The organism is Streptomyces sp. NPDC033221 (assembly GCF_055577005.1).
Genome location: NZ_JBVIQN010000006.1, coordinates 101201 through 157689, shown reverse-complemented (window position 1 = coordinate 157689; position 56489 = coordinate 101201). Strand labels below are relative to the sequence as shown.

At 72.6% G+C, this 56489-nt stretch carries 50 protein-coding genes (1 of these 50 cut by a window edge); 21 read left to right on the top strand and 29 right to left on the bottom strand.

Annotated elements, in window-relative coordinates; all coding sequences use genetic code 11:
* Window positions 1–1606, bottom strand: partial view of a hypothetical protein gene (locus ACZ53K_RS10240; RefSeq protein WP_468833666.1) — the 5' portion only. 968 nt of this gene lie to the left of the window's left edge; only the first 1606 of its 2574 coding nucleotides appear in the window; the start codon lies at window positions 1604–1606; the stop codon falls past the left edge of the window.
* A gap of 241 nt (window positions 1607–1847) precedes the next feature.
* Between ACZ53K_RS10240 and ACZ53K_RS10235 the strand changes: the two genes are divergently transcribed.
* A complete protein-coding gene (locus tag ACZ53K_RS10235) occupies window positions 1848–2693 on the top strand; it encodes a DeoR/GlpR family DNA-binding transcription regulator (RefSeq protein WP_468833665.1) in 846 nt (281 codons plus the stop codon).
* A gap of 82 nt (window positions 2694–2775) precedes the next feature.
* Here ACZ53K_RS10235 and ACZ53K_RS10230 read toward each other — a convergent pair whose 3' ends face one another.
* Window positions 2776–3933: a PLP-dependent cysteine synthase family protein gene (locus tag ACZ53K_RS10230; RefSeq protein WP_468833664.1), complete on the bottom strand. Its 1158-nt coding sequence runs from the start codon at window positions 3931–3933 to the stop codon at window positions 2776–2778.
* A 245-nt stretch (window positions 3934–4178) separates the two neighbouring features.
* Here ACZ53K_RS10230 and ACZ53K_RS10225 point away from each other — a divergent pair, with 245 nt between their 5' ends.
* Together ACZ53K_RS10225 and ACZ53K_RS10220 are read left to right on the top strand one after the other, a co-directional pair.
* Window positions 4179–4469: a hypothetical protein gene (locus ACZ53K_RS10225; protein WP_365845020.1), complete on the top strand. Its 291-nt coding sequence runs from the start codon at window positions 4179–4181 to the stop codon at window positions 4467–4469.
* Between the two features lie 171 nt (window positions 4470–4640).
* Entirely contained in the window at window positions 4641–5189 is a 549-nt protein-coding gene (locus ACZ53K_RS10220) for an ATP-binding protein (RefSeq protein ID WP_468833662.1), read from the top strand.
* A 77-nt stretch (window positions 5190–5266) separates the two neighbouring features.
* Here the strand turns inward: ACZ53K_RS10220 and ACZ53K_RS10215 are convergent, their stop codons facing one another.
* Window positions 5267–5581 (bottom strand): SHOCT domain-containing protein, encoded by a 315-nt coding sequence (locus ACZ53K_RS10215; protein ID WP_468833660.1) that lies wholly within the window; start codon window positions 5579–5581, stop codon window positions 5267–5269.
* 243 nt (window positions 5582–5824) lie between these two features.
* Between ACZ53K_RS10215 and ACZ53K_RS10210 the strand changes: the two genes are divergently transcribed.
* From ACZ53K_RS10210 to ACZ53K_RS10190, 5 genes are all read left to right on the top strand, one after another.
* Window positions 5825–6406, top strand: a complete 582-nt coding sequence (locus ACZ53K_RS10210) for a TetR/AcrR family transcriptional regulator (protein ID WP_468833658.1) — start codon at window positions 5825–5827, stop codon at window positions 6404–6406.
* 44 nt (window positions 6407–6450) lie between these two features.
* Window positions 6451–6861, top strand: a complete 411-nt coding sequence (locus ACZ53K_RS10205) for a (R)-mandelonitrile lyase (RefSeq protein ID WP_468833656.1) — start codon at window positions 6451–6453, stop codon at window positions 6859–6861.
* 44 nt (window positions 6862–6905) lie between these two features.
* A complete protein-coding gene (locus ACZ53K_RS10200) occupies window positions 6906–7490 on the top strand; it encodes a DUF4865 family protein (RefSeq protein ID WP_468833654.1) in 585 nt (194 codons plus the stop codon).
* Window positions 7491–7522: 32 nt separating this feature from the next.
* Window positions 7523–8638: a phosphotriesterase family protein gene (locus ACZ53K_RS10195; RefSeq protein ID WP_468833652.1), complete on the top strand. Its 1116-nt coding sequence runs from the start codon at window positions 7523–7525 to the stop codon at window positions 8636–8638.
* A 108-nt stretch (window positions 8639–8746) separates the two neighbouring features.
* On the top strand, window positions 8747–9475 hold the full coding sequence (locus tag ACZ53K_RS10190) for an aspartate/glutamate racemase family protein (RefSeq protein ID WP_468833650.1): 729 nt from the start codon (window positions 8747–8749) through the stop codon (window positions 9473–9475).
* Between the two features lie 265 nt (window positions 9476–9740).
* Here the strand turns inward: ACZ53K_RS10190 and ACZ53K_RS10185 are convergent, their stop codons facing one another.
* Together ACZ53K_RS10185 and ACZ53K_RS10180 are read right to left on the bottom strand one after the other, a co-directional pair.
* A complete protein-coding gene (locus tag ACZ53K_RS10185; protein WP_468833647.1) occupies window positions 9741–11159 on the bottom strand; it encodes a lamin tail domain-containing protein in 1419 nt (472 codons plus the stop codon).
* Window positions 11160–12518: 1359 nt separating this feature from the next.
* Window positions 12519–13763, bottom strand: a complete 1245-nt coding sequence (locus ACZ53K_RS10180) for an ROK family protein (RefSeq protein ID WP_468833646.1) — start codon at window positions 13761–13763, stop codon at window positions 12519–12521.
* A 352-nt stretch (window positions 13764–14115) separates the two neighbouring features.
* On the opposite strand from ACZ53K_RS10180, the gene ACZ53K_RS10175 reads away from it, so the two are divergent.
* From ACZ53K_RS10175 to ACZ53K_RS10165, 3 genes are all read left to right on the top strand, one after another.
* Window positions 14116–14499 (top strand): SCO4225 family membrane protein, encoded by a 384-nt coding sequence (locus ACZ53K_RS10175; protein ID WP_468833644.1) that lies wholly within the window; start codon window positions 14116–14118, stop codon window positions 14497–14499.
* The gene (locus ACZ53K_RS10170) at window positions 14486–15268 is read left to right on the top strand and encodes a maleylpyruvate isomerase family mycothiol-dependent enzyme (RefSeq protein WP_468833641.1); all 783 of its coding nucleotides are present in this window, start codon (window positions 14486–14488) and stop codon (window positions 15266–15268) included. Before ACZ53K_RS10175 ends, ACZ53K_RS10170 begins: the two co-directional genes overlap by 14 nt.
* A gap of 267 nt (window positions 15269–15535) precedes the next feature.
* Window positions 15536–15781 (top strand): DUF6332 family protein, encoded by a 246-nt coding sequence (locus ACZ53K_RS10165; RefSeq protein WP_468833640.1) that lies wholly within the window; start codon window positions 15536–15538, stop codon window positions 15779–15781.
* A gap of 35 nt (window positions 15782–15816) precedes the next feature.
* Here ACZ53K_RS10165 and ACZ53K_RS10160 read toward each other — a convergent pair whose 3' ends face one another.
* Together ACZ53K_RS10160 and ACZ53K_RS10155 are read right to left on the bottom strand one after the other, a co-directional pair.
* Window positions 15817–16482: a response regulator gene (locus ACZ53K_RS10160; RefSeq protein WP_468833639.1), complete on the bottom strand. Its 666-nt coding sequence runs from the start codon at window positions 16480–16482 to the stop codon at window positions 15817–15819.
* A complete protein-coding gene (locus ACZ53K_RS10155) occupies window positions 16479–17921 on the bottom strand; it encodes a sensor histidine kinase (protein WP_468833637.1) in 1443 nt (480 codons plus the stop codon). Before ACZ53K_RS10155 ends, ACZ53K_RS10160 begins: the two co-directional genes overlap by 4 nt.
* 293 nt (window positions 17922–18214) lie before the next feature.
* On the opposite strand from ACZ53K_RS10155, the gene ACZ53K_RS10150 reads away from it, so the two are divergent.
* The gene (locus ACZ53K_RS10150) at window positions 18215–18640 is read left to right on the top strand and encodes a nitroreductase family deazaflavin-dependent oxidoreductase (protein ID WP_468834002.1); all 426 of its coding nucleotides are present in this window, start codon (window positions 18215–18217) and stop codon (window positions 18638–18640) included.
* Between the two features lie 74 nt (window positions 18641–18714).
* On the opposite strand, the gene ACZ53K_RS10145 is transcribed toward ACZ53K_RS10150, so the two are convergent.
* Complete coding sequence (locus ACZ53K_RS10145; protein ID WP_468833634.1) at window positions 18715–19917, bottom strand: geranylgeranyl reductase family protein; 1203 nt, start codon at window positions 19915–19917, stop codon at window positions 18715–18717.
* Between the two features lie 191 nt (window positions 19918–20108).
* Between ACZ53K_RS10145 and ACZ53K_RS10140 the strand changes: the two genes are divergently transcribed.
* The gene (locus ACZ53K_RS10140) at window positions 20109–21482 is read left to right on the top strand and encodes a M20/M25/M40 family metallo-hydrolase (protein WP_468833632.1); all 1374 of its coding nucleotides are present in this window, start codon (window positions 20109–20111) and stop codon (window positions 21480–21482) included.
* 180 nt (window positions 21483–21662) lie between these two features.
* Here ACZ53K_RS10140 and ACZ53K_RS10135 read toward each other — a convergent pair whose 3' ends face one another.
* The 5 genes from ACZ53K_RS10135 to ACZ53K_RS10115 all read right to left on the bottom strand — a co-directional run bounded on the left by ACZ53K_RS10135 (window position 21663) and on the right by ACZ53K_RS10115 (window position 26339).
* Window positions 21663–22694: an NUDIX hydrolase gene (locus ACZ53K_RS10135; protein WP_468833630.1), complete on the bottom strand. Its 1032-nt coding sequence runs from the start codon at window positions 22692–22694 to the stop codon at window positions 21663–21665.
* Between the two features lie 73 nt (window positions 22695–22767).
* Window positions 22768–23061, bottom strand: a complete 294-nt coding sequence (locus tag ACZ53K_RS10130; protein WP_365845052.1) for a hypothetical protein — start codon at window positions 23059–23061, stop codon at window positions 22768–22770.
* A gap of 116 nt (window positions 23062–23177) precedes the next feature.
* Window positions 23178–24122: a carbohydrate ABC transporter permease gene (locus tag ACZ53K_RS10125; RefSeq protein ID WP_468833627.1), complete on the bottom strand. Its 945-nt coding sequence runs from the start codon at window positions 24120–24122 to the stop codon at window positions 23178–23180.
* Window positions 24119–25033 (bottom strand): carbohydrate ABC transporter permease, encoded by a 915-nt coding sequence (locus ACZ53K_RS10120; RefSeq protein WP_468834000.1) that lies wholly within the window; start codon window positions 25031–25033, stop codon window positions 24119–24121. Before ACZ53K_RS10120 ends, ACZ53K_RS10125 begins: the two co-directional genes overlap by 4 nt.
* A gap of 46 nt (window positions 25034–25079) precedes the next feature.
* The gene (locus ACZ53K_RS10115) at window positions 25080–26339 is read right to left on the bottom strand and encodes an ABC transporter substrate-binding protein (RefSeq protein ID WP_468833998.1); all 1260 of its coding nucleotides are present in this window, start codon (window positions 26337–26339) and stop codon (window positions 25080–25082) included.
* 272 nt (window positions 26340–26611) lie between these two features.
* Here ACZ53K_RS10115 and ACZ53K_RS10110 point away from each other — a divergent pair, with 272 nt between their 5' ends.
* Complete coding sequence (locus ACZ53K_RS10110; RefSeq protein WP_468833625.1) at window positions 26612–28690, top strand: NPCBM/NEW2 domain-containing protein; 2079 nt, start codon at window positions 26612–26614, stop codon at window positions 28688–28690.
* A gap of 67 nt (window positions 28691–28757) precedes the next feature.
* Here the strand turns inward: ACZ53K_RS10110 and ACZ53K_RS10105 are convergent, their stop codons facing one another.
* On the bottom strand, window positions 28758–30755 hold the full coding sequence (locus ACZ53K_RS10105) for a serine/threonine-protein kinase (RefSeq protein ID WP_468833623.1): 1998 nt from the start codon (window positions 30753–30755) through the stop codon (window positions 28758–28760).
* Between the two features lie 89 nt (window positions 30756–30844).
* On the bottom strand, window positions 30845–31798 hold the full coding sequence (locus ACZ53K_RS10100) for an ROK family protein (protein WP_468833620.1): 954 nt from the start codon (window positions 31796–31798) through the stop codon (window positions 30845–30847).
* Window positions 31799–32146: 348 nt separating this feature from the next.
* Between ACZ53K_RS10100 and ACZ53K_RS10095 the strand changes: the two genes are divergently transcribed.
* Window positions 32147–33190 carry a LacI family DNA-binding transcriptional regulator gene (locus tag ACZ53K_RS10095; RefSeq protein ID WP_468833618.1) on the top strand — a complete coding sequence of 348 codons (1044 nt, stop codon included), beginning with the start codon at window positions 32147–32149 and terminating at the stop codon, window positions 33188–33190.
* An 86-nt stretch (window positions 33191–33276) separates the two neighbouring features.
* Window positions 33277–33546 (top strand): hypothetical protein, encoded by a 270-nt coding sequence (locus ACZ53K_RS10090; protein WP_468833616.1) that lies wholly within the window; start codon window positions 33277–33279, stop codon window positions 33544–33546.
* Here ACZ53K_RS10090 and helR read toward each other — a convergent pair.
* Both helR and ACZ53K_RS10080 read right to left on the bottom strand, forming a co-directional pair.
* On the bottom strand, window positions 33521–35701 hold the full coding sequence (helR, locus tag ACZ53K_RS10085) for an RNA polymerase recycling motor ATPase HelR (protein ID WP_468833613.1): 2181 nt from the start codon (window positions 35699–35701) through the stop codon (window positions 33521–33523). The genes ACZ53K_RS10090 and helR overlap by 26 nt on opposite strands.
* Before the next feature lie 418 nt (window positions 35702–36119).
* Window positions 36120–37403: a DUF6986 family protein gene (locus ACZ53K_RS10080; RefSeq protein WP_468833611.1), complete on the bottom strand. Its 1284-nt coding sequence runs from the start codon at window positions 37401–37403 to the stop codon at window positions 36120–36122.
* A gap of 279 nt (window positions 37404–37682) precedes the next feature.
* Between ACZ53K_RS10080 and ACZ53K_RS10075 the strand changes: the two genes are divergently transcribed.
* The gene (locus ACZ53K_RS10075; protein WP_468833609.1) at window positions 37683–41630 is read left to right on the top strand and encodes an nSTAND1 domain-containing NTPase; all 3948 of its coding nucleotides are present in this window, start codon (window positions 37683–37685) and stop codon (window positions 41628–41630) included.
* Window positions 41631–41714: 84 nt separating this feature from the next.
* Window positions 41715–42230: a DinB family protein gene (locus ACZ53K_RS10070; protein ID WP_468833607.1), complete on the top strand. Its 516-nt coding sequence runs from the start codon at window positions 41715–41717 to the stop codon at window positions 42228–42230.
* A gap of 51 nt (window positions 42231–42281) precedes the next feature.
* Here the strand turns inward: ACZ53K_RS10070 and ACZ53K_RS10065 are convergent, their stop codons facing one another.
* Both ACZ53K_RS10065 and ACZ53K_RS10060 read right to left on the bottom strand, forming a co-directional pair.
* Window positions 42282–43295, bottom strand: a complete 1014-nt coding sequence (locus ACZ53K_RS10065; RefSeq protein WP_468833606.1) for a PP2C family protein-serine/threonine phosphatase — start codon at window positions 43293–43295, stop codon at window positions 42282–42284.
* Complete coding sequence (locus ACZ53K_RS10060; RefSeq protein WP_468833604.1) at window positions 43288–44505, bottom strand: FUSC family protein; 1218 nt, start codon at window positions 44503–44505, stop codon at window positions 43288–43290. Before ACZ53K_RS10060 ends, ACZ53K_RS10065 begins: the two co-directional genes overlap by 8 nt.
* A 293-nt stretch (window positions 44506–44798) precedes the next feature.
* Here ACZ53K_RS10060 and ACZ53K_RS10055 point away from each other — a divergent pair, with 293 nt between their 5' ends.
* A complete protein-coding gene (locus ACZ53K_RS10055) occupies window positions 44799–45017 on the top strand; it encodes a DUF5133 domain-containing protein (protein ID WP_468833602.1) in 219 nt (72 codons plus the stop codon).
* 82 nt (window positions 45018–45099) lie between these two features.
* Here the strand turns inward: ACZ53K_RS10055 and ACZ53K_RS10050 are convergent, their stop codons facing one another.
* The 6 genes from ACZ53K_RS10050 to ACZ53K_RS10025 all read right to left on the bottom strand — a co-directional run bounded on the left by ACZ53K_RS10050 (window position 45100) and on the right by ACZ53K_RS10025 (window position 49827).
* Window positions 45100–45981 (bottom strand): RNA polymerase sigma factor SigF, encoded by an 882-nt coding sequence (locus ACZ53K_RS10050; RefSeq protein ID WP_468833600.1) that lies wholly within the window; start codon window positions 45979–45981, stop codon window positions 45100–45102.
* Window positions 45978–46421 carry an ATP-binding protein gene (locus ACZ53K_RS10045; protein WP_468833598.1) on the bottom strand — a complete coding sequence of 148 codons (444 nt, stop codon included), beginning with the start codon at window positions 46419–46421 and terminating at the stop codon, window positions 45978–45980. The genes ACZ53K_RS10050 and ACZ53K_RS10045 overlap by 4 nt, the downstream gene beginning before the upstream one ends.
* A gap of 250 nt (window positions 46422–46671) precedes the next feature.
* Window positions 46672–47634 carry an electron transfer flavoprotein subunit alpha/FixB family protein gene (locus tag ACZ53K_RS10040; protein ID WP_468833595.1) on the bottom strand — a complete coding sequence of 321 codons (963 nt, stop codon included), beginning with the start codon at window positions 47632–47634 and terminating at the stop codon, window positions 46672–46674.
* Between the two features lie 57 nt (window positions 47635–47691).
* Window positions 47692–48480, bottom strand: a complete 789-nt coding sequence (locus ACZ53K_RS10035; protein ID WP_468833594.1) for an electron transfer flavoprotein subunit beta/FixA family protein — start codon at window positions 48478–48480, stop codon at window positions 47692–47694.
* 273 nt (window positions 48481–48753) lie between these two features.
* Window positions 48754–49278 (bottom strand): flavin reductase family protein, encoded by a 525-nt coding sequence (locus ACZ53K_RS10030; RefSeq protein WP_468833996.1) that lies wholly within the window; start codon window positions 49276–49278, stop codon window positions 48754–48756.
* 216 nt (window positions 49279–49494) lie between these two features.
* Window positions 49495–49827 carry a thioredoxin family protein gene (locus ACZ53K_RS10025; protein ID WP_468833592.1) on the bottom strand — a complete coding sequence of 111 codons (333 nt, stop codon included), beginning with the start codon at window positions 49825–49827 and terminating at the stop codon, window positions 49495–49497.
* 331 nt (window positions 49828–50158) lie between these two features.
* Here ACZ53K_RS10025 and ACZ53K_RS10020 point away from each other — a divergent pair, with 331 nt between their 5' ends.
* Window positions 50159–50872, top strand: coding sequence for a lysophospholipid acyltransferase family protein (locus ACZ53K_RS10020; RefSeq protein ID WP_468833589.1), 714 nt, complete (start codon window positions 50159–50161; stop codon window positions 50870–50872).
* Window positions 50873–50899: 27 nt separating this feature from the next.
* Here ACZ53K_RS10020 and ACZ53K_RS10015 read toward each other — a convergent pair whose 3' ends face one another.
* The 4 genes from ACZ53K_RS10015 to ACZ53K_RS10000 all read right to left on the bottom strand — a co-directional run bounded on the left by ACZ53K_RS10015 (window position 50900) and on the right by ACZ53K_RS10000 (window position 54864).
* Window positions 50900–51502, bottom strand: coding sequence for a transglutaminase-like domain-containing protein (locus ACZ53K_RS10015; RefSeq protein ID WP_468833587.1), 603 nt, complete (start codon window positions 51500–51502; stop codon window positions 50900–50902).
* 88 nt (window positions 51503–51590) lie between these two features.
* Window positions 51591–52679: a threonine aldolase family protein gene (locus tag ACZ53K_RS10010; protein WP_468833585.1), complete on the bottom strand. Its 1089-nt coding sequence runs from the start codon at window positions 52677–52679 to the stop codon at window positions 51591–51593.
* Window positions 52658–53419 carry an SDR family NAD(P)-dependent oxidoreductase gene (locus ACZ53K_RS10005; RefSeq protein ID WP_468833583.1) on the bottom strand — a complete coding sequence of 254 codons (762 nt, stop codon included), beginning with the start codon at window positions 53417–53419 and terminating at the stop codon, window positions 52658–52660. The genes ACZ53K_RS10010 and ACZ53K_RS10005 overlap by 22 nt, the downstream gene beginning before the upstream one ends.
* Window positions 53420–53466: 47 nt before the next feature.
* Window positions 53467–54864 (bottom strand): DUF6421 family protein, encoded by a 1398-nt coding sequence (locus ACZ53K_RS10000; protein ID WP_468833580.1) that lies wholly within the window; start codon window positions 54862–54864, stop codon window positions 53467–53469.
* A gap of 854 nt (window positions 54865–55718) precedes the next feature.
* On the opposite strand from ACZ53K_RS10000, the gene ACZ53K_RS09995 reads away from it, so the two are divergent.
* Window positions 55719–56402 (top strand): glycerophosphodiester phosphodiesterase, encoded by a 684-nt coding sequence (locus ACZ53K_RS09995; RefSeq protein WP_468833579.1) that lies wholly within the window; start codon window positions 55719–55721, stop codon window positions 56400–56402.
* Window positions 56403–56489 lie beyond the last annotated feature (87 nt).

Below are 56489 nucleotides of genomic sequence, written 5' to 3'. Positions count from 1 at the left end.
GTACGGCGATGGCCGCGACGACGACCAGCAGCACCGGAAGCACCGACGCCTGCCAGGACAGCAGCACGGGCGGGCCGGCGATCAGGGCGCCCGCCCGGCCGGGGGACGCGCCGCCGTCCAGCCAGTCCCCCAGCCGCTCGGCCGCTCCCCCGGTGAGCACGCCGCCCAGCGCGCACCCCAGCAGGGCGACGGCCGCGCCATGGAAACCTTTCAGCGCGGCGCGGCCGTCGCCGTGCCCGTGACGGCGTGCGGCGTTCTGGAGGAAGCCCGCGGTGCCGACGAGACCGAGGACCAGCAGGCTCTGGAAGACGGCGATGGCACCGAAGGCGCCGCTGCCGGGCAGCCGGTCGCCGCTGACCCAGCCGGGCCGGGCCCAGGCCGTGTGGACGGCGGCCAGGACGAGCACGCCGAGCGCGCCGAACGGCAGCGCCCTGACCAGCAAGCGGTCGCGGTGTTCGTCCGGTTCGGCCTCGCTGCGCGCGGTGCGGCAGGCGACCCATACGGTGAGCGCCACCAGCAGCAGCACCAGCGCGAGCAGGACCCGGCCGAGAACCGGCAGTACGCCGCCGCTCTCCGTACGCCGGTCGAAGTCCAGCCCGGTGACGAGCAGCGCGGCGGCGATGGTCAGCAGCCCGGCCGCGGTGTGCGCGGCGCGCAGCCGGGCCACCACCCGGCGGCCGTACCAGAAGCCGCGACGGGTCAGCGCGGGGCGCTGGGCGGGCGGGACGTCACGGGAGGTGCCGGGCCGGCGCGGCGGCGGCGAGGCGGACTCGTACGCGCTCCACGTACGGCGCGAGAGCCACCACAGGAAGCCGACGAGCAGCAGCGGCATCAGGGCGGCGACCACCACGCGGCGGCCCGGCCCGCTCCAGGTGCCGCCGTGCTCGGGGCTCAGGAAGCCCATCCAGGACTTGCCTGCCGCGCAGGCGGCGCTGCCCGCGCACTGCCAGGCCGTCAGGTCGAGGGCCACTTCGCAGGCGGCGGCGACCAGCAGGACGGTGAGGCTGAGGGCGAGGAGGCGGACGAGGATGTCGTACACACGGTGGCCCCTGTGGTGGGAGGGGGCGGCGGGGCGCATCCAGTGGGCGAGGTTGGCGACCATGAACGGGAGCAGGACGAGCCACAGGGCGCGGGCTCCGTTGCCGGAGGTGAGGTTGCACCAGCAGTACGCCTCGCGGATCGGTTCGGCGCGGTAGTCCTCGGGGCGCTGCTCGGCGTCGGCGTCGACAGCCCTGCGGTACACGGCGGCGGTGTCGTCGCCGGTGATCAGGACGGTGCGCGGGTCGCCGAGCATCCTTTCGGGAGTCGTGCCGCCGACGCCGTGCACGAGCAGTTCGAGGGCGAGTTGCCGCTCGGCTGATGGGGCGGTGCCCGGCGGGGCGGTGCCCGGCGGGGCGGTGCCCGGCGGGGCGGTGCCCGGCGGGGCGGTGCCCGGCGGGGCGGTGTCCGGTGGGGCGCCGGTTTGGGCGGTGTCCGGTGGGGCGCCGCCGTCCGGATCGGCGCGCGGGCCGTCGTCCGGGCCGTCGTTGTCGGCGCGCGGGCCGTCGTCCGGGCCGCCCTCCGGGCCGTCCGGAGTCGGTCGGTGTGTGCTGCTGCCGGTGTCCACTTGGTCGATCCCCCGATGCCGTACGTGCCGGTCGGCGCCGCACGGTACCCGGCGGCGGCGCCCGCTGTCATGTCATCCTCAACCAGGCGCCCGCGTCCCCGCGCGCGCCCCTCGCGTACTTCGCGCCTGCCTTCTTCCCGGTTGCGCAGGCGCGCACCCCACCCCGGGCGGGGCGGATGCGCCCGGTGCCGCGTGCGAGGATGAGGGCGAAACGGCAGCCGGGCGGAAGGGACAGGCCGGGGTGAGCGACAACCAGAACCTGCTCGCGGAGCAGCGGCGCGCTCTGATCCTCGACGAGGTCAGACGGCGCGGCGGAGTCCGCGTGAACGAGCTGACCCGCAGGCTCAACGTCTCGGACATGACGGTCCGGCGCGACCTGGACGCCCTCGCCCGGCAGGGCATGGTGGAGAAGGTGCACGGCGGGGCGGTCCCGGTCAGCGAACCGAGCAGCCACGAGCCGGGCTTCGAGGCCAAGTCGGGACTGGAGCTGAGCGCCAAGGAGGACATCGCCAAGGCGGCGGCCCGGATGGCGGCCCCGGGCGGCGCGATCGCCCTGGCGGGCGGCACGACCGCGTTCGCGCTGGCCCAGCAGCTGCTGGACGTGCCGGACCTGACCGTCGTCACCAACTCCGTACGGGTGGCCGACGTGTTCTACAACGCGCAGCGGGCGGCGGCCGGCGGCAGCCAGGCCCCCCGGGCGGGCGCGGCGACGGTGGTGCTGACGGGCGGGGTCCGCACCCCCTCGGACACCCTGGTGGGACCGGTGGCGGACACCGCGATCCGCTCCCTCCACTTCGACGTGCTCTTCCTCGGCGTACACGGCATATCGGTGGAGGCCGGTCTGTCCACGCCCAACCTCGCCGAGGCGGAGACCAACCGGCACTTCGTCCGCTCCGCGCGCCGGGTCGTGGTGGTGGCGGACCACACCAAGTGGGGCACGGTGGGGCTCAGTTCCTTCGCCTCGCTGGAGGACGTGGACGTACTGGTGACCGACCGCGGCCTGCCGGCGCGGGCGCGCGAGGAGATCGCGGAACTGCCGCCGGATCTGGTCGTCGCGGGGGAACCGGGCGACGGCACGGACGCCTGACACGGGCCGGAAGCCGCCGGGGCCCCGGGAGCCGGGACCCGCCATCGCGTACTGCCCAACCGGCCCGCCGTCAGCGTACGGTTCAGCCCGGCCAGCTCCCGGTCTCCAGGAACCTGTCGATCGTCGCCGCGTACGGCGCGATGTCCAGACCCTGATCCTCCAGCCAGCTGTCCGAGTAGTACTTGTCCAGGTACCGGTCGCCCGGGTCGCAGAGCAGGGTGACGATGGAGCCCGTGCGCCCCTCTGCGACCATCTCCCCGATGATCTTGAGCGCGCTCCACAGGCCGGTGCCCGTCGAGCCGCCCGCCTTGCGCCCGATGGCCCGCTCCAGGGCCCGTACGGCCGCCACGCTCGCCGCGTCCGGGACCTTCATCATCCGGTCGACGGCGCCGGGCACGAAGCTGGGCTCCATGCGCGGCCGTCCGATGCCCTCGATGCGCGAGGCGGTGGCGCAGTCCGTCTTCGCGTCGCCGGTGCGCCAGCCGTCGAAGAAGCAGGAGTTCTCCGGGTCGGGCACGCAGATGCGGGTGTCGTACTGCATGTAGTGCACATAGCGGGCGATGGTCGCGGAGGTGCCGCCGGTGCCGGCCGTGGCGACGATCCAGGCGGGTTCCGGGTACCGCTCCAGCCGCAGCTGCTGGTAGATCGACTCGGCGATGTTGTTGTTGCCGCGCCAGTCCGTCGCCCGTTCGGCGTAGGTGAACTGATCCATGTAGTGCCCGCCGGACTCAGCGGCGAGCCGGGCGGAGACCTCGTAGACGGTCCGCGGGTCGTCCACGAGGTGGCAGGTGCCGCCGTGGAACTCGATCAGCCGGGTCTTCTCGCGGCTGGTCGTGGCCGGCATCACCGCGATGAACGGCACCCCGATCAGGCTCGCGAAGTACGCCTCGGAGACGGCGGTGGAGCCGCTGGAGGCCTCGATGACGGGCTTGCCGGGCCGGATCCAGCCGTTGCACAGCCCGTAGAGGAACAGCGAACGGGCCAGCCGGTGCTTGAGGCTGCCGGTGGGGTGCGTCGACTCGTCCTTCAGGTACAGGTCGATGCCCCACTCCTCCGGCAGCGGGAAGCGCAGCACATGGGTGTCGGCCGTCCGGTTGGCGTCCGCCTGCACCTTGCGGACGGCTTCTTTGAGCCAGGCCCGGTAGTCCGGATCGCTGCGGTCGATGTCCACGGTCGGCATCGGGCAGCCGCTCCCGGACACCCGGTCCGCAGGGCTGTGTGGTGACTGTGCGGTGCTCATCGGCGCGCTCCCCGACGTCGTACGGAGCCCGCGCGGAACGCCGGGCCGGTTTCGACTATAACCACCCGCCACACGCTTCTCACCTGCATAAACAACCCTTTGGGCAACCCCAAGGAGCACCTGGGACCGAACCGGGGGCGAGCTTTGGCCAAGGGGTACTGGTGCACGCGGCACGACGCAGGCAGACTGCGCACCAAGGGGGCGGGTGGAGACCGCACGCCCGACGTGCTGAGGAGGTGATCGCCATGGCGGAGCCCGAATTCAACGCCACCGGGGTACGCATCGAGAGATGGCTGCTCCGGTCGCTCACCCGGGCGGGCCAAGTCGTGATCAAGGACGGCAGGCTGGCCCTGCTGACGAGTTACGGCACCGAAATAGACAGCGCGCCGGTCCAGGCCGTACAGGCGCACAAACCGCTGTTCGCGGCCCGTGACCGGGCGCTCGCGACGCTGAACGGCCACCGTTACTCGCTGACGCTGGGCACCCCGGACCGCTTCCTGGATGCCGTACGCGCGGCTCGCTCCGCTCGCGCTTGACAGGGTCTCCCGGGGGTCGGTGCGGTTGCGGGAGCGCACTGATGGGACGACCCTGGACTCGTATCACTGAGGGTTCACCAGCGGTGACACTGTGGTGGAAGGCGGCATCGCTGGATCCGATCTTCGCCCCCGACGTACGAGGGCGCCCGACCTCATCAGGGAGTCGTGGTCGTGATCAGGCAGCCCAGCAGACACTGCACGGTGGAGCTACAGGCCCTTCCGGCCCGGATCGGCCAGGTGCGCAGAATCGTATCGGCGCAGCTCCGGTACTGGCGCCTCGACGCCTTGATAGACCCGGCCGCGCTCGGCGTGACCGAACTGCTCGCCAATGTGCACCAGCACGCCGTGCCCAGCAAGCAGTGCACCGTCGAACTGCTCGTCCTCCTGGACCAGCTGACGGTGTCGGTACATGACCTGGACCCCCGACTGCCCCGAGTGCGGACGGCCGGCACCCTCGACACCGAGGGCCGCGGCCTGTCGCTGATCGAGGCTCTCAGCGAGAGCTGGGGAGTGCGGCCCGACGGCGGCGGCAAGGTTGTCTGGTTCACGCTTCCGGCGCTCACGCTCGCACCGGAGGAGACGGTCCGCCGTACGTCCGTGGGGCGCTCCTCGTGCGCCCGCGGCGCGGCGGCGCGCGAACCGGCGCTGACACCGGCCGAACCACCCCTGCGCACGCCGGTGGACAGCCGGCCGCGCGTGCGGGGCGCCGGGGTCGGCTGAAGGGGTTCGGCAGTACGAGCGGGCACCGTGGCGGAACAGATGCGGGCGCGCGGTCCCGAGTACCCGCGCGCCCTCGTTCACACCACCCCGCCCTTCCCTCCGGCGCCGCCGAACCGCTCGTCCAGGACGGACAGCCGGCGCCAGTACTCCTCCTCGTCGATCTCCCCGGTCGCGAAGCGCCGGCCGAGCAGGTCGATGGGCGACGGGTCGGTCCGGCCCGCCGCAGCGGGACCGGCACCCCGGAACCCGCCGAACGGCTGCCGGCGGCCGCGCCACACGGTACGCCTCAGCAGGGTGAACACACCGAACACGACGGCCGCCCAGAACAGCGGGAAGAACAGGAACCAGGGACCCGGGCCACCACCGGCCCACGAGTGCGCCAGCTCGTACATGACAGATCAGCTCCTAACAGACGGTGCCGCGCAAGCCGGGGCCCGATGACGGACGTGATGGACACCGGCTCGGCGCGGCTTCGGAGTTGGCCCTTCCGAGCCTGACCTCCCAAAGGCCGCCAGTCGTCGTACGGCCGAGGGCACTGCCCATACCGCCGGGGAAGTACGGCAGGCGGAGGCGATCACCGCGGCAGTCGGCCTCCCCGGTTGATCTCTGTAACTACTGGTATGTACAGTCAGCCCATGACCACCTCCGAACGGCTCATCGAAAGCGCCCGGGAGCTCCTCTGGGAGCGCGGCTTCACCGGCACCAGCCCGAAGGCGATCCTGCAGCGCGCCGGCGTCGGACAGGGCAGCATGTACCACCACTTCGCGGGCAAGTCCGACCTCGCACTCGCCGCCATCCGCCGTACCGCGGAGGCCATGCGGGCAACGGCCGACGCCACCCTCTCCGCAGAGGGCGGCGCGTACGACCGGGTGCGCGCCTACCTGCTGCGCGAGCGCGACGTGCTGCGCGGCTGCCCGGTGGGCCGGCTGACCATGGACCCGGACGTGATCGCCGACCCGGCGCTGCGGCAGCCCGTGTTCGAGACGCTGGACTGGCTGCGCGGCCGGATCACCGAGATCCTCCAGGAGGGGCGCGAGCGCGGCGAGTTCGACGCGGAGCTGGACCCGGAAGGAGCCGCGGCCACCGTCGTCGCGACCGTGCAGGGCGGCTACGTCCTGGCCCGCGCCGCCGAGTCGACCGCCCCTTTCGACACCGCCGTACGCGGCGTGCTGTCCCTCCTCGCGGCCCACGTCACCACCCCGCCCCACACCACCTGACCGCCCGTCAGTCCCACCCCGCTCACCGTAAAGGCGCCACCGCCATGGAGATCACCCGTACCCGCCCCGCCAGCCAGGCCGGTTCCGCCGAGCACTTCACCGGCACCGTGTGGCTCGACGAACTCGCGGCACCGCCCGCGCCGTCCCGGCTGCGCCTGTTCAGCGTCCACTTCGCACCCGGCGCCCGTACCGCCTGGCACCGCCACCCGTACGGCCAGGTCCTGCACGTCACCGAGGGCACCGGCCTGGTACAGCGCAAGGGCGGCCCGGTCGAGGAGATCAGGGCCGGGGACACGGTGTGGACCGCCCCGGGCGAGTGGCACTGGCACGGCGCCGCGCCCGGCACGTTCATGACCCATCTCGCCCTGTTCGAGGCGGCGGAGGACGGCACGACCGCCGACTGGGGCTGCCTGGTCGACGACCGTACGACCGCCGACGCCGGCCCGGCCGCGTGAACCGGCCCCACCGTGACCGTTTCCTCCACCCACTCGGAGCACCCGTGCACGCCCTGCAATACACCGTCACCCTGCCCGCCGATTACGACATGGGCATCATCCGCGACCGGGTACGGACCCGCGGCCACCTCCTCGACACCTACGAAGGGCTCGGGATCAAGGCGTACGGCGTCCGCGAACGCGGCACCGACGGTTCGCCCGTCAATCAATACGCGCCGTTCTACCTCTGGGCCGACGCCCTCGCGATGAACCGCTTCCTGCTCGGAGACGGCTTCCGCGGCGTGATCCGCGACTTCGGCCGCCCGGCCGTACGGCACTGGATGGGCGTCCACCACCTGTGTGGGCCGTCTGCCGGAGCGGTGCCGGGCTCCTTCGTCCGCCGTACCCAGACGCTCTCCGAGGGCACGGATCCGGCCACCGCCGTCGAGGAAGCGGTGGCCGGCCAGCGACGGCTGGCCCGTACGGACGGTGTGCACACCACCGCGCTCGCCCTCGACCCCCGACGCTGGGAACTGGTGCACTTCACCCTCTGGGAAGGCACCGCGCCCGCATCGGACGGCGAGCGCTTCCAGGTGCTGCACCTCTCCGCGCCGGGGGCGACGCTGCTGCCGACCGGAGCACAGTGGTGAACACGCGGATGAACCCACAGGTGAACGCACGGATGAACGCACGGATGACCCAACTCCCGGAACCCACCGTCCGTACGGTCTCGGGGGACGTCTCCCCCGCCGTACTGGGCGTCTGCGACGCCCACGACCACCTGTTCCTGCGCAGCCCGCAACTGCCCGGCCAGGAACTCGCCGACGCCGGTGCGGCGGCGGCCGAACTCCGGGCCTTCCGGGAGGCGGGCGGCAGCACGGTGATCCAGTGGACGCCGTACGGGATGGGGCGGCGCGTCCGCGAACTGCCGCGACTCGCGGAGGAATCCGGGGTGCGGATCGTGGCGGCGACGGGCCTGCACCAGGCGGTCCATTACACGCCCGAGGTGCTGGAGCGGGTCATGGGGGCCGGTCCGGTCGGTCTGGGCGGCGGCTCGGCGGACCTGGCAGGGCTGTTCGTGGCGGAGCTGACGACGGGCATCAGGAGCCGGTTCGAGGGCCGAGGCGCCGGGGACCCCGGTGCCGGAGACCGCGATGACGAGGACCGGGGCGCCGACTGTACGGACGAGGCCGACGGTACGGATGCGGCCGACGGTACGGATGCGGCCGACGGCACCGGCCCGCGCCCCCGCGCCGGGCTCATCAAAGTCGCCGGCGGCTTCCACGGCCTGGACGCGCATGCCCGGTACACCATGGCCGCCGCGGCCGAGGCCCACCACGCCACCGGCGCCGCCATCGGCGTCCACCTGGAACTGGGCACCGGCGCCGGAGACGTACTCGACCTGCTGTGCGGGACGTTGGAGGTACCGCCGCAGCGGGTGATCCTCGGCCACCTCAACCGCTCACCCGACCCGGTCACCCACCGGTCGGCCGCCGCTGCCGGGGCCTACCTGGCCTTCGACGGGCCGTCACGAGCCCACCACGCCACGGACTGGCGGCTGCCCGACGCGCTGGCCGCACTCGCCGAGGCCGGGTACGGGGACCGGCTGCTGCTCGGCGGCGACACGACGACGGCGGCAGCCCGGTCGGTCAACGGCGGCCCCGGCATGCCCCATCTGCTGAACCGCCTGCGCCCGCGACTCGAAATCACCCTGGGCGCCGAACTGGTCCGGCACCTCTTCACGACGAACCCGGCCCGCGCGTTCGCGGTGGCGTGGGAGCCGGTGGGGGGCGCCTGAAGCGGGCGGGCGGCTGAAGCGGGCGTCGGACGGCCTTTGTCAGTGGGACGGGTGACAATGGCGGCGACGCAACCGTCCGTGCAACCGCTCCGTGCCACTGGAGGCGCCATGAAGCACCTGGGCATCCTCGCGCACAGCGTCGAAGGAGCGGCGCTGTGCTTCCGCGAGTTCTGCCGGCAGGCGTCCGCCGAGCTGGGGGCGTACGCCCACCCGGACGTGACGCTGGACTGCATCAGCATGGCGCGCAGCATGCCCGCCTGGGACGCCGGTGACCACCGTACGATCCGTGCGACGCTCGCCGAGAGCCTCGCCCGTCTCGCCCGCGCCGGAGCCGACTACTTCGTCTGCCCGGACAACACCGCCCACCTGGCCCTCGAACTCCCCGGCGAGAAGCTGCCGCTGCCCGGCCTGCACATCGCCGAGGTGGTCGCCGAACGCGCCGCCCGTGACGGACACCGACGCGTCGGCGTGCTGGGCACCGCGTACACGATGGACGGCCCGCTCTACAGGCGCGCGCTGGGCTCCCGGGGCATAACGGCCGACGTACCGGACGAGGACGACCGCCGTACCGTCCACCGGATCATCTTCGACGAACTGGTGAACGGCGTCTTCTCCGAGCCCGCCCGCCGGGAGTACCTACGCGTCATCGATCGGCTGGCAGCCTGCGGCTGCGACGCCGTGGCCCTCGTATGCACGGAAATCCCCCTCCTGATCACACCGGAGGTTGCACCGCTCCCGACCCTGGACTCGACCCGCCTGCTGGCCCACGCAGCCTTCGAAACCGCCGTCGGCCGACGGGCCGCCCCACTGTGGCGCGGAGGCCCGGTCGGAGTGTGATACCGGACAGCCGCCGCGGGTCTGAAGGACCGGTACCTGCCGGGCCCACAACGCGCCACGGTTTACAGAGAGCTGAGGTCTGAGCGCATGGCTTGCCGAAGGGCCTCCAGTGCTTCGCTGAGTGCTGATTGGGTCGCCGGCCACTCCGGGTCCGTGCTCGCGTCAGGCTCGTCGAAGCGATCCCGTAGGTGGAGAAGCGTCCGGAAGGCATGCACGGCTACGTGAAGCGCAGTGGGCAATTGGCGATTGACGCTGTACGGCAGCGTCAGCAGGTGATGTTGCCCTTGCGCAGTGCATGGCCGTCGTCATTGGCGTCGTCGGCCCAGTAGACGGGCTTGGATCCGGCGATGCACTCGTCGGCGCCTGCCAGGGTGAAGCCTTCGTTGTTGTAGTTGGGCATGCCGGTGGGGCGATTGTGGGTGGCGGTGGTGGTGAAGGTGCCGGCGGCGTTGATCTGCATGGTGCGATGGCGGCCCTTGCAGGTGTCGTCGCAGACGGCCCACAGGCGGGCGGCCTGGGGTTCCCACTGCAGTTCCATGATGCTGCCCATGCCGCTGTCGATGGACGCGACGCGGGTGAATGCGCCGGAGTCCTGCAGGACGTAGCCGTAGATCATGCCGGTGCCTTCGACGCCGGTGAAGAACACGCCGCCGCTGTGGGCGCCGTAACGTGCCGGGTCGTAGGCAGCGCCGGTGGAAGCGTCCTTGAAGGCGGCTTTGGTCAGGTGGGTGTCGGGGACCCAGGTGATGCCCTCGAAGCCGAGGTTGGGGCCGACGGACGGCACGTCGGAGGCGAGGTTCCACTCCTTGGTGGCGGTCAGGGTGGTGCCGGTGCCGGAGACGCCGTACTTCAGGACGGACAGGCGGCTGGTACTTGAGGCGTCGCCGTTGCGTTCGCTGGCGACGAAGACACCGGCGGCGGATCCGCTGCCGGTCACTGTGACGCCCTCGCTGTCGGGGTGGCCGGAGCCTCCGGGGAAGCGCAGTTTCTTGCCGGAGGCCCAGCCGCTGCTGGTGTCGGGGGTCCAGCCACCGGACGCGTTACGGATCAGGCGCCACAGCGTGCCGTTGTTCTGGGCTGCCCACATGGTGTCGCCCTCCTGATAGAGGCCGCTGAGGTCCTCGCCGAAGACATTGGAAGCGTCAGCGGTCTTCACGACACTGCTGCCGGGCCACGCCGTCGGCATGCCGCCGCTGTCGGCGCAGCCGTTGGCGGCGTTCAGCGTCACCTCGGCCGGCTCGAAGGCGCCGATGCCGTCGGGGCAGCGTGACCAGGAGGGGGCGGAATGCTTGCTCCAGGAGAAGCTGTCGACCAGGGTCTTGCCGTCCGGCAGATACAGGCGGGCCTTGTCGTCCGAGCCCAGCCCGAACGCGTCGTGGACGTCGAAGGCGCGGAAAGCACCGGAAGCCAGCTTGGTCCCGGAAGCAATCCGGTACTTCGGGCCGTCCTTGTCGTCCTTGTCGTCCTTGAGGATCCAGCCCGAGATGTCGATCGTCGACGTGCCCTTGTTGTACAGCTCGACGGAGTCCTCGACGCCTCCGGTGGTCACCACTTCGTTGATATGTACGTCACCGGCCGGGGCCGCGTGGGCGGGAGTGACGGCCGGCGCACCGGCCAGGACCGGCCCGGCGGCGAGCAGAAGGGCGACAGCGCGGTGCCAACGGCGGGTACGTAATGCGGGCATGGTGTCCGTCCAGGGATCGCGGAGGAAGGGGCGGCACGACGCTTCCGACGCAGACCGAACGAGAGGCCTCCTGGCGTGCGGACAGCACGTGAACGGAGGCCGAAGGATTCATGGAAAGCCGGACAGATCGTCACGGCCCGTCAACAACCGCACCTTTGACCGGCGACCGGGCGAGACCACCGCCGCCCGCTCGGCACCACCCCCGCCCGGCGCCACCGGCGGGAGACGATCTTTGCAACAGTGATGATCTTCTTGACGATACTTGCCGCCCACATGCATCCCACCGCTTGCATATGTGATTTACACAACGACCGGATCGGGAACTGACACTCGGTGCTACTGCAAGGTAAGCGGGTCTCCGCAGGTCCAGGACCCGGAAGGCGTCCGAGAGGCCGGTGAAGAGCCGCCGTACGGCCCGCGGTGCCGGGCCGGACTCCGGCATCACGCCGTCGGCTGGGGCCGAAGAGGGCTATGAGAGTGGTCACACCGAGCTAATCTGATGCCTTGCCTCCGGCCCTTTCGGCCCAGCTCGCAGCTCCCGCGGGGCTGCGATGACAACGGCCCCGGATCGGAGGTGATACCCGTTGGACGCCTGTCCGAAGGGGTGCTGCTGTACTCGCTGTTCATGGGAGGGCTTTTTTCGAAAGGCGCGCTGGTGCAGCCCGCTGTACGCGGTGTTGAAGTTCCTGCGTGAAACCTTTCAGCACTTCCACTGAGCAGCAGTGAGGCCCCGGCTGAACGCCGGGGCCCCCGCAGCTGGGTCCTGCCTTCATCGGTTGACTGCCAGGGAGGCAGGACCCTTCACGCCTGCGCGCCGCCCGGAGAAATGGACCATGAAGTGGGTGATCCACGCCACCGGGCAGGCGGTTGATGCACCCATCTTGCCCTGCCCGGCTGGGCATTTCGAGCGGCACGCACGCCACAACTGTGTGAGCGGTGGTCAGCGGAGCGTTATACGCACTGTTCAGGCAACACCGTCGGGCCCCCTATGGCTCACGTCACACCCCTCAACACCCCCCTGGGGTGGCATAGACCACAAAAGGTTTCGAGGGCGATGACCGTGAAACCGGCGGCCCGAGCGCATTCGTCTCGGCGGGCGGCGGCAAACCCTGCCCGGCCCGCGAATGGAAGTCCGATCACGGTCGGCCGGTACGCAGGAAATGCCCCGTAGCACCGGAAGAATGATCAGGCCACAGGGCCGGAACACGCAGCAGCACCCACCGGATACGGCTTTGGGCATCGCCGCGAGTCCACTGGTGCCGCCCGAATAAGGGCGGCAGTGGGGCCGGTTCGCGGGCAGGCGTCAGGTCATCGGCGCGGCAGCCGGTTCGCAGGCGGATGGTGTGCCGCCATGGCCGCTCAGGCGGGACCGGCTTCCCGGGCCTCCGGTTCCAGTACCACCAGTGGGTCGTCCAGCACCGGCTGCCAGGCCAGTTCCGCCGCGCCGACCAGGCTGTTGTGGTCGAGCGTGCACGGCAGGATCGGTACGCCGCCGCTGCGTCCCCACAGGCTGCGTTCGGCGACCACGGCCCGCAGCCGTTCCGGGTCGGCGCCGAGGAGTTCGCGGTGCAGGCCGCCGAGGATGATGCGGTCGGGGTTGAGGATGTTGACGAGTCCGGCGATCCCGAGGCCCAGCCGGTCGATCAGCAGATCGGCGGCGGCCCGTACGGACGGGTCCTCGTACTCCTCGCGGAGCAGGTCGGTGGCCTGCCGGAGCAGTGAGCCCTCGGGGCCGGGCTCCCGGCCCGCGGCGCCGAGGAAGGCGAGCGGGTCCGCCTCGACGTCCAGGCAGCCGCGGCTGCCGCAGTGGCAGGGCATGCCCTGCGGGTTGACGGTCAGGTGCCCGACCTCCAGGGCGAGGCCCGAACTGCCGCTGTGCAACCGGCCGTCCAGAACCAGCGCACCGCCGACGCCCCGGTGCCCGGAGGCGATGCACAGCAGGTCGCGGGCGCCGCGGCCGGCGCCGTGCCGGTGTTCGGCCAGTGCGGCGAGGTTGACATCGTTGCCCGTGAAGCCGACCGCCTCGGTGACGCCGGGAATGCCGGCCTCGGCGAGGGCGCGCCGGAACTGGCGGCGTACGGGGGCGCCCGAAGGCCAGGCCAGATGCAGCGGGTTGAGTGCCTCGCCGTCCGGCTCGGCGACGGCGGACGGGATGGCGAGCGCCGCGCCGAGGCAGCGGCGTCCGGTCCGTTCCAGCAGCTCCGAGCCGGCCGCCACCGCTTCGGCCAGTACGTGCGCGGGGTCGGCGGGGATCGTGCCGCAGCCGCTGACGGTGGACACGATCCGCCCGCCGAGACCGACCAGCGCGACGCGGAAGCCGTCGGCGTGGATCTGGCCGGCGAGCACGACGGGGCCGTTCTCGTCGATGAACAGCCGGTGCGAGGGGCGGCCTTGGGACCCCGCGGAGGAGGTCGGGCGGGAGTCGACGGTGATCAGCCCAAGCGCTTCCAGCTCCGCCGCCACCGCGCCCGCGGTCGCCCGGGTCACGCCGAGTTCCGAGGTCAGGACGGCGCGGGTGGGCGCGCGCCCGGTGTGTACGAGCTCCAGTGCGGGGCCGAGGGCGCTGCGGCCCCGTTCCAGCCTGGTTGTCCGAGTGTGGGTCACGTCCCCATTCTGGCTTTGTACCGACGGTAAACAAAATACGGGCCACCCTTCCGGGGAACGCGGCGGGCGGGCGCCGGGGCTCCCATGACGAACACGGCGCGCATCCCGTACGGACGGATGCGGGGCGGCACGTACCGGCGGTGTCCCGGTACGGCTACGGCACGGCGCGTACGGGCCGGTACGCGAGAGTCGATACGCGGATGCCGGGTACCCGGCCTGTCGGAAGGGCCCGTTTACGGACCATAATTGACTACTTGGTCACGGATCAGGCCAGGGCATCCGGCCGGAGAGCGCCGGCGCGCGGGGCGCGCACGCAGGCGCCACCCGGCCACCCCGACACCTGGGGGGCTGCATGAACGTCACACCCCGGCTGCGCGGACCCGCGTGGCTGATGTTCGGCAATCCGGTCTCGCTCGTCTACCTGGCGCTGGTGGCCGGGGCGGTGCTCTTCGCCGCGGTGGACCTGCTCTTCGTGGAGCACCAGGACGCCTCGTTCTCCGGAGTCTGGGCGGCGCTGCTCACCGCTCCCACGGTCTTCCCGCTGTGGCTCGCCGGTGACGCGCTGTGGGGTGAAGCCGGGTCGCCGCAGTGGTACCTGATCCTGACGCTGATCGTCGCGGCGCTGGTCAACGCGCTGCTGCTCGGGCTGGTGCACCGCGCGCTGCGCGGGCAGCCGGGCGGGCGCCGGGCCGTTGTCAGTGGTGGCTGGCACACTCAGCGGCATGGAGATCACTGACTTCGCCGGGTCCCTGGAACGGGACGGCCAACTCCTCGCGCACGCAGCCGAACAGGCCGGGACCGACGCCCGGGTCCCGACCTGCCCGGACTGGCGGATACGAGACCTGCTCTCGCACACCGGCCGGGTGCACCGCTGGGCGACGGGCTTCGTGGAGCAGGGCCTCCAGCAGCCGGTCCCCCTGCCCGAGGACCCGGGGGTGCCCGACGAGCAGCTCGCCGACTGGCTGCGCGACGGCTGCCGGACGCTGGTGCGGGCGCTGCGCTCGGCCCCGGCGGACCTGTCGTGCTGGATCTTCCTGCCCGCGCCGTCCCCGCTGGCCTTCTGGGCGCGGCGCCAGGCCCACGAAACGGCGGTGCACCGCGCCGACGCCGAAGCGGCGCTCGGCGCCGGCCGCAGCCCCTTCGCGCCCGCCTTCGCCGTCGACGGCATCGACGAGCTGCTGGTCGGCATGCACGCGCGGGAGCGCAGCAGGATGCGTACGGAGTCGCCGAAGACGCTTCGGATACGGGCGACCGGCGCGGCCGGGGTGGCAGACGCGGCCTGGACGGTGGTGCTGTCGGACGCTCCGCCCCGGGCGGAGCGCATACCGGGCACGGGGGCGCCGGAGGAGGCGGCCGCGCCCGGCACCGGCGCTGCGGACTGCGTGGTCGAGGGCCCGGCGTCCGACCTGTATCTCGCCCTGTGGAACCGCCGGCCACTGGACGGCCTCACGATCACGGGCGATGCCGGGCTGGCCCGGCTGTGGCAGGAGCGTTCGGGCATCTGACGGGCCCCGGCTGGCGGGGCGTGAGGGGGCGGGGGAGGGAGAGAAGGCCGGGCGGACGAGCAAGCGAGCGGGCGCGGACGAGCGGGCGGGCGGCCCGGCAGGAGGCCGAGGCCCGGGGCCGGGGCCAGGGCCGACGGGCCGCCGTCCGACGGGTCGCCGTCCGGCGGATCGGCGGCAGCCGAGGAAGGAGAAGCAGCAGCAACAACAGCTCACAGCACACCACCGAACAACCACAAAATTCTGGTCAGCACATGACAGGGTGTCACCATGTCTCCGACCCGTTCCCAGGCCGAACGCGACGCGATGACCGTCGAGATCGGCTTCGCCCTGCTGACCGGTCTGTTCGTGGCCGCCCTCACCTTCGGCGTGGCCGTCAGCCCGTTGCTGTTCACCCACCCGGGCCGGACCTGGACGGGAGTGCTGCTGGCGGCGGCCGGGAGCGCGGCGGGTGTCGCGTTCGTGTGGCGGGTGGTGCGTGCCCTGCGCCGCTTCTCCGGCCGGCGCTCCGGATAGGCCGCGCCCCGGATAGGCCGCGCTCCGGACAGGCCCTACCCGAGCCACCCCGGGCGCACGAGCCCCGATTCGTACGCCAGCACGACCAGTTGCGCACGGTCCCGGGCGCCCAGCTTGACCATCGTGCGGCTGACGTGGGTCTTGGCGGTCAGCGGGCTGACGACCAGACGGCGGGCGATCTCCTCGTTCGACATCCCGATGCCGACGAGCGCCATCACCTCCCGCTCGCGTTCGGTGAGGGCGGACAGGGCGCCGTCCGCCGCCGGCTCCTTGGAGCGGGCGGCGAACTCGGCGATCAGCCGGCGGGTGACGCCCGGCGAGAGCAGCGCGTCGCCCTCGACCACGGCCCGTACGGCCCGTACGAGTTCCTCCGGTTCGGTGTCCTTGACCAGAAAGCCGGAGGCGCCGCAGCGGATCGCCTCGAAGACGTACTCGTCCAGTTCGAAGGTGGTGAGCATGACGACCTTCACGGCGGACAGCCGGGGGTCCTCGGTGATCTGACGGGTGGCGGCGAGCCCGTCCAGCACCGGCATCCGGATGTCCATCAGGACGGCGTCGGGGCGCAGGTCGCGCAGGGCGATCAGCGCTTCCTCGCCGTCCGCCGCCTCCCCGACGACCTCGATGTCGGGCTGGGCGTCCAGCAGGGCCCGGAAGCCGGCGCGGACCAGCAACTGGTCGTCGGCGAGCAGTACCCGGATCACGACTCCTCCTCGGTGGCGTGGGGAATCACCGTATCCGGAGCGTGCGCGGCGCCGGGCCGCTGCGGCTCCGGTGGCCCGGCGGGTGTCGTGGGGCGCAGCGGGATGCGGGCGTGCACCCGGAAACCGCCGTCCGGGCGTGGTCCCGCCTCGACGGTGCCGCCGAGCGCGGCGGCGCGTTCCCGCATACCGACCAGGCCGTTGCCTCCCCCGCTGACGTCTCCGGCGCGCCCGGTGGCGGTCGCCGGACCGTCGTCGTCCACCGTGATCTCCAGCGCGCCGGTGAGGTGACCGAGCCGGACCCGGGCGGTGCGGGAGCCGGAGTGCCGCACGATGTTGGTCAGCGCCTCCTGGACGATGCGGAAAGCGGCGAGGTCGGTGCCCGGGGTGAGGCCGGCGCGGGTGCCGCTTTCGGTGACCTGCACCGTGAGGCCGGCGTCCTTGGCCTGCTCGCACAGTTCGGGCAGCCGGTCCAGGCCGGGCGCCGGGGCGCGCGGTGCGTCGCCCGGCGTCCGCAGCGTGTCCAGGACCTGCCGGACCTCGCCCAGCGCTTCCTTGCTGGCGGCCTTGATGGTGGTCAGGGCGGTGCGGGCCTGTTCGGGGTCGTCGTCCAGGAGGGCGAGGCCGACGCCCGCCTGGACGTTGATGACGGAGATGCTGTGCGCGAGGACGTCATGCAGTTCGCGGGCGATCCGCAGCCGTTCCTCGTCGGCCCGCCGCCGCTCGGCGGCCGCGCGCTCGGCGCGTACCCGGGCGAACTGTTCACGCCGTACGCGCGCCAGTTCGGAGACCGCCATGACCGCCACCACCAGGGCCGTGATGAACACCTGCTCTCCCCAGGGCGCGGGCCGGTCGCCCGGCGGCGGCAGCCAGCGGTAGAGCCAGTGGCCGACCAGGAGGTGGCTCACCCAGATCAGACCGACGGCGGCCCAAGCGGCCGTACGCCGCCCGGCGACGATGCCCGCGAAGCAGCCGAAGGCGGCGACGAGCAGAACCGGGCCGTACGGGTAGCCGGCCGCGAGGTAGGTGGCGGTCGTGAGCGCGGTGCCGAGGGCGACGGTGCGCGGACAGCGGTGCCGCAGGAGCAGCAGGGCGGCGCCCGCGACCAGCAGCAGGTACGCGAACGGATCGAGGTCGGCGCGGCCGGGCTGGCCCTTCGCGGCGAACCGCGTGCCGACGAGGACGAACGCGGTGAACCCGACCGTCGAGGCCCACGGCAGCCGGAGACCGGGCAGCCGCGTGGTGGAGGAGTGCTGGGGGCCGGACTGCTGGGGAGGACTGGATCGCCGGGTCTCCGGCTGCCGGGAACTGGACCGCTGGATGCCGAACCGCGGCGTACCGGACCGCCGGTCTGCGGAACCGTCCCCGCCACCCAGCGCCCGTCCCCCACTCCGGCCCGGGCCATGGCAGAGCCGCGCCCACCACGGCCGTCCGTTGTCCATGGCGCCACGCTAGACCGGTGCGGCGCACGGGGACGTCCCCCCGGCGTGGTGATCAGGCGTACTCCACGGGGAGTAGCCGACGACCGGTGGCCCGGCCCACACTGCTCCCAGCGAGGCGCCGCTTCGGCACCGCTTCGGCATCGTTCCGGCCCCCTGCCGGGAGGCGCCGTACCGGAGCAGCACCTTCCCGCGGAAGCCGCACTTCCGCCGCCGACCCCGGAGGCCGCCCGATGACGACCACACCTGCCTACGACAAGCCCGGCCGCCTCGCAGCCCGCCTGAGCTTGTGATTTATCCGGTGCGGCGGGGTTTGCTGGCTGGCCCGCCGCGGCGTCAGCTTCGCCGGAGCGGCGGATCTGGCGGTACGCGGGCGTACGAGCGGCACATGGCGGCGTGTTCCGGTCAACCCGCTGACGTACCGGGGCAGCCGGTACCTGGTGTCCGCCCGCGGCGAGTCGGCGTGGGTACGCAATCTGCGGGCGGCGGGCGGTGGCGAACTGCGCGTCGGCCGCCGCATCCGCCGTTTCACGGCCGAGGAGCTGCCCGCCGCCGAGGCCCCGGAGCTGTTGCGCGCCTATCTGAAGCGGTGGGGGTGGGAGGTGAAACCGTACTTCGGCGGGGTGGACGCCACGTCCTCCGACGAGGAACTGCTCGCGTCGGCGCCCGCCCACCCGGTCTTCAGGCTCACGTTCACCACACGGGAACCGGGCACGTCCTGACAGCCCCTGAGAGCCCCCGGCGCCCCCACCCCGTCTCAGCCCCGGCTCAGCCCCACCCCACGGCTCCCCACCCCCTACCGGTCCAACGCCCCCAACGCCCGCCGCGCGACCGGATGCGTGCGGACGATCTCGGCCAGGGTCGTCGTGCCGCGGACGATCTTCGCGAAGGCGAGCCAGGCCGGGCGGAAGCCGGTGAGGGCGGCGTGGATCATGCCGGGACGGCGGGAGAAGAGCGTGAGCATGCGGCGGCCGACGCCCATCTCGACGCCCAGCCCGGCCTTGATCGCGAAGGCGTAGTTCAGGGCCTGGCGCCGCGCGTCCACCGCGTCGTGCGCCTCCGAGACGCGGGCCGCCCACTCCCCCGCGAGCCGCCCGGACCGCAGCGCGAAGGAGATCCCCTCGCGGGTCCACGGCTCCAGCAGTCCGGCGGCGTCGCCGCACACCAGGACGCGGCCGCGGGAGAGCGGCGAGTCGTCGGCGCGGCAGCGGGTCAGGTGCCCGGAGGAGATGTCCGGCTCGAAGCCCGCGAGGCCGAGCCGGCCGATGAAGTCGTCCAGATAGCGCTTGGTAGCGGCGCCCTCGCCGCGGGCCGAGATCACGCCGACGGTGAGGGTGTCGCCCTTGGGGAAGACCCAGCCGTAGCTGCCCGGGATGGGGCCCCAGTCCACGAGCACCCGCCCGGCCCAGTCCTCGGCGACCGTCGGCGGTACCGGGATCTCGGCCTCCAGGCCCAGGTCGACCTGGTCCATCTTCACGCCGACGTGCGCGCCTATCCGGCTGGCGCTGCCGTCCGCGCCGACCACCGAGCGGGCCAGCACCACCTCGCCGTCGCCCAGCACCACGGCGACGGTCCGCCGGTCCGGCACCGCCGAGCCGTGCTGTTCGACGCGGGAGACCGTGGCGCCGGTGCGCAGCTCGGCGCCGGCGTCCTGGGCCGTCTTGACCAGCTGGGCGTCGAAGTCGGGACGGTTGATGAGCCCGAACAGCATGTTCTTGGAGCGGCGCGTGCGGGTCAGCTTCCCGTTGAGCGAGAACGTGACCGCGTGCACCCGGTCGCGCAGTGGCAGGTCGAAGCCCGGTGGCAGCGCGTCGCGGGACGGTCCGATGATGCCGCCGCCACAGGTTTTGTAGCGGGGCAGTTCGGCTTTCTCCAGGAGCAGCACCCGGCGTCCCGTACACGCCGCGGCGTAGGCGGCCGAGGCTCCGGCGGGCCCCGCGCCCACCACCACGACGTCCCACACCTGCTGGTTCTCCTCGGCTGCGCTGTCGCTGCTCACCTGTGCTTCTGCTCCCGTTCGATGCCTTGCTGCGCGTACCGCCCGCATCCTACGGCGCGTCGTCGGGCGCGCTTCCTGTGGGAAGATCGGCCCCACAATCGCCCGTACGTACGGTTGGTCCGGTGCGGTAGAACCGGACGGACCGGCACGTGAACCCACGTGTACAACGCCGCGCCCACAAGGAGCGTTCCATGCCTGACAGCCCGCTCGCGCACACCGTCGCCTCGCTGCAGCCCCGGGCCCGGACCGAACTGGCCGAGCTGGTGGCCTTCAAGTCGGTCGCCGACCCGGCGCAGTTCCCCCGCAGCGAGTGCGAGGCCGCCGCCGAGTGGGTGGCGGGCGCGCTGCGGTCCGAGGGCTTCACGGATGTGGCGCTGCTGGACACCCCGGACGGCACCCAGTCCGTGTACGGCTTCCTGCCGGGGCCCGCCGGCGCGCCGACGGTGCTGCTGTACGCGCACTACGACGTGCAGCCGCCGCTGGACGAGGCCGCCTGGATATCGCCGCCGTTCGAGCTGACCGAGCGGGACGGCCGCTGGTACGGGCGCGGCGCCGCGGACTGCAAGGGCGGTCTGATCATGCACCTGACGGCGCTGCGGGCGCTCAAGGAGCACGGCGGCGTCCCGGTCAACGTCAAGGTGATCGTCGAGGGCTCGGAGGAGCAGGGCACCGGCGGCCTGGAGCAGTACGCCGAGGCGCACCCCGAACTGCTGACCGCCGACACCATCGTGATCGGTGACACCGGCAACTTCCGGGTCGGCCTGCCGACGGTGACGGCGACGCTGCGCGGCATGACGCTGGTCCGCGTCCGGGTGGACACGCTGGCGGGCAATCTGCACTCCGGCCAGTTCGGCGGTGCGGCGCCGGACGCGCTGGCGGCGCTGATCCGCGTACTGGACTCGCTGCGCGCCGAGGACGGCTCGACGACCGTCGACGGGCTGGCGGCGGACGCCCACTGGGAAGGCCTGCAGTACCCGGAGGAGGAGTTCCGCAAGGACGCCAAGGTGCTCGACGGCGTCGGGCTGACCGGCGACGGCACGGTCGCCGACCGCATCTGGGCCCGGCCCGCCGTCACCGTCCTCGGCATCGACTGCCCGCCGGTGGTCGGCGCCACGCCGTCCGTGCAGGCGGGCGCGCGGGCGCTGGTCAGCCTCCGCATCCCGCCGGGCACGGACGCCGTGAAGGCGTCCGAGCTGCTCACCGCCCACCTGGAGAACGCCGCCCCGTGGGGCGCGCGGGTCACCGTCGAGCAGATCGGGCAGGGCCAGCCGTTCCGCGCGGACACCGGCAGCCCGGCGTACGCGTCGATGGCGGAGGCGATGCGCGAGGCGTACGACGGCACCGAGATGCAGACGTCCGGTATGGGCGGGTCGATCCCGCTGTGCAATACCCTGGCCGCGCTCTACCCGCAGGCCGAGATCCTGCTCATCGGACTCAGCGAGCCGGAGGCGCAGATCCACGCGGTCAACGAGAGCGTATCGCCGGAGGAACTGGAGCGCCTCTCGCTGGCCGAGGCACTGTTCCTCCAGCGGTACGCGCGGCAGTACGAGGCCGCCGGCAGCTGAGCCGCCCGTACGGCACCCGGTGAGAGCCGGCGACGGCGCGTGACGGCAGGTCCGGGGGTCTCCCGCAGCCCCGGACCGCCTCCCGCACCGGTGCCTCCTGCACCGATGCCTCCCGACCCACCGGCCCGGCCCGCCGCCCCGGCTGCCACTCCTGAACCGGTGTCTCCCGGGGCCACCACCTCACCCCACAGGAACGCCCGCCTCAAGATTGAGCGGGCGTCCCTGTTCGCGTGCGCGCAGGGCCCAGCGCAGCCGGTTCCAGCGCACCGGGGGCAGCATGTCCGCCGCCTCCTCCTCGGTGGCGAAGCGCCAGTCCCGCAGTTCGGGGCCGGGGAGCAGCAGGTCGCGGATCTGCTCGCCCGCCAGCCGTCCGCCGTCGAAGAGCATCCGCAGTCCGCCGAAGCCGGGCGGCTTGGGCGGTTCCCAGTCGAGCACCAGCAGGCGTGGTGCGCTGTGCAGCCGGATGCCCAGTTCCTCGGTGACCTCGCGCAGCCCCGCGCGGGCCGGCGGCTCGCCCGGCTCGACGACCCCGCCGGGGAACTCCCAGCCCGGCTTGTACGTCGGATCGACCAGGAGCACCCGGTCGGCGTCGTCGAAGAGCAGCACGCCGGCGGCCAGGGTCTCCGCGGTGGGTTCCGGTGTCTGCACGATGTCGCAGGCCCCGGCGCCGGTGCGGACCGCTTCCGCGACCCGTTCGGCGGTCTCCCGGGGTGTCAGCCGGGCCGTGTCGATGACGTGCGCGTCCTGCTTGAGCCAGCCGAGCGCGTCCTCGTACGACTCCAGGTGTGCCAGGCTCCGCTGCCGGCCCGCCGCGTCGCCCGCCGGGCCCCCGGTTCGGCCGGTGAGGCCCGCACGCTCGCGGAGGATCGTTTCCTCCGCGTGCAGCAGGACATGGCGTACGGGCACCCGGCGTGAGGCGAGTCCCCCGAATATCTCGTCCCGGTACTCCTGGCGCAGCAGCGGCATGGGGGTGATGAGCGGCCCCGGCACCTCGTTGAGCAGGGCGGCGGCCGTGTCCACGACCAGCCGGCGCCAGGACGGCAGGTCCTGGTAGCCGGCTATCCGCGCCAGCCGTGCGGCGGGCAGCATCCGTCGCAGCTCGCTGCCGACCAGCTCGGGGTCGTAGAGCGTGCTGCCGGGAAGCAGGTCCAGCAGGTGCCGGGCCGCGGTGGACTTTCCCGCACCGGACGCGCCGTTCAGCCAGACGATCACATTGCCCCCTTGTCCCTAGACCCCTGTGAGTTGCCCGTAACACCCTGCCACGGAAACTCTTGCGGGGCCGGGGCTATCCGCGCGCTGCCACGGACGTGGCCTTTTCCACCTTCGGCGCGATGCCGGAAGGTTTGAAGACCCCCTTGTACGCGCTGATCGCGGCCACCGCGGCGACCAGGATGCTGGTGACCACGTCCTTTCCGGCGAAGTCACCGGCGAAGAGCGCGCTCCCCAGTCCCACCAGCACCGAGACCACCACCTGCACCAGGGTCCTGGTGGCATGGGACCATTGCGGCTGATTGACGACGGAGATGAACACCGGCGAAGCGAAGCCGATGATCAGCGCCCACATCTGAGCATTCGTCATGGCGCTCCCCTTTCCTGCTCGGGTGGTAGCCGGAGCGTCGCCGCCCCGGCCCTGCCCGGCAAGGGGCCACGCACCGAATTCCCGCGCGCGAGCATACGGAGCGCGGCCCGGGCCCGTCACCCCTTGTTCGCGCCGAGGGTCAGCCCCGCGATGAAGTGCCGTTGCAGGAGCAGAAAGACGACGACCGTGGGCAAGGCGACGATGACCGAGCCCGCCGCCAGCAGGTTGTAGTCGGTGAAGAACTGTCCGCGCAGATTGTTCAGGGCCGAGGTGACCGGCAGTTTGTCCCCGTCGGAGAGGAAGACCAGACCCCAGAGGAAGTCGTTGTACATCCAGGTGAATTCCAGGGTGCCCAGCGCGGCGAGGGCGGGCCGGCACAGCGGCAGTGTCACATGCCGGTAGCGCGTCCAGACGCCGGCGCCGTCGACGATCGCGGCCTCCAGGATTTCCCGCGGCAGGGTGCGCATGAAATTCGCCAGCACGAAGACGCAGAAGCCGAGCTGGAAGGCGACCTGCACGGCGAGCACGGCCCACAGGGAGTCGTAGAGCGTCAGAGAGTCGGACATCCAGTACGGCAGCGGCACCTTGGTGAAGAGCACGTAGAGCGGGGTGACGATGACCTGTTGCGGCAGCAGGTTGCCGGCCGTGAAGAACATCAGCAGGAGCAGTGAGCCGCGCAGCCGCAACCGGGCCACCGCGAAGGCGGCGAAGGACGCCAGGAAGAGCGTGATCAGGACGCCCGGCACCGCGATCAGCAGCGTGTTCAGGAAATACCGGCCCATGCCGGAATTGGTGAACGCCTGCCGGTAATAGTCGAAGGAGAGCCGGCTCGGCCAGGAGAAGTATCCGTCCCTGGCGGTCTCCTCGTACGGGCGCAGCGAGGCGTACACGGCGAGCACCAGCGGGGCGAGGAAGGCGAGCGAGACGGTGAGCAGAAAGGCGTGCACACCCCAGCGGCCGCCCCGGCTGCCGTCCCGCCGGGCCCGGTGGCGGCCCGGTGCGCCGCCCGCAGGTCCCGCGGGGCGCACCGGACGCGTGGTCCGTACGGCGGGCGCGGTCATCGGCGCTCCTCCCCCCTCAGTTCCTGGACGAGATAGGTGATGATGAACCCGAGGGAGACCAGCAGCAGGACGACGGCGATGGCCGATCCGAAGCCGATCCGGCTCGCCTCGCCGACGATGTTGTCGGTCACCAGGACGGACAGCAGTTCCAGTCCGTTGCGGCCCTTGTTGACGGCGTAGACGATGTCGAAGGCGCGCAGGGCCTCGATGACGGTGATGACGCCGACGATGACGTTCACCGGGCGCAGCGCCGGCAGGACGACCCGCAGGAACGTCTGCCGCTCGGTGGCCCCGTCGATGGCGGCGGCCTCCTTGAGCGTCGGGTCCACCGACTTCAGCCCGGCGAGGTAGAGGATCATCACGTATCCGGTGTGCCGCCAGCAGGCGGCGAGCAGGATCATCCAGATGTTGAGGTCCGGGTCGCCGAGCCAGTCGACCGGGTCCCGCTCGTTGCCCAGCAGGACGTTCAGGGCGCCCTGGTCCCGGGAGAGGATCAGCTGGGCGATGAAGCCGACGACGGCGAGCGAGAGCACCACCGGCATGTAGAGCGTGGACTGGTAGAAGCGGCTGAACCGCACACCGCGGTCGATGAGGGCGGCGAGCAGCAGGCCGAACGGTGTGGCGAGCAGGCCGAGGGCGGCCAGCCACAGGAGGTTGTTGCGGACCGCCGGCCAGAACTGCGGGTAATCGGCGAAGAGATGGGCGTAATTGCCGAGGCCGGCCCATTCGATGTCGCCGACGCCGTCCCAGTCGGTGAAGGACAGGCCGATGGAGGCCATCGTCGGGCCCCACACCAGCAGGAGGTCGAGCAGGATCGGCAGGCCCAGCAGGACGCACAGGACGGCGATGTCGCGGCGGGTGTGGCGCCGTGGGCCCCGGCGTCCGGTGCGCCGCGCCGCGGTCTTCGGCATGGTTCCCGGTCCCCCGTCGGTCGTACGGTCGGTGGTGGTCACGGCGTCAGTCCGCGGCGAATATCTGTTTCTTCTGCCGTTCGATGCTGTTCACCAGGCCGTCGATGTCATCGGGGTCGCCGATGAACTGCTGGATCGCCTGGATCAGTACCGTCGAGGCGAAATCGGGGCGGGTGTCGCGGTCCATGAACTGCGATATCTGCCGGGCGCCGGACACCAGCCGGAGGGCCTTCTTCTGCAGGGCGTCGTACGTCTGTGTGGCGGCTGCGCTGTTGACCGCGACGTTGTTCGGGTCCCGTTTCAGGTAGATCAGCTCGGCCTGTGGTGTGGCGAGGAAGGCGAGCAGGTCACGGGCCGCGTCCCGGTGCCGTGCCTTTTTCGCCATCAGGAACCCGTCCACCGGCGCTTCGACGGCTTCCTTGCCGAATGCCGGATCGATCTCGGGGAACGGGAAGAGGTCCAGGTCCGCGCGGTTTTCGGCGGTGAACTGCTGGCCGGGGTGCTGTAGTCCGAGGACCGTCATACCGGCCTTCTTCGCCTGGAGGGACTGGGCCGCCTCCTGCCAGGTTCGGCCGTTGGCGCCTTTCTGGTGGTACGGCAGCAGGCTCCGCCACAGGTCGAAGACCTGCCGTACCTGCGGGCTGGTCCAGGATTTCTCGCCGCGCATCAGGGCGATGTGGAAGTCGTATCCGTTGGCCCGCATGTCGAGGTAGTCGAAGGTGCCCATGGCGGGCCAGCCTTCCTTGTCGCCGAAGGCGAATGGGGTGAGGCCGTCCTTCTGCATCTGCCGGGCGAGTGCGCGGTACTGGTCGAAGTTCTCCGGGATCTCGTAACCCCGCGTCCGGAAAACACTCTTCCGGTGGAAGACCGCCCACGGGTAGTAGTAGTACGGCACGAAGTACTGTTTGCCGTCCTCGCCCGTGGACTGTTTCCGCACCGCGTCCGAGAATCCGTCGAACTTCCTCCAGAGGTCACTGATGTCGGCGAGCAGGCCCTTTCGCGCGAAGTACTGCATCCGGTATCCGGCGAACCACGTGAAGACGTCATCGGGCGTGCCCTGGAGGTAGCGGTTGATGTTCTCCTGGAAGTTCTCGTGGTTGACGGTGTTGACCTTCACCTGCTTCTTCGACATCTTCTCGTACGCCGCGAAGGCGTCGGCGTACGCGCGCTTCGGCACCGCGTCCGAGGCGTTGGAGCCCAGGGTGACGCCGTCGCCGGAACCGTTGCCGCAGGCGGCGAGCAGCGACGGCAGCGCGACCGCCCCCGCACCGGCCGCCACGCCCCGCACCACGGACCGCCGGGACACCCCGGGTACCGCCCGGCGCGTGTCCCCGCCCAGGCCGTCACCCCACGTCTGCACCATGTCTCCTCCCCCTCCTCGACGGTGGAACCGAACAGAACCGAACGCGAGTGCTGGGATCTCACTCCCAACGGGGGTCGCAGTCAAGGCTTTTGGCGGGCCGTTCCCGGGCCACTGCCGTGCGCCTTCCAACACAGTCCAACAAGCCTTACCGTAAACACTCGCAATTGACTGGTACATGACTTACTGCACTCTCCGAGAAACGGAGGACGCGAATCATGCGCCCGCACACCCCCCGCACCACCCGGCGCGCCCGGCGAAGAGTCGTCGCGGCGCTGTCCGCGGCACTCCTGTGCTCGGCAGGGGTGACCGCCCTGCCCGCCGCGGCCCGTACGGCCGACACCCCGGCCGACGCCTCCACCACCGGTACGGCCCCCGCCGGAACAGCCGCGTCCGCCGCCCCGCGGCTGCCCGACGGCCTGGCCAAGACGCCCCCCATGGGCTTCAACAACTGGAACTCCACCCACTGCGGAGCCGACTTCAACGAGGCGATGATCAAGGGAATCGCTGACATCTTCGTCGCCAAGGGCCTCAAGGCAGCCGGTTACGAGTACGTCAACCTCGACGACTGCTGGGCCCAGAAGGAACGCGACGCGAACGGCAAACTGGTCCCGGACACCACCCGTTTCCCCAACGGCATCAAAGCCGTGGCCGACTACGTCCACTCCAAGGGGCTGAAGTTCGGCATCTACACCAGCGCCGGGACCAGGACATGTGCCCAGGCGATGCCCGGCGCGCTGGGCCATGAGTACTCCGACGCCCGGCAGTTCGCCGACTGGGGAGTGGACTACCTGAAATACGACAACTGCAATAACCAGGGGGTGGACGCCAAGCAGCGCTACATCACCATGCGCGACGCCCTGAAGGCGACGGGCCGCCCCATCGTCTACAGCATTTGCGAGTGGGGCGAGAACAAGCCGTGGGAGTGGGCGGCGGACGTCGGGCACCTGTGGCGCACCACCGGTGACATCAGTGACGTGTGGGACAGCATGGTCTCGATCTTCAAGTTCAACGCGCCGCTCGCGCCGTACGCCGGTCTCGGCCACTGGAACGACCCGGACATGCTGGAGGTCGGCAACGGCGGCATGACGGACACCGAGTACCGCAGCCACTTCTCGCTGTGGTCGATGATGGCCGCGCCGCTGCTGATCGGCACCGACCTGCGCAAGGCCTCCCAGGCGACGTTCGACATCCTCGACAACAAGGAGGTCGTCGCGCTCGACCAGGACCCGCTGGGCAAACAGGCCGAGGTGCTGAAATCCGAGGGCGGGCGCTGGGTGCTGAGCAAGCCGCTGGCCAACGGCGACCGGGCGGTGGCCCTGTTCAACGAGACCGGCCGGCCGCAGCACATCAGTACGACGGCCAAGGAAGCGGGCCTGCCGCAGGCGAGCGGCTACCGGCTGCGCGACCTGTGGAAGCACGAGAACACCCACACCGCCGGTGAGATCGCCGGGACCGTACCGGCACACGGCACACTCGTGTACCGCGTCTCCGCCGACCGCCAGTGGCCGCACTACCCGCCGGCCCTCGACACCGCGACGGACGGCGTCCCGCCGGTCGAGGTCGGCAAGGAGGCCCGGACCGCCACCCTCACCCGCAACCTGGGCCACACCCCCGCGCTGGACGTCAAGGTCGGCCTCAAGGGCCCGCAGGGCTGGCGCGTCGAGCCGGTCACGGGCACCGAGACCCACGTCCTGCCCCCGGGCAAGGAACTGGCCACCGCCTGGAAGATCTCACCCCTCGCGGGGACCAGACCCGGCACGTACGAGCTGACGCTGACCACCGACTACCGTTCGCCACGCGGACAGCGGATCAACCAGACACTGCCGCTCGCGGTCACCGCCGTCCAGGCGCCGCCCGCCGGCACCTCGTACGCCAGTGACCTGGCCTGGATCACCGCCACCAACGGGTACGGGCCGGTGGAGAAGGACATGAGCGTGGGCGGGCCGCGGGCCGGTGACGGGACGCCGATCACCATCGGCGGCGTGCCGTACGCCAAGGGGCTGGGCGCCCACGCGCCCAGCGAGATCACGTACTACACCGGCGGGCAGTGCTCGGCGTTCAGCGCCCAGGTCGGTGTGGACGACGAGACGGGCGTCCAGGGGTCGGTCGCCTTCGAGGTGTGGGCCGACGGGCGGAAGGTCGCCGAGAGCGGCAAGCTGACCGGCGCCGACCCGGCGAAGGCCGTCAGCGCCGCGGTCTCCGGCGCGAGCACCGTACGGCTGGTCGTGCAGGACGTCGGTGACGGCCTGTACTACGACCATGCCGACTGGGCGGACGCCAAGTTCACCTGCTGACGCGGCCGGTCACGGGCCGGGGGCGGGCCGCACGGCCGGCCCCCGGTTCCAGGGGGTGTCCGACGGGTCAGCAGGTGGGCAGGCCGGGGACCGGCGCGTCGTTCCGGCCGCCCTTGAGGTAGACGGCGCTGACGTACACGCCGCTGTTGCCACTGTCGTCGTCCGTCTTCGCCCACCAGGTGTTGGTCCACCGGCCGTACGTCTCGCGGCGGCCCAGATTCGCCTGGCAGTAGAAGTAATTGGTGCCCGCGTTCAGCGTGCCGACGTGCTGGAAGGAGCCGGTGTACGAGGCGGCGGCGCGCCACACCTGGCAGTTGACCTTGCCGCCGCCGATCGGCGCGCACGAGCTGGGCTCCGGTGCGCCGCCCGTGCCGCCGGTGGCACCGGCGCCACCCGAGGCGGTGGCACCGCCACCGGACGCGGACCCGCCGGAACCACCCTGCCCGCCGTCGCCCCCGCCGCCCGTACCGCCGGTCGCCGCGCCCCCGTCGCCGCCCTTGCCGGTGTCACCGCCACCGGGCTTCGGCTTGCCGGACGCGACGCCCTTCGACGGCTCGCCCGGGGTGGCGGGCGCCGCGCTCCGCTCCCCCTCGTCCTTCCTGGTCGCCCTGCCGTCCGGCTTCGCGTCCCCGGTCTCCTGCGGCGTACCCGACGCGCCCGCCCGCGCGGCCTGCTCCTCCGGAGGCGCGGCGGGCCGCCGCTCCGCGACCGTACCGCCGGCGCCCCCGGCCATCAGCCCGTACGTCACTCCACCGCCCGCCACCAGGACGGCGGCCACCGCGGCGGCGGCGAACACGGCGGTACGGCGCCCGCGCCCGGCGGCCGGTGTGGCGGCACTCGCGGCCGCCACGGTGCTGGTCTCCCGCTCGCCGAGGTGGCCCGCGGGGGCCGGGCCGGTGGGGGCCGGGCCGCCGATCGGGCCGGTGGGAGCCTGGCCGGGGACCGGGCCGGTGCCCAAGGGAGCCACCGCCCCGCCGCCGGCCTCAGGGCCAGGCATTGACGGCGACGGCGACGGCGACGGCGACGGCGACGGCGAAGCCCACACGTCCGGCGCGGTCGGCGTCCGCGACGCGCCCGACCCCGTACCCGGCCCCGCACCCGAACCGGCCCCCAGCCGCATCGTGTCCCGCCCGTCGGCCACCGCCATCAGCAGCGCCCGCGCCTCAGCCGCGCTCGGCCGGGCGGCCGGGTCCTTGGCCATGAGCGCGTGCAGTACGGGCGTCAGCGGCCCGGCCCGGCGAGGCTCGGGCAGCGGTTCGGAGACGATCGCCGTCAGGGTCGACCAGACGGACGTACGGCGGAACGGCGCGCCGCTGCCCTCCACGGCCGCGTACAGCGTCATGCCCAGCGACCAGATGTCCGAGGCGGGCGACGGCGGCTGCCCCTGGGCGCGCTCGGGCGGCAGGTAGTCGAGCGAGCCGACGAGTTCGCCGCTGCGGGTGAGGTGGGTGGTCGCCCCGTCGTCGGGCGCCTCGATGCTGGCGATGCCGAAGTCGGTGAGCACCACGCGGCCGACCCCGGCGTCCGGGCGGTCCGCCCGCCGGTCCCAGCGCTCCAGCAGTACGTTGCCGGGTTTGACGTCCCGGTGCAGCACGCCCACCTGGTGGGCGGCGTCCAGCGCGTCCATCACCTTGGCGCCGACGGCGGCGATCTCGCGCACGTCCATGGCGCCGCCGCGGCCGAGCACGTCGTCCAGCGACGGGCCGTCGACCAGCTCCATGACGATGACCGGGCGCCCGTCCTCGTCGATCACGTCGTGCACGGTGACGACGCCGGAGTGCCGGATGCGGGCCGCGGCCCGTGCCTCGCGCTGCATCCGGGTCCGCAGGTCGGCCAGTTCCGGGGCGGACGCGTCGGTGTAGGCGCGCAGCACCTTGACGGCGACTTCCCGGCCCAGCACCTCGTCCACCGCCCGGCAGACGACGCCCATGCCGCCGCGCCCGATCTGCCCGGTGACCCGGTATCGTCCGCCGAGCAGCCGCCCGGTCAACTCCCCGGCGCCGGCGCTCCCTTCACAGGCACCGCCGCCGCCCTCGCCGCTGTCGCCGCCCACATCCCCGTTCACGCCATTCACGCCACTCGCCCCGTTCGCCCCACTCGTCCCCTGTCATGGTCGGCACCAGCCTAGAGGGACACGAGGCTCGGGATGCCTCTTCAGACCGTCGGGGCGAAGGCATCGAGACGGGACTGTTGCGCGGCGGCCGCGGCGCCCACCACACCGGCATCCGTACCCATCTGGGCCGGCACGACCGTGATGTCGCGGACGAAGGAGAGCGTGGCGTAGTCGTGCAGGGCGCGGCGCAAGGGGGCGAAGAGGAGGTCACCGGCGCCCGCGACGCCACCGCCGATGACCACGATCTCGATCTCGACGAGGGTGGCGGTGGCCGCGATACCGGCGGCGAGGGCCTGGGCGGCCCGCTCGAACGAGTGACGGGCCACCGGGTCACCCGCACGGGCCGCCGCGGCCACGGCGGCGGCGCTGGTGTCACCGTCCGGGCCCGGCGTCCAGCCGTGTTCGAGGGCGCGGCGGGCGATGTTGGGGCCGCTGGCGATGCGTTCGACGCAGCCGCGGGCGCCGCACGGGCACGGGTCGCCGTCGAGGTCCACACTGATGTGGCCGATGTGACCGGCGTTTCCGGTGGGTCCGGGGTGGAGCCGGCCGTTCAGGACCAGACCGCCGCCGACGCCCGTGGAGACCACCATGCACAGGGCGTTGGCGTAGCCGCGGGCGGCGCCCTGCCAGTGTTCGGCGGCGGTCATGGCCACGCCGTCGCCCACCAGGACGACGGGCAGCGCGCCGACCAGGTCCCGTACCTCGGCGACGACCGGGAAGTCCCGCCAGCCGGGGATGTTGACCGGACTGACGGTGCCGCGCCGGGCGTCCACCGGGCCCGCGCTGCCGACGCCGACGGCGGTCACCCCGGCCCACTCGGGGCGCGCGGTCAGCTCGCCGACGACCTCGGCCAGTGCGCGCAGTACGGTGGCGCCGTCCCGGTCGGCAGGGGTGGGCCGGGTGGTGCGGACGAGCAGCCTGCCGCGCTCGTCCACCAGCGCGCCGGCGATCTTGGTGCCGCCGATGTCCAGCGCTGCGCTCAGGTCCGTCTGCATCGGTGTCGAATCTCCTGGTGGGCGCCTGGGCCGGGGTGCGTGGGCCCGGCACGGGAACGCCAGTCTCGTGCTAATTGACAACGTTGTCCAGAGGTTATGCTCGACGCCGTACCGCGCACCGTCGCGCGATACCGCCGGACGGTCCGCCCGGCCGGCCACACACACCGGCCACCCGGACACCGCCACAGCCATCATCGGCGTACCGGAGGGGGAACCGCCACACCCGCCCCGCCCGTCTCTCCAGCAACAGCCGGAGCGAGCAGCGGAGCCGCGACCCCACCGGGCCGCCCGGCCGCCGCCCCGCCGCCCGGCATCCCACCGCCGCCGACAGAATCAGGACCGCGCACCGTGACCGACACCGCCCGGGGCACCTCCCGCCGCTACGGAAGCCGGCCCACGATGAAGGACGTCGCGGCCCGGGCCGGCGTCGGCCTGAAGACGGTCTCCCGGGTGGTCAACGGCGAACCCGGCGTCACACCCGAGACCGAGCGCCGCGTCCAGGACGCCATCACCGCCCTCGGCTTCCGCCGCAACGACTCCGCCCGCATCCTCCGCAAGGGCCGCACCGCCAGCATCGGCCTGGTCCTCGAAGACCTCGCCGACCCGTTCTACGGGCCGCTCAGCCGCGCCGTCGAAGAGGTCGCCCGGGACCACGGCGCACTGCTCATCAACGGGTCCAGCGCGGAGGACCCGGCGCGCGAGCAGGAGCTGGTGCTCGCCCTGTGCGCCCGCCGGGTGGACGGCCTGGTGATCATTCCGGCCGCCGACGACCACCGCTATCTGGAGCCGGAGATCGCGGCGGGCGTGGCCACCGTCTTCGTGGACCGCCCGGCGGGCCGGATCGAGGCGGACACGGTCCTGTCCGACAGCTTCGGCGGCGCCCGCGACGCGGTGGCGCACCTGATCGCGCACGGCCACCGCCGGATCGGCTTCATCGGCGACCAGCCGCGCATCCACACCGCCGCGGAGCGGCTGCGCGGCTACCGCGCCGCGATGGCCGACGCCGGGCTGCCCGTCGACGAGTCATGGGTCTCCCTCGGGTCGACCGCGCCCGACCGGGTGCGCTTCGCGGCCACCGCGATGCTGGACGGGCCGCGGCCGGTGACCGCGCTGTTCGCGGGCAACAACCGGGTCACGGTCACGGCGGTACGGGTGCTCGCCGAACGCCCGTACCCGGTGGCCCTGGTGGGCTTCGACGACTTCGAGCTGGCCGACCTGGTGACCCCCGCGATCACGGTCGTGGCGCAGGACGCCGCGCGCCTCGGCCGGACCGCCGCCACGATGCTCTTCCGCCGCCTCGACGGCACCGGGATCCCCCCGCAGCGCCAGGAGATCCCCACCCGCCTCATCCCGCGCGGCTCGGGCGAACTGCCGCCCGCGGCAAGCACCTGAGCACCGTTACGGCGTGCCGCCCCCCAACCGGCGCCCGCACCCGCCGTACGTTCCTGCTGGCCCTGGGGTACCGTCTGGGCATATCCATGCGAGCAGCCCACGCCGAAGACGCGGCCCAAGGGACCCAACAGGCCAGAGCCTGCAACGAGATGATGCTCGCCGTCTGGTCGCAGGTGTGGGCGGCGAGGGATGACATGACGGACGTACCGGGGCACGGCTACCCGGACTCCATGTTCCTCACCGTGCTGCTCGAAAAGGCCGACCGGGGCGACGCCCGGCACCACCTCCGGTACGCCATCGAGAGCGCCCTGCTGGTGTTGCCGACGGAAGCTAACCGGCCGAACTCGTCAGAATGACGAGTTGCCGGGTCGCCCGGGTCATCGCGACATAGCGGTCGACGGTCCCTTCGATGCCCGTACCGAACGTCTCCGGGCCGACGAGGACGACCAGGTCGAACTCCAGCCCCTTCGACAGCTCCGGGGTCAGCGACCGGACGCGCGGCGTCGCCGTGAACGTGGGGTCGCCGATGACGCAGGCGATCCCCTCGTCGTGCGTCGCGAGCCACGCGTCGAGGATCGCGTCCCGGTCCGTGACGGGACCGTGGACCACGGGGATGCCGCTGCTGCGGATGGAGACCGGCACGTTGGCGTCCGGAAGCGCCGTCCGGATGACCGGCGCGGCCTCCGCCATGACCTCTTCGGGCGTGCGGTAGTTGATGCCCAGGGAGGCCACGTCGATCCGGTCGAGCCCGATCCGTTCGAGCCGTTCCCGCCACGACTCGGTGAAGCCGTGCCTGGCCTGGGCGCGGTCGCCGACGATGGTGAAGCTGCGGGACGGGCAGCGGAGCAGCAGCATCTGCCATTCCGCGTCGGTCAGTTCCTGTGCCTCGTCCACCACGACGTGCGCGAACGGGCCGGCCAGCCGGTCCGGTTCCGCGATGCTCAGTTCGGTCTCGTCGACCAGGCTGACCTGGGCGTCCTGACCGCGCAGCATCGTCACCAGGCCCTCGCCGTCGTCGAGGTCGGCGCCGGAGGCGGACGCGGCGTCGATCAGGTTGTCGACGACCTGCGTCATCCGCTCGCGCTGGGCGGCGAGTACGGCCGCGTGCCGGCGCTTGGTGCGGGCCGTCTCCGGGTCGCCGAGGCGCTGCCGTGCCGCGTCCAGGAGTGGCAGGTCGGACACCGTCCAGGCCTGGGGCGCCTCCTTGCGCTGGAGCTTGCGCACCTCGTCGGTGCTCAGCCAGGGAGCGCACAGCCGCAGATAGGCGGGCACCGTCCACAGGTCCGAGACCAGGTCGGCGGCTTCGAGCAGCGGCCACGCGCGGTGCAGGGTGGTGACCAGTTCCTCGTCGTACCGCAGTGCCCGCTGGAAGTCGTGGCCCGGAACGTCGCCGTCGAGCTTGTCCAGCAGGATCGCGACGAGCTCTTCCCATATCTGCTCGCGCGCCTCGTTGTGCGGAGTGCCGGGGTCCGGTGCCTCGAACGCCTCGGCCCAGTCGTCGGCGGTCAGCCGGACGTCGCCCCAGTCGGTCGAGACCGTCATCCCCCTGGTGGGCGGCTCCTCGTAGATGCCGACGGCCTTCTCGATGGCCTTCACCATGTCCGCGGTCGACTTCAGCCGGGCCGCCTCCGGGTCGTTCTCGACCGCCGCGTCGGCGCCCTCGGCGACGAGGCCGCGCAGGGTGCAGGTCTGTACGCCCTCCTCGCCGAGGCTGGGGAGGACGTCGGCGACGTAGGACAGGTACGGCTGGTGCGGGCCGACGAACAGCACGCCGCCGCGGCGGTGTCCGAGGCGGGGGTCGGAGTAGAGGAGGTAGGCGGAGCGGTGCAGCGCGACGACGGTCTTGCCGGTGCCCGGGCCGCCGTCGACGACGAGGGCGCCGCGGGAGCCCGCCCGGATGATGGCGTCCTGGTCGGCCTGGATGGTGCCGAGCACGTCCCGCATCCGGGCCGACCGGTTGCCGCCCAGGCTGGCGATGAAGGCGGAGTGGTCGTCGAGCGCGGCGTGCCCTTCGAGCCCGTCGGCGGTGAACACCTCGTCCCAGTAGTCGCTGATCCGGCCGTGGGTCCAGCGGTACCTGCGGCGGCTCGCCAGGCCCATCGGGTCGGCGTGGGTGGCTCCGAAGAACGGCTCGGCCGCCGGGGAGCGCCAGTCGACGAGCAGCCGGCGGCCCGTGCTGTCGGTGAGGCCGAGCCGTCCGACGTACACCGGCTCGGTGCCGTCCGCGCCGGCCATGTGTCCGAGGCACAGGTCCAGTCCGAAGCGGCGCAGGGCGCGCAGCCGGCCGGTCAGCCGGTGGATCTCCGTGTCCCGGTCCATCGCCTGGCGGCCGGTGCCGCCGGGCGCCTTGAGTTCGGCGTCGAGGCGGTCGGCCAGTTCGGCGATGGTCTGTTCCAGGCTCTCGGCGATGGCCGCGAAGTGCCGCTCGTCGGCCGCTGTCAGCTTCGGGTCGGCCTTGGCGGCGAGGCGGTCGGGGAGGTCGAACACACTGGTGGTGGTCAGGGGGTTCATGGCGTCAGCTCCGTTCCTGGGCCGCGGCTGCGGAGGTCTGCCGGGCGGCGGTCCGCACCTCGGCGCGAGGTGCGCGCGACCGCGGCGCGGGTCCTCCCGCCGGTTCGCCGTCACCGCACGTCCCATACACCGACATCAACACACGCACTACGTGTATCTCCTATTTCCGCAGGTTCTGGCCTAGGCCAGAGATTCTGCGGTACGACCGGGGCCTTGCCGCAAGCCCCCCTGTGCGCTATAAGTTAAGAGTGGCAAGGAGTGCGAGACTCCTTGCCTTTGTTTTTTGGCGGTCGCGCTCCGGGCGGTGGCGTTCGGTTCGGACGCCGGTGATCTGGTCCCCGGGTACACCAACGCGGCGTACGACGTGGTCGTACGCCGCTGGTGAGGCGCGTCGCCGGGGTGGGTCAGACGGCGTGGTTCAGACGGCGGGCGCCGGCCGTCCCGCGAGGGCGTCGAGGTCGGCGCGGGTGAGCCCGGTCAGGCGGGCGACCTCGGCGATGTCGACGGCGCCGCAGTCCAGACCGCGCAGCAGGTGGCCGCTGAGCGCCTTGGCGGTCGCGGGCTCGTCCAGCACATCGCCGCCCGCCTTGTTCACGTACGCGGCCAGCCGGGCCGCGGCCTGCTCCAGGCCCTCGCGGTAGAAGGTGTAGACGGCGGCGTAGCGGGTGGGCAGGTGGGCGGGGTGCATGTCCCAGCCCTGGTAGTACGCGCGGGCCAGCGAGCGGCGTACGAGGCCGTGGTGCAGCCGCCAGGCGTCGTGGACCCGGGTGGTCGCGCCGACCGGGAGGACGTTGGTCGAGCCGTCGGAGAGGCGGACGCCGGTGCCCGCCGCGGCGACCTGCATCACGGCCTTGGCGTGATCGGCCACCGGGTGGTCCGGCGACTGGTGGGCGGCGCTCACGCCGCAGGAGGCGCTGTAGTCGAAGGTGCCGTAGTGCAGGGAGGTGGCGCGGCCCTCGGCGGCCTCGATCATGCGGGCGACGGTGGCGCGGCCGTCGGCGCCCAGGATGGACTGGGTGGTCTCGATCTGGATCTCGAACCCGATCCGCCCGGCGGGCAGGCCGTGGGTCTTCTCGAACGCCTCCAGCAGCCGCACCATCGCGGTGACCTGCTCGGCGTAGGTGACCTTGGGCAACGTCAGCACCAGGCCGTCCGGGAGGCCGCCGGCCGCCATCAGACCGGTCAGGAAGATGTCCAGGGTGCGGATGCCGCGGTCGCGGACGGCCGCCTCCATGCACTTCATGCGGATGCCCATGCAGGGCGCCGCGGTGCCGTCCCGGTAGGCGGCCGCGACGAGGACGGCGGCGCGCGCGGCGGCCGCGTCCTCCTCGGCGTCCGGGCGCGGGCCGTACCCGTCCTCGAAATCGATACGCAGGTCCTCGACGGGCTCGCGCTCCAGCTTGGCCCGTACCCGCTCGTACACGGGCTCGGCCAGTTCGCCGGGAATGCCCAGGACGCCGGCGAACGCCTCCGCGTCCGGGGCGTGTTCGTCGAGCGCGGCGAGGGCGGCGTCGCCCCATGCACGGATGGTGCCGGCGGTGAACACGTCGCCGGGGACGTAGACCGTGTGGACCGGCTGCCGGGTGCCGGGGTCGCCCGGGTAGCGCCGCGCGAGGTCCGCGTCGACGTCCGCGAGAGCGGCTCCGATCCCCTCGCGTACGGTGTCCGCGAGACTCGTCGCCACCGTCTCGTGCTGCCCCATCCGGCACCCTCCCAGTGCTCGCGCCCACCACCTGGGCTTCAACTTTTCCGTTGTACGGAATCAACAATCCGTAGAGCGAAGTTATCCGGGCCGAGTTCGCAGGTCAACACCCTCCGGGGCCAGACCGGGGCCCGGACCGAGGGCCAGACCGGGGCGAAGTCGGCGGAGCGGCCCATGGGGAGCGTTCCCCATGACGCGCGCCGCACGTCCGCGCCCCGCGCGCCCCGTTTCACCCCTTTCGGTGCTTCTTCCGTCTTCACCGGCCGGACCGGAACGCCCGTGCGTAACATCACCGGCGCGGTGCGGGCGGCCCTGGCCTCCCGGCCGCCCGCACGAGGCGTGGGGGACGGTATGCCGGAGGAGTTCGGGGACGCGCTGCGGCGGCTGCGGCGGGAGAAGGAGGTCTCCCTCCGGACCCTGGCGCAGCTGGTGCACTACAGCAAGGGTTATCTCAGCAAGATCGAGAACGGCGAGAAGCCGCCGACCGGTGATGTCGCCCGCCGCTGCGACGCGGCCCTGACCGGGGACGGCACCCTTGCCCGGCTGCTGTCCGCGCGCACGCCCGGCGACCGCTGCCCGTATCCCGGCCTGGCCGCCTACACCGCCGACGACGCCCCCTGGTTCTTCGGCCGCGAACGCGCCACCGCCGCGCTGGTCGGCCGCCTCGCCGAGCGTCTGGAGGCCGCGGGCCCGCTGATCGTCGCGGCCCCGTCCGGCGCCGGCAAGTCCTCGCTGCTCCGGGCCGGCCTGCTGCCCGCGCTGCGCGCCGGGGCCCTGCCCGGCTCCCGGCACTGGGCGGTCCGCGCCCTGACGCCCGGCGCGCATCCGCTCACCGAACTGGCCACGGCACTGGCCGGACCGGCGTCGGCGGATCCGGGGGCGGCCCCGGAGTCAGCGGCGGCCCAGGACCCGGTCACCACGCCCGCGGCCGCCGCCATCGCCGCCGCCGCGGACGACCTCGCCGACGCGCCCGAACACTGCCCCGCCGCCGTCCGCGCCGCCCTCGGCCCCCACCCACGCCTGGTCCTCGTCGTCGACCAGTTCGAGGAGGTCTTCACCGCCTGCGAGGACCCGCGCGAACGGCGGGCGTTCGTCGCGGCGCTGTGCGCGGCCGCCCGAGACGCCCCGTGCGCCGTGGTCCTCTGCGTACGCGCCGACTTCTACGGCCAGTGCCTGGACCACCCGCCGCTCGCCCCGGCCCTGTCCGCCGGAATCTTCGCGCTGCGGCCCATGTCCGTACCCGAAGTGCGCGCGGCGGTCACCGGGCCCGCGCGGGCGGCCGCGCTGGAGCTGGAACGGGGCCTGGAAGAACTGCTCCTGTCCGATCTGGGCATCCACGAGGACGACGGCCCGGTGGCCGGCGGCGCGCTGCCGCTGCTGGCGCACGCCCTGCTCGCCACCTGGCAGCAGCGCAGCGGCCGCACCCTCACCGTCGCCGGTTACCGCCTGACCGGCGGCCTGCACGGCGCCGTCGCCACCACCGCCGAGCGGGTGCACGCCGAACTGGACCCGGCCGAGCGGCGGGCCGCGCGGCAGGTGCTGCTACGGCTGGTGCAGGTCGGCGAGATCGCGGGCGAGACGCGCCGCCGCGTCCCGCACGAGCGGCTGCTGGAGCACCTGCCGGACCCGGAGAAGACCGCCGCCGTGATCGACGTCTTCGTACGCGCCCGGCTGCTGACCCTGGACGCGGACACCGTGGAGATCACCCACGAGGCGCTGCTGCGGGCCTGGCCGCGGCTGCGCGGCTGGATCCGGGCCGACCGGGCGGGGCTCGTCGTCCATCAGCGGCTCTCCGAGGCGGCCGGGGCGTGGAAGCGGGAGGGGCGGGAGGCGGCGGGGCTGTATCGGGGCACGCGGCTGGCGGTGGCCCGCGAATGGGCCGGGCAGCAGGGCGAAACCGCCGGGCTCAGCCCGCTGGAGGAGGAGTTCCTGCAAGCGTCGCAGACGCGCGAGGCGGCCGCGGCGCGGGCCGACCGCCGCCGGGTGCGACGGCGTCGCAGGCTCGCGGGCACCCTGGCCGTGCTGCTCGTCCTCGCCCTGTGCGCGGGCGTGCTGGCGGTGCAGCAGTGGCGTACGGCGGAGTCCGGCCGCCTCGACGCGTACGCCGGTGAACTGGCCGCCCGCTCCGGCCAGGTGGCGACCGGGCAGCCCGAGGCGGCCATACTGCTCGCCGCCGAGGCGTACCGGCTGCGCCCGTCCCCCGCCTCCCGCAGCGCGCTGCTGAGCACCCAGGCGCGGCCGTTCGCGGGCCGCCTGACGGGCCACCAGGGCCCGGTCAACGCCGCCGCGTTCAGCCCGGACGGGCGGCTGCTGGCCGGTGGCGCCTCGGACGGCACGGTACGGCTCTGGGACCCGCGCACCCGCCGCCCGCTGGGCACCGCGATCCGGGCGGCCGCGGCGCGCATTCGCGGGGTGGCTTTCAGCCCGGACGGCCGGCTGCTCGCGGCGGGCGCCTCGGACGGTTCGGTACGGGTGCGGGACACCGGCCGCGGGGCCCCGGCCGCCACCGTGCCCGGCGAGGGCCCCGGCGGCGAGGTGGCCTTCGCGCCGGCCGGTGCGGGCACGGGCACACGAGCGGATACCGCCGGTACGGACGCACGAGCAGCCACAACCGGCCCGCCCCGCGCCCAGATCCTCGCCGCCACCGGCCCCGGCGGCAGCGTCACCCTCTGGGAGACGCCCCGGATGCGGGCGGCGGCCCGGCTGCCCGGCCGGGGAGGCGGCGCGAGCGGCAAGGTCGCGTTCAGCCCGGACGGGCGGCTGCTGGCCCGCGGCGACGGCAACGGGCGGCTCCGGGTGTGGCGGCTGCCGCCCTCGCTGACCGCGTCCGCGCCCGGCAGCGCCCTGTCCGACGCCGACCGCCCCTCCTCCCCCACCGTGCTGGCCGACCGCTCCGGGCACGGCAACGGAGCCGTGGCCGTGGCCTTCAGCCCGGACAGCGCGACGCTGGCGGTCGGCGGCACGGACCGTACGGTGACGCTGTACGACACCCGCAGCATGACCGTCATCGGCCGCCTCACCGGCCACAATGACGACGTCAACGCGCTGGCGTTCTGCCCCGACGGCGACACCCTCGCGTCCGCTTCCGGCGACGGCTCCGCGCGCCTGTGGGAGGTCGCCACCCGCCGTACCGTCGCCGCCTTCACCGGACACAGCGACTATGTGCTCACCGTCGCCTTCTCCCCGGACGGCCGCACCCTGGCCACCGGCAGCTTCGACCGGACCCTCACCCTGTGGGTGCCGGCCGGCGCTGCGCTGACCGCCCGGCCGGTGTCCGGCCGGTCCGCCGTCGCCTTCGCCCCCGGCGGGCGGCGGCTGGCCGCGGCGGGCGTCGACGGCTCGGTGCAGCGGTGGGACGTGCGGTCCCGTGCACAGCTGGGACCGCCGTTGCGCGGCCATCACGGCCCGGTGCGCGGGCTGGCCTACAGCGGGGACGGCAGGACGTTCGCGACCGCCGGCGCCGACGGGACCGTACGGCTGTGGGACGCGGTCCGCGGCACCCCCACGGGACTCCTGACGGGCTCGCGCGGCGCGGTGTTCGCGGTCGCCTTCGCTCCCGGCGGGCGGCGGCTGGCGGGGGCGAGCGAGGACGGCACGGTCCGGCTGTGGGACCTCGCTCGGGGCGGCTCGACCGTCCTGACCGGGCACGACGACTTCGTCAACGGCGTGGCGTTCAGCCCGGACGGGCGGCTGCTGGCCAGCGCGAGCGACGACCGTACTGTACGGCTCTGGGACGCCGCCACCCGCCGCCCGGTCGCCGTCCTGCGCGGGCACACGGGCGCGGTGTGGGCGCTGGCCTTCAGCGCGGACGGCCGCACGCTGGCTTCGGCGGGCAACGACCGTACGGTGCGCCTGTGGGACGTCCGGCGGCACCGCGCCACCGGTGTACTGCGCGGCCACACGGGTTCGGTGCGCGGTATCGCCTTCGCGCCGCGCGGGCGGCGGCTGGCCACGGCCGGCTTCGACGGCACCGTACGCGTCTGGGACACGGCCGCCCGTACGCAGACCGCCACCCTGACCGGGCACACCGACGTGGTGTGGTCGGTGGCCTACGCGCCGGACGGCCGGACGTTGGCGAGCACCGGCGCGGACGGCTCCGTACGCCTGTGGGACCTGGACGCACGCCGGGTGGCCGGGCGTGTCTGCCCGCTGGTCGGCAGGACCGGGCCCGCGCGCTGGCGGGAACTGCTGCCCGATGTCCCCTATGACCCGCTCTGCGATCACTGACGCCGCAAAGTACCAAGCCCGGTACGGAAACTCCCGCGCATAAACCTGTGGCGTTCCCGATCATGCCGGGTGACACTCTCCCGCATGACATGGATCGCACCCCAAGTTGACCGCCGTAAAGAGCCGTACGTGGCGGACGAACGCGCAATGCTGCAGGGCTGGCTGGACCGGCACCGTGACACCCTGTTGGCCAAGTGCGCCGGCCTCACTCCGGAACAGCTGGTCAGGGCGAGCGCCGAGCCGTCGAACCTGACGCTGCTCGGCCTGGTCCGGCACATGGCGGACGTGGAGCGCGCCTGGTTCCGGCAGCGCACCGCGGGCCAGAAGATCGGCAGCCTTTACTTCACGGAGGAGCAGCCGGACGCGGACTTCGAGGTGCTCGACACCGCCGGGGCCGAGGAGGCGTTGGCGGTACTGCGCGCCGAGTGTGACGCCGCAGACCAGGCCGTGGCGCACCGCGGCCTGGACGACACCTTCAAGATGCCGGACGGCCGGACCATCAGCCTCCGGTGGGTGTACGTCCACATGATCGAGGAGTACGCGCGGCACAACGGACACGCGGACCTGCTGCGCGAACGGATCGACGGGGTGACGGGGTGACGGGGTAACAGGCCGGCAAGGCCCGTCGGGCCACCGGCGGGCCCGCGCGGATCACCCCGGTACGTGTCCGTGAACCCGGTCGACGACGAGCAGCGCGGCATCGTCCGCCGGCCTTCCGCCCGTGTGCCGGACCAGGTCGGCGCGGAGCCCGTCCACCAGATCGTCCAGCGGCGCGGCGGCCCGTTCACCGACCCGTTCGGCGAACGGCTGGAAGCGCCCCGCCGCGTCCCGTGCCTCCGTGAACCCGTCGGTGAGCAGCAGCAGCCGCTCCCCCGCCCGGAACGGCAGCGTCTGGACCGTGTGCCCGGCCCCCACCAGGTCGGCCATGCCGATGGGGGCACCGGGCCGCTCCGGCGGGCAGGCGCGTACCTGTCCGCCGGAGATCAGCAGCGGTTCGGGGTGCCCGCAGTGGACCACCCGGGCCACCGGTTCGGCGGGGATCTCCACCAGCAGGGCGGTGGCGAATCGTTCCGGCGTCTCCGCGCCCGGCAGCCGCGCGATGTGCCGTCGCGCGTCGCACTCCAGCCGCCGGGCCACCTCCGTCAACTGCTCCTCCTCGTACGCCGCTTCGCGGAAGGAGCGCAGCAGCAGCGCCGACGCCTCGACTGCGAGCATGCCTTTGGCCCGTACGTCGCCGATGAGCAGGCGAGTGCCGTACGGGCTGCGTACCGCGTCGTAGAGATCGCCACCACTGCGCGGCGCGGTCCGCGCCGGGAGGTAGGTGCCGCGCAGGCGCAGGTCCCCGATCCGCCCGGGGAGCGGCCTCAGCAGGACCCGCTGCGCGGTCGCGGCCGACGTGTCGGACCGGTTCCGCGCGCGCTGTCGCCGCCGCCGTACCCCACCGCCTGCGAGGGCCGTCGGCACGGCGGCCAGCGCCATGCACGCAGCCGCCGTGGACAGTGGCCCGGACGGTAGCCGTCGGGGTGTCGGCGCACCGGTCGACAGGGACACCACGGCCAGGACGAACAGCACGAAGGCAACGACGAACAGCGCGCGCGGCAGCAGGGCCAGGGCTCGGCGCCGCGCGCTGTTCCGGCCGAAGCCCAGAGCCGACCCCCTACGCATGGGCGTCCTCCCTGGCTACGGAGGCCGATTCGGCGGCGATGGCAGTCCGGCCGCGGGCGGGTCGCGCCGTGCGGCTCCGCCCACCCGCCACGTCGTACAGGGCCCGGTCGAGCAGCATCAGGAGGCGGCACTCGGCCACCCGGGCATCCAGACTGGCGTGCCGGACGCCGCACCGCTCAGCCAGTTCCCGCCACACCCGGCGGGTCGCCGGCAGGACGGGGTGCGGGCTGCCACCCCGGCAACCGCGGACACAGAGCGCCAGGCAGGTCAGCAGGCGGGCGCAGCCGGTCCGGAACTCCCGGTCCCATGCGTCCGCCTCCGCCGCTCCGTCCGGACCTGGGCCGTGCACCTCCGCGGCAGGGCGTTCCGCCGCGAGGTCGTCGAGCGCGCCGACGACCGCTTCCGCATCGTGCGCGACGCGCTCCAGGCTTTCCAGTACCTTGCGGTCCAAGTGCCAGACCGTGTTCCGGTTCCGCGCGCGCACGTTCCAGCGCAGGCTCTCGTGTGCCTGGCCAAGCGCGCTGCGCGCGTCGGCAATGGTGTCGGCCAGACGGGTACGCCACTGCGGGTCGAGGCCATCGTCGGGGCACCGTGCTTCACGTACCGCCGAGGCCACGCCGCCCAGCACACTGGCCAGTTCGTCCCGCAAGCGGTCCAGGGCGTCCTCCGCGGCCCGCAGCCGCAGCGGCGGGGGCAGCAGGGCGTTGAAGAGGACCGCGACGGCGATGCCCACCCCGATCTCCAGCAGGTGCGGCAGGATCTGCCCCGCGTGGCTCGGCCCGAGCAGCAGGACGAACACCGCGGTGATCGGTACGTGCAGTCCGTGCGCGCCGAGCCGTTCGTGCCCCGCGGCCAGAAGGGACAGCAGCAGTACGGCGCTCATGCTCAGCCACGTCGGCCCGACGAGGACCGCGGCGGGCAGGGCGATCAGGGCGCCGAGCGTGCACCCGGCCGCGTACTGGAGGCCCGCCGTACACGAGCGGAACACCGTCGGGTGGACGACCAGCAACGCGGCGACGACTGCCGGGCCGGGCTGCGGCGTCTCCCACACACTGCGGCACAGTTGCCAGGCCAGAGCCGCCGCCACACTGGCCCGGACGGCGACCAGCCACCGGACCGCCCAAGGTCCGTCACGTATCCGCGCCAGCCCCACCACCACCAGCGCGGCACCCGTCCGGCGCCCGCGCGGCACTGTGTTCTCCTCCCGCACGTGCACCCCTTTCCTCCGCGCTACGGAACCGGCAGCCGCGGTCTTCGCTGACGGCCGCCGAACCCGTGTCTTGTCCGCTGCGACTTCCGGCTATGCGGCCCTTGACGAGGAATTGTGGCCAGGGCGCGAAATGGTGCCCTTCGGCTGCGCCGGACAGGAGAAGGTCCCGTTTATCAGGGGACGAAAGTCCCGCCGCTTCCCCCGCCCGCGGGGCACCGGGAAAGCAGCAGTCCGGCGGCGGGACATTCCATGGCGCGGCGCCCGATCCTCCACCACGCGAAAAGGGAAGAATCATGCGACTGATCAATTACGACGTACTGCGGGACCTCGTCCACGAACACCACCGCCTTACCCGGCACGGCTTCCCGGCCCGCGAAGAGGAATCCGTCCGCCTGGCGGACCTGTCCTACACCCTCGGCGTCTACACGGGTCACCGCGACCCCGCCGCCGCCCTCCGCGAAGCCCGCCGCCTGCTGCGCGCGCACGACGCCGAGTACCGTCGGGCGGCCTGAGGAATCGTTTCGGCCCGCCTCCTGCCGGGAGCAGGAGGCGGGCCGAAGCGCGTCGTGGGGCCCGGTCGGCGACCGGTGCCCCTCAGCTCCCCTCCAGCATCCCCTCGCGCAGACCGGCGAGAATGCGGGTGAGGAGACGGGAGACCTGCATCTGGGAGATGCCGAGGGTCTTGCCGATTTCCGTCTGGGTGAGTTCGGCGCCGAATCTCAGGTGCAGGATGTGCCGGTCGCGTTCCGCCAGGCCGTCCAGCAGGGGTTTGAGTGCTTGCACGTTCTCCGCCTTTTCCAGGTCGGGGTCCTCGCTGCCCAAGTGGGCGGCGAGCGTCCGGCCGGCGGAAGGCGTGTCACCGTCCTCCGGTGGGGTGTCGAGGGAATCGGCGGAGTAACCGTTTCCCGCGTACAGGCCCTCGATGACGTCTTCCTGGTCCACTTCCAGGTGCTGGGCGAGTTCCGCGGTGGTGGGCGCCCGGTTCAGTTCGTGTGCGAGTTTCTCGCGGGCCCTGGCCAGGTCGATACGGAGTTCCTGGAGCCGGCGCGGCACGTGGACCGCCCAGCTGGTGTCGCGGAAGTACCGTTTGATCTCCCCGACGATGTACGGGACGGCGAAGGCGCTGAACGGCGTCCCGCGCGAGAGGTCGAACCGGTCGATCGCCTTGATCAGCCCGATGGTCCCGACCTGGACCATGTCCTCGGTCTCCTCGGCGCGGCTGCGGAACCTGCGGACCGCGTAGTGCACCAGGGACAGGTTCATCTCGACCAGGCAGTCGCGCGCGTACCGGTGGGCCGGGTCGTCCTCGGGCAGTCCGGCCAGCCGTTCGAAGAACAGCTGGGACATCTCGCGGGCGTCCTGCGGGGTGATCGCGCCGGCGTCCGTCAGCTCGGGCAGCCCGGCGGGGCCGGTCGCGGGTCTCTCGCGTACGGGTGCGGAGCCGGTCAGCACGTCGGCTGCGAGGTCGGTCGTCACGCGCTCACCTGCTCACGGCCGGCGCCCGAGCGCGGGTGGCGCACACGGAACCACACCCACTTCCCGGAGCGCGTCCGGTCGAAGCCCCAGCCGTCCGCGAGCGCCCCCAGCACCTCCAGGCCGCGGCCGTCCTCGGACAGCGCCCCGTCCTGGGCGGCGGTGGTCATCGGCACCGTACGGGCGGTGTCCCGGACCGCCGCGAAGAGGCTGCCGTCCGCCTCCCCGATCAGCATCAGCGGGATGTCGGGCGCGGCGGAGTGCCGTACGGCGTTGGCCACCACCTCGGACAGGCAGGTCTGGCCGTCTCCGAGCGCATAGCGGTCGGGGTCCAGGACGGCGCAGACCGACTCGCGGGCCAGGCGGGCCGCCTGCGGGCTGGTCGGCAGGCGCATCCGCAGGGCGCGTACGGAGGTGTCGGCGGGGGCTTGGGGCTGGGGCATCGTGCGGGGCTTCCCTTCGGCCGCAGTCGGGTTCCGGCACCCTCGGTGTGCCCGCCGGGCAGCGCGAAACCCGGGGCTTACGTCCCCGGGTGCGGGACGTAAGCCCCGATGTCCGTTCAGGAAACGAGGTGGGACGTGGGCCCCGGTGCCCGCGCACAACCTGCCGCAGACAGGCCCAGGGCCCGTACGCGGCGGCGTACGGGCCCTGGGCTCGGCACTGGCACGGCACGGGGTCCCCGTGCCCGGCGGGTCAGCCCTTGCGGGTCTTGACCTCGTCGGTGAGGGCCGGGACGACCTCGAACAGGTCGCCGACCACGCCGTAGTCGACCAGGTCGAAGATCGGCGCCTCGGCGTCCTTGTTGATGGCGACGATGGTCTTCGAGGTCTGCATACCGGCGCGGTGCTGGATCGCGCCGGAGATGCCCGCCGCGATGTACAGCTGCGGCGAGACGGACTTGCCGGTCTGGCCGACCTGGTTGGTGTGCGGGTACCAGCCCGCGTCCACCGCGGCGCGCGAGGCGCCGACGGCCGCGCCGAGCGAGTCGGCGAGCGCCTCGATGACCGGGAAGTTCTCGGCGCCGTTGACGCCGCGGCCACCGGAGACCACGATCGCGGCCTCGGTCAGGTCCGGGCGGCCGGTGGACTCGCGCGGGGTGCGCGAGACGATCTTGGTGCCCTTGGAGGTGTCGGCGACGGTCACCGCGAGCTGCTCGACCGTACCGGCGGCCGGCGCGGCCTCCGGGGCGGCGGAGTTGGGCTTGACGGTGATGACCGGGGTGCCCTTGGTGATGCGGGACTTGGTGGTGTACGAGGCCGCGAAGACGGACTGGGTGGCCACCGGGCCCTCGTCGCCGGCCTCCAGGTCGACGGCGTCGGTGATGATGCCGGAGCCGATGCGCAGCGCGAGGCGGGCGCCGATCTCCTTGCCCTCGGCGGAGGACGGCAGCAGCACGGCGGCCGGGGAGACGGCCTCGTACGCGGCCTGGAGCGCGTCGACCTTCGGCGCGACCAGGTACTCGGCGAACTCCGGCGCGTCGGCGGCCAGGACCTTCACCGCGCCGTGCTCGGCGAGCGTGGCGGCGGCGGTGTCGGCTCCGGGGCCGAGGTGCACGGCGACCGGCTCGCCGATGCGGCGGGCGAGGGCGAGCAGTTCGAGGGTGGGCTTGCGGACGGCGCCGTCCACGTGGTCGACGTAGACAAGGACTTCAGCCATGGGATTGCTCTCCTGCGGGAAAAGTGAGGGCGGTGGTGAGGACGGGGTTCCGGGGGCTCAGATGAACTTCTGGCCCGCGAGGAACTCGGCGAGCTGCTTGCCGCCCTCGCCCTCGTCCTTGACGATCGTGCCCGCGGTGCGGGCGGGACGCTCGGCCGCTTCCTCGACCTTGGTCCAGGCACCCTCCAGGCCGACCTCGTCCGCCTCGATGTCCAGGTCGTCCAGGTCCAGGGACTCCACCTTCTTCTTCTTGGCGGCCATGATGCCCTTGAAGGAGGGGTAACGGGCCTCGCCGGACTGGTCGGTGACCGACACGACGGCCGGCAGCGACGCCTCCAGCTGCTCGGTGGCGGTGTCGCCGTCCCGGCGGCCCTTGACGGTTCCGTTCTCGACGGAGACCTCGGACAGCTGGGTCACCTGCGGTACGCCCAGGCGCTCCGCGAGCAGCGCGGGCAGCACGCCCATGGTGCCGTCGGTGGAGGCCATGCCGCAGACGACCAGGTCGTAACCGGTCTTCTCGACGGCCTTGGCAAGTACGAGGGAGGTGCCGAGCGCGTCGGTGCCGTGCAGGTCGTCGTCCTCGACGTGCACGCCCTGGTCGGCGCCCATCGACAGGGCCTTGCGCAGCGCGTCGCTGGCGTCCTCGGGGCCGACGGTCAGGACGGTGATCTCGGCGTCGCCGTCGGCGGCTTCCTTGATCTGCAGGGCCTGCTCGACCGCGTACTCGTCGAGCTCCGAGAGCAGGCCGTCCACGTCGTCGCGGTCGACGGTCAGGTCCTCGGCGAAGTGCCGGTCGCCGGTGGCGTCGGGCACGTACTTCACACAGACAACGATCCTCAGGCTCACGCCGGCTCTCCTACCTGCTTCGACTCTTCCGAACTGCCTTGTGCTGGCAGCATAGGCGCCTGTTGGGGCGGCTTCCGGCCGGATGGGTTCCCCGCGCCGACCGAAATATTACTCGCCAGTACATCCACCCCATTCCCCGGAAGCAAGGCCGTTGAACTGTGACGTTGCCAACGGACACGGAAGGGGCACAGGGGACCGCCGTACGGAACCGGCGGGTCGCGCGAAGCGTTGAGACGGCGGCGCGGCGGACGGCCGCGCCCGCACCGGCGCGACTCAGTCGCGCAGCGCGTTGAAGCGGCCCCCGTGGTAGAGGAGCGGGCGGCTGCGGCCCGCCGTCCCCGCGTAGCCCTCCGGGTCCCCCTCGACGACCTGGCCGAGCACGATCCGGTGGTCACCGGCGGGCACCCGGGCCACCACCTCGCAGACCAGCCAGGCCAGCACCCCGTCCAGCAGCGGCACGCCGTGCGGGCCGGGGCGCCAGGAGGTCGGCGCGGCGAAGCGGTCGGCGCCGCTCCGCGCGAAGGTGGCGGCCAGGTCCTGCTGGTGCTCGCCGAGTATGTGGACGCCGATGTGCCCGGCCTCGGAGACCGCCGGCCAGCTGGAGGAGCCGGTGCTGATGCCGAAGGAGAGCAGCGGCGGATCGGCGGCCACCGAGGTCAGCGAGGTGGCAGTGAAGCCGGCCGGGCGGGCGCCGGGCGCGGTGATCACGGCGACGCCGGCGGCGTGCTGCCGGAAGACGGAGCGCAGCAGGTCGGGGGTGGCGGAACGGGGCGTACCGAGGTCGGCCGGTGCCGTCATGGAGATGTCCTTCTGCCGTGGTGTACGGGCCGGAGCGGCGCCGTCGCCGGCGCGGCCGAGATCGTCGCTGCTCACGCGCCAGGACAGCGCGCGCCGACGGTGCGCCGGAGGGCCGCGTACGCGCGTGCGCGCTCGTGAAGGAGGGAGCCTGACCGCATGACGTCACCCTGACGATGCGTGCACCGGACAGTCAAGTGACGCCGGGCTTCTGGGAGATCAATCACGGACGGCGTCCCCCAGCGCGGCGATGACATCGGCCCTGCGGGGCTGCCCGGTCGCGCGGCGCACCACCGTGCCGTCCCCGTCGAGCACCAGCACGGTGGGCGTGCGCTCGATCCGCAGCGTCCGCACCAGGTCCAGGTGCGCCTCCGCGTCGATCTCGACATGGGCCACGCCGTCCACCATGCCCGCCACCTCGGCCAGGGTGCGCCGGGTGGCCCGGCAGGGCTGGCAGAAGGCGCTGGAGAACTGGACGAGCGTGGCCCGCTCCCCCAGTCCGGCGCCCACCTCGGCGGCACCCAGCCGCGTCCCCACGTCCTGCCCTCGCACCCGTCGCCCTCCCGTAGCGGCGGTACGCGGCGCACCGGAACACCCGTCGCACGGGCGCGGCGCCGCGCACCATCGGTTCTGTCGTCGACCGGTGCAGCGCCCACGGGGCCGGATTCATTCCCGCCGTCCGCACGAGCGAGGTGTACCTTCTGCTGCACAGGGCAACTGCACGTTGTGACCGCCACGTGACGAGAATCTCCCGGCAGCGGGGGCCCGTACGGTAGCCGCCGGGCCGCCGATCGGGCACGATCTCCCGAAAGCCACATACTTACGGCTGCGTAACGTCTTCGCCGGGAGAACCCTCCCCAGGCACAGAAAAGGGGTCCCCGACATGGCAGAGCTCGTCTATCCGCCCGTCATCGGCGCCGCCCGCACGGCGTTCAAAGCGCTCGACCTGAAGTTCGACATCGCCGGGGCCGACAACATTCCCCGGCGCGGCGGCGCGGTACTGGTGAGCAACCACATCGGATATCTCGACTTCATCTTCTGCGGCCTGGCCGCCCGGCCCGCCAAGCGCCTGGTGCGCTTCATGGCCAAGGAGTCGGTCTTCCGGCACAAGGTGTCGGGTCCGCTGATGCGCGCGATGAAGCACATCCCGGTGGACCGTACGCAGGGCGTGCACGCCTACAAGCACGCGCTCGGCGCGCTGCGCGGCGGCGAGATCATCGGTGTCTTCCCGGAGGCGACGATCTCGGAGTCCTTCACGCTGAAGACGTTCAAGTCGGGCGCGGCCCGGCTGGCGCAGGAGGCGGGGGTGCCGCTGCTGCCGATGGCGCTGTGGGGCACCCAGCGGCTGTGGACCAAGGGGCACAAGCGGGATCTGGGCCGCAACCACTTCCCCATCACCATCCGGATCGGCGAGCCGGTCGAGGCCTCGCCGGACGAGCAGACGGAGAAGATCACCGACCGGCTGCGGTCCCGTGTGCAGGATCTGCTGGAGGCGGCGCAGCGCGCGTACCCGGTACGTCCCAAGGGGCCGGACGACACCTGGTGGGTCCCGGCGCACCTCGGCGGCACGGCTCCGGCGCCCGGCGCGACCGCCTAGGACGGCCGCTCGGCCGGCGAGCCGAGGTCACGTCCGGCGCGCCTCGGGCATCGCCAGGGCCGTGGGGAGCAGCTGCCACAGGTGGGGCCGGTCGACGGCCTGTTGGAGGCAGTGCAGCACGGCGGGGTGCGGTTCGGCGAACAGCACCGGGTAGTCCACTTCATCGAACTCCGGGCGGACGGGCCAGGCCAGTTGCTCCCGTTCGAGGCGGAACTGCGCGTCGACACCCGGTTTGTTCCCGCGCGGGTCCTGCCGCGCCCAGCGCCGTTCGCCCGGCAGCTTGAGCGCGATCAGGCCGTGCGCGGTGTCCAGCTTCTGGTAGCACAGAGCCGCCGGGATCCCCTCGGCCCGCAGCAGGGCCGCCAGGGCGTGCGACTTGGCGAAGCAGATGCCGGTGCGCTGCTCCAGGACGTCGGAGGCGCGCCAGGTGACCCGCGGGTCGCCGGAGTCCGCGCTGTGCGGGATCGTGTCGCGGACGTACGCGAATGCCGCCTTGGCGTATGCGTATGCGTCCGGGGCTGATGCGCGCAGTTCCTGCGCGGTGTCCCGGACGACGGCATGGTCGTGATCGATCACCGTGTCCGCGGCCAGGTAGGCGGAGATTTCGGGCTCGTGCTGGATCAGTTCCATGGGGAGCGAGCGTAGCGATGCGCCCGACCGGGAGCCAATGATTTTCCGAGCGGGCGCATAGTAATACAGCTACAGCTCCGGGTACGGGCTAGCGGCCCATCTCCTCGCGCAGGGCGGTCACCATGCCGTCCACGTCCTCCTCCGTCGTGTCGAAGGAGCACATCCAGCGGACATCGCCCGCCGCCTCGTCCCAGAAGTAGAAGCGGTAGCGCTTCTGGAGCCGCTCGGTGACGTCGTGCGGCAGCCGCGCGAAGACGGCGTTGGCCTGGACGGGGTAGAGGATCTCCACACCGTCGACCTCGCGGACGCCGGCGGCGAGCCGCTGGGCCATGCTGTTGGCGTGCCGGGCGTTGCGCAGCCACAGGTCGCGGGCGAGCAGCGCCTCCAACTGCACGGATATGAAGCGCGCCTTGGAGGCGAGCTGCATGGACATCTTGCGTATGTGCTTCATCGCCCGCACCGCGTCCGGGTTGATGACCACCACGGCCTCGCCGAACAGGGCCCCGTTCTTGGTGCCGCCGAAGGACAGCACGTCCACGCCGACCGCGTTCGTGAACGCCCGCATCGGAACGTCCAGCGACGCCGCCGCGTTGGCGATCCGTGCCCCGTCGAGGTGCACCAGCATGTTGCGCTCGTGGGCGTGCTCGCAGATGGCCCGCACCTCGTCGGGGGTGTAGACCGTGCCCAGCTCGGTGTTCTGGGTGATCGAGACGACCTGCGGCATGGCGCGGTGCTCGTCGTCCCAGCCGTACGCCTCGCGGTCGATCAGTTCCGGGGTGAGCTTGCCGTCCTCGGTCGGTACGGTCAGCAGCTTCAGCCCGCCGACCCGTTCCGGTGCGCCGCACTCGTCCACGTGGATGTGCGCGCTGCCGGCGCAGATCACCGCGCCCCAGCGGTCGGTCATCGCCTGGAGGGCGACGACGTTGGCACCGGTGCCGTTGAAGACCGGGAACGCCTCGACGGTCTGCCCGAAGTGACTGCGGACGGTCCGCTGGAGGGCTTCGGTGTACTCGTCCTCGCCATAGGCGACCTGGTGGCCGCCGTTGGCGAGGGCGATCGCCGCCAGCACCTCCGGGTGCGCACCCGCGTAGTTGTCACTGGCGAAGCCGCGCACCGTCAGGTCGTGGCGACGCCGGGCGTCGGTCTGCCGTTCGGTCACGCTTCGGGGGTCAGCCACAGACGCTGTCCATTCACTTTCTGGGCGGGCCGCTCCCAGACGCCACTGACGGCCTGGGCCAGGTCCTTGACGTCCGTGAAGCCCGCGAACTTGGCATTCGGGCGCTCGGCGCGCATCTGGTCGTTGACGAGCGCCTTGACGACCAGGATGGCAGCCGCCGCCTTCGGGCCGTCCTCGCCCCCCGACTTGCGGAAGGCGTCGCCGAGGGCAAGCGTCCAGGCCTCGGCCGCCGCCTTGGAGGCGGCGTAGGCGGCGTTGCCGGCGGTCGGCTTGCTCGCGCCGGCCGCGCTGACCAGCAGGAACCGGCCGTTGCCGGAGCGCTCCAGGGGACCCTGGAAGGCGAGCGAGGTGTGCTGGACCGTACGGATGAGCAGCTTCTCCAGCAGCTCCCAGTCGGCGAGGTCGGTCTCCGCGAAGGAGGCCGAGCCGCGCCAGCCGCCGACCAGGTGCACCAGGCCGTCGATCCGGCCGAACTCCTTCTCCGTCCGGTCCGCCCAGGCGCGGGTCGCGTCCAGGTCCAGCAGGTCCACGGTGTCGCCGGTGACGGTGGCGCCGCCGTGCGCGTACCGCGCGGCGTCGACGGCCTCCGCCAGCCGAGCGGCGTCCGCGTCGGACCCGACCACGGTCGCCCCCGCCTCGGCGAGCCGCAGCAGCGTGGCCCGCCCGGCGGGACCCGCGGCCCCGGCCACCGCGATGACCGCACCTTCCAGTGTTCCCTGGCCGTTCGTCGCAGTACTCATGTTCCTCGTCTCCTCGTGCTCCGGCCTGCCCTGTGTACCGCCGGCGCTCACACCGCCACCAGTACGTCGCTTCCGGCGGTGATGCCCTTGGTGGAGGCAATCACGCCGCGCAGTTTCTTGGCGAGGGCCTCGTAGAACATGCTGAGCGGGAACTCGTCCGGCAGAACGTCGTCGACCAGCTTGCGCGGCGGCTTGTCGAGGTCGAGCGCGTCGGGGCCCTTGGCCCAGACGGAGCCGGGGTGCGGGGCGAGGTAGGTGGAGACGAGGTCGTACGCGGCGAACCAGTGGACCAGCTTGGGGCGGTCGATGCCGTCCCGGTAGAGCTTCTCGATCTCGCCGCACAGCTGGTTGGTGACCTGCGGGGCGCGTTCCCAGTCGATGTGGAGGGTGTTGTCCGTCCAGCGTACGACGTCGTGCTTGTGCAGGTAGGCGAAGAGCAGCTGGCCGCCGAGGCCGTCGTAGTTGCGCACCCGGTCACCGGTGACCGGGAAGCGGAACATCCGGTCGAAGATGACCGCGTACTGGACGTCGCGGGCCTGGCGGAAGCCTTCGGCCTCCAGCTTGACGGCCTCCTTGAAGGCGGTCAGGTCGCAGCGCAGCTCCTCCAGGCCGTACATCCAGAACGGCTGCCGCTGCTTGATCATGAAGGGGTCGAACGGCAGGTCGCCGTGGCTGTGGGTGCGGTCGTGGACCATGTCCCAGAGCACGAAGGCCTGCTGGCAGCGGTCCTGGTCGGCGAGCATCTCGCGGATGTCGCCGGGCAGTTCGACGCCCAGCGTCTCGACGGCGGCCTCGCTCACCCGGCGGAAGCGGGCGGCCTCACGGTCGCAGAAGATGCCGCCCCAGGTGAAGCGCTCGGGCGCCTCGCGCACGGCGATGGTCTCCGGGAAGAGGACGGCGGAGTTGGTGTCGTACCCGGCGGTGAAGTCTTCGAAGGTGATGCCGCAGAACAGCGGGTTGTCGTAGCGGGTGCGCTCCAGCTCCGCCAGCCACTCGGGCCAGACCATGCGCAGCACGACCGCCTCGAAGTTGCGGTCCGGGTTGCCGTTCTGCGTGTACATGGGGAAGACGACCAGGTGCTGGAGGCCGTCGACGCGGTGTCCCGCGGGCTGGAAGGCCAGCAGGGAGTCGAGGAAGTCGGGCACGGCGAAGCCGCCGTCGGCCCAGCGGCGCAGGTCCGACACGAGCGCCAGGTGGTAGGCGGCGTCGTGCGGGAGGAGCGGAGCCAGCTCCTCGATGGCCGATATGGCGCGCTCGACCTCGCGCCGGACGGTGTCGGCGGCGGGCGCGCCCTCGGCGTCGAGGTCGATCGAGCCGTCCTTGGACTGCCATGGGCGGATGGCCTCGATGGCGTCCTTGAGCACCGGCCAGGCCGGATGCGCGACCACACGCTCTGCGGTCCCGATGCCCCCCGGGGCACCCACAGGCGAAAGAATTTCCGTCATGACTACCCTCCGGCAGGAGATCCTGTTGTGCGGACACGGTATCCAGGGGCCGTTCGTCACCTCAAGAGCCTCAAGGAAAAATTTTCCACTCCATCCCCATGGTTACGAACTTTTTTCCTGTCCGCAGAAGAAGAGGCAGAAGTTTCTGTCTGCCGGGCTCACACCTGCCGCGCTTCCTCCAGCACGTACCCCGGAATGATCGCCTCATCCGGCGAAGCGCGGCGGACCCACGCGCGGGGACGGCCGTCGGACCCCGGCGGACGGCCGGATCCGGTCGAATCCCGTCCGCCCGTCGCGCCGCTCCCGTACGGCACCGTCCCGTACGGACCACCGCGCACACCCGGCGACCGGGCCCGCCAACTGGGATCGAGGGGCACCCGGCCCCCGCGGCGAGCCTCCCGCACTCCCCCGCGCCCACGCACCGCGCCTGACCGGTTCCTGTCACTCCGGCCCGCCACGCGGCCCGCCAGGGGCGCCGGGCACCGCTCCGGCGGCCCGCCGCGTCAGCGTACGGAGGACTCGCCCACGCACGAGTGAGCCGTTTTCCGGTCCGGCGCCCCGGGCGAAGGGGGCGCCGGGCTCCGGAGCGCGCCCGCCGCCGGGCGCCCGGCCGCCGCGCGCCCCCGGTCCGCCCGGATTTCCCAGTCCCGGCGGGAGTGGCCGCGAGCCTGGCAAGTCCCCGTTCCGGCCACGTCGGAGCGCTGTCCGACATCGGTTCCGCCGGTCCGGGGGCCCGTTAGGCTGTGCGCCGTTTCGAGAGTGCAGCCGGTGGGCCCGCGCTCGGCACAGGTCCGGCGGCCGTGGCCCACGGCCGGTACCGGTCTGCCGGCACCCCCGACAGAAACGAGGCAGCCTTGTCCTTTCTCACCATCGGACACCGCGGGATGATGGGCGTCGAGCCGGAGAACACCCTGCGCTCGTTCGTCCGCGCCGAACGCGAAGGTCTCGACGTCATCGAGCTGGACCTGCACCTGAGCAAGGACGGCGCGCTCGTGGTCATGCACGACGCGGACGTGGACCGCACGACCGACGGGACCGGGCCGGTCGCCGACCGCACCCTGGCGGAACTGCGCGACCTGGACGCTGGCGACGGCGAGCGGGTCCCGGTGTTCGAGGAGATCGTGGACGCGGTGCGGGCGCCGCTCCAGGCGGAGATCAAGGACGCGGCCGCCGCCCAGGCGCTGGCGGAGGTGCTGCGCGCCCGCGACCTGACCGCCCGGGTCGAGGTGATCTCCTTCCACGACGAGGCGCTGGTCACGGTCGCCCGGCTGCTGCCCGGCGTACGGACCGCGCTGGTCGCCGAGCACTACGGCCTCGACGTGGTGGACCGCGCGCGGGCGGTGGGCGCCACGGCACTCTCTCTTGACATCCGCCGGCTCACCCTGGAGCTGGTGGAACGCGCGCACACCGCGGGCCTGCGCGTCCTCGGCTGGACCGTCAACACCCACGACCAGCTCCGGCTCAGCCGCGGCCTGGGGCTGGACGGCGTGGTGACCGACTTCCCCGAGATCCGCCGGGCGGTGCGGTTCACGGCCTGAGGCGCGGCGTGGCCCGGGGGGGGGGGGGGGGGGGGGGGGGGGGAGGGGGGGAAGGGGGGGGTGCTCTGCGACCCACCCTCTACCCTC

What these genes read in the sequence shown, in the direction of transcription:
- ACZ53K_RS10230 (WP_468833664.1), bottom strand. Translation starts at nt 3,933, where the DNA reads ATGAGCACCGCACAGTCACCACACAGCCCTGCGGACCGGGTGTCCGGG.
- ACZ53K_RS10225 (WP_365845020.1), top strand. Translation starts at nt 4,179, where the DNA reads ATGGCGGAGCCCGAATTCAACGCCACCGGGGTACGCATCGAGAGATGG.
- ACZ53K_RS10215 (WP_468833660.1), bottom strand. Translation starts at nt 5,581, where the DNA reads ATGTACGAGCTGGCGCACTCGTGGGCCGGTGGTGGCCCGGGTCCCTGG.
- ACZ53K_RS10210 (WP_468833658.1), top strand. Translation starts at nt 5,825, where the DNA reads ATGACCACCTCCGAACGGCTCATCGAAAGCGCCCGGGAGCTCCTCTGG.
- ACZ53K_RS10205 (WP_468833656.1), top strand. Translation starts at nt 6,451, where the DNA reads ATGGAGATCACCCGTACCCGCCCCGCCAGCCAGGCCGGTTCCGCCGAG.
- ACZ53K_RS10195 (WP_468833652.1), top strand. Translation starts at nt 7,523, where the DNA reads ATGAACGCACGGATGACCCAACTCCCGGAACCCACCGTCCGTACGGTC.
- ACZ53K_RS10190 (WP_468833650.1), top strand. Translation starts at nt 8,747, where the DNA reads ATGAAGCACCTGGGCATCCTCGCGCACAGCGTCGAAGGAGCGGCGCTG.
- ACZ53K_RS10185 (WP_468833647.1), bottom strand. Translation starts at nt 11,159, where the DNA reads ATGCCCGCATTACGTACCCGCCGTTGGCACCGCGCTGTCGCCCTTCTG.
- ACZ53K_RS10175 (WP_468833644.1), top strand. Translation starts at nt 14,116, where the DNA reads ATGAACGTCACACCCCGGCTGCGCGGACCCGCGTGGCTGATGTTCGGC.
- ACZ53K_RS10170 (WP_468833641.1), top strand. Translation starts at nt 14,486, where the DNA reads ATGGAGATCACTGACTTCGCCGGGTCCCTGGAACGGGACGGCCAACTC.
- ACZ53K_RS10165 (WP_468833640.1), top strand. Translation starts at nt 15,536, where the DNA reads ATGTCTCCGACCCGTTCCCAGGCCGAACGCGACGCGATGACCGTCGAG.
- ACZ53K_RS10155 (WP_468833637.1), bottom strand. Translation starts at nt 17,921, where the DNA reads ATGGACAACGGACGGCCGTGGTGGGCGCGGCTCTGCCATGGCCCGGGC.
- ACZ53K_RS10140 (WP_468833632.1), top strand. Translation starts at nt 20,109, where the DNA reads ATGCCTGACAGCCCGCTCGCGCACACCGTCGCCTCGCTGCAGCCCCGG.
- ACZ53K_RS10130 (WP_365845052.1), bottom strand. Translation starts at nt 23,061, where the DNA reads ATGACGAATGCTCAGATGTGGGCGCTGATCATCGGCTTCGCTTCGCCG.
- ACZ53K_RS10125 (WP_468833627.1), bottom strand. Translation starts at nt 24,122, where the DNA reads ATGACCGCGCCCGCCGTACGGACCACGCGTCCGGTGCGCCCCGCGGGA.
- ACZ53K_RS10120 (WP_468834000.1), bottom strand. Translation starts at nt 25,033, where the DNA reads ATGCCGAAGACCGCGGCGCGGCGCACCGGACGCCGGGGCCCACGGCGC.
- ACZ53K_RS10110 (WP_468833625.1), top strand. Translation starts at nt 26,612, where the DNA reads ATGCGCCCGCACACCCCCCGCACCACCCGGCGCGCCCGGCGAAGAGTC.
- ACZ53K_RS10100 (WP_468833620.1), bottom strand. Translation starts at nt 31,798, where the DNA reads ATGCAGACGGACCTGAGCGCAGCGCTGGACATCGGCGGCACCAAGATC.
- ACZ53K_RS10090 (WP_468833616.1), top strand. Translation starts at nt 33,277, where the DNA reads ATGCGAGCAGCCCACGCCGAAGACGCGGCCCAAGGGACCCAACAGGCC.
- helR (WP_468833613.1), bottom strand. Translation starts at nt 35,701, where the DNA reads ATGAACCCCCTGACCACCACCAGTGTGTTCGACCTCCCCGACCGCCTC.
- ACZ53K_RS10080 (WP_468833611.1), bottom strand. Translation starts at nt 37,403, where the DNA reads ATGGGGCAGCACGAGACGGTGGCGACGAGTCTCGCGGACACCGTACGC.
- ACZ53K_RS10070 (WP_468833607.1), top strand. Translation starts at nt 41,715, where the DNA reads ATGACATGGATCGCACCCCAAGTTGACCGCCGTAAAGAGCCGTACGTG.
- ACZ53K_RS10065 (WP_468833606.1), bottom strand. Translation starts at nt 43,295, where the DNA reads ATGCGTAGGGGGTCGGCTCTGGGCTTCGGCCGGAACAGCGCGCGGCGC.
- ACZ53K_RS10055 (WP_468833602.1), top strand. Translation starts at nt 44,799, where the DNA reads ATGCGACTGATCAATTACGACGTACTGCGGGACCTCGTCCACGAACAC.
- ACZ53K_RS10045 (WP_468833598.1), bottom strand. Translation starts at nt 46,421, where the DNA reads ATGCCCCAGCCCCAAGCCCCCGCCGACACCTCCGTACGCGCCCTGCGG.
- ACZ53K_RS10040 (WP_468833595.1), bottom strand. Translation starts at nt 47,634, where the DNA reads ATGGCTGAAGTCCTTGTCTACGTCGACCACGTGGACGGCGCCGTCCGC.
- ACZ53K_RS10030 (WP_468833996.1), bottom strand. Translation starts at nt 49,278, where the DNA reads ATGACGGCACCGGCCGACCTCGGTACGCCCCGTTCCGCCACCCCCGAC.
- ACZ53K_RS10020 (WP_468833589.1), top strand. Translation starts at nt 50,159, where the DNA reads ATGGCAGAGCTCGTCTATCCGCCCGTCATCGGCGCCGCCCGCACGGCG.
- ACZ53K_RS10015 (WP_468833587.1), bottom strand. Translation starts at nt 51,502, where the DNA reads ATGGAACTGATCCAGCACGAGCCCGAAATCTCCGCCTACCTGGCCGCG.
- ACZ53K_RS10005 (WP_468833583.1), bottom strand. Translation starts at nt 53,419, where the DNA reads ATGAGTACTGCGACGAACGGCCAGGGAACACTGGAAGGTGCGGTCATC.
- ACZ53K_RS10000 (WP_468833580.1), bottom strand. Translation starts at nt 54,864, where the DNA reads ATGACGGAAATTCTTTCGCCTGTGGGTGCCCCGGGGGGCATCGGGACC.